Source organism: Halochromatium glycolicum (assembly GCF_016584085.1).
Classification (GTDB): Bacteria; Pseudomonadota; Gammaproteobacteria; order Chromatiales; family Chromatiaceae; genus Lamprobacter; species Lamprobacter glycolicus.
Window position 1 is genome coordinate 1 of the sequence record NZ_NRSJ01000015.1, and the last position, 56,446, is coordinate 56,446.

Below are 56,446 nucleotides of genomic sequence, written 5' to 3' on the forward strand. Positions count from 1 at the left end.
GGGCGGAGGCCGGGGCGGACCGCTTGGGCACAGCGAACGGCACCGGCTGGGCCAGCCGGTCTAGGCCCGAGCACGAAGGCTGGACAGACGAGTACGCCGTGCAGGTGCCGGCGGCACTGCATCAAGACCTCCGCGCCGCGCGGCGCTGGCTCGACGGGCTGATCGCTGAGCGCAGAAGGGCACCGGCCGTGATCCTGCTCGCCCATCCCAGCAGCGAAACCCTCGAGGCTTGGAATCGTCTGGTGGAGCTACTTGGCTTGATGCGGGATTCACGTCGGGCCTGACTCTGGGCCTAACGCGAAGCCTGAGACAGGCCTTGACCCAGGCGGCGCTCGACGCGCAATCGCAAACGACTCGGCAGCGGGCTGGGTTGACGCTGCGCTGGGAGCCCGCGAGAATGCCGAGCTTTAGCTCGCATCCCAAGCAACGATCAGACCAGATGGAATCAGGTTCAACGGCGTCGCGGTCGAGCGGCGATGGGTCGCAGCGCGCGGCCAGTGAGGCACTCGTGCGCGTGCGCGGCCTGCACTTTAGACGGGGCGAGCAGCGGATCTTCGACGGGGTCGACCTGGACATCCCACGCGGCCTGGTCACCGCGATCATGGGTCCGAGCGGCACCGGCAAGACCACCTTATTGAAGCTGATCAGCGGCCAGTTGCAGGCGGATGCAGGTGAGATCGAGGTCGACGGACAGTCCATCGGCTCGCTCAGCCGCTCCGAGCTCTATGCGCTGCGCACCCGGATGGGAATGCTGTTCCAGAGCGGCGCGCTGCTGACCGATCTGGATGTCTTCGAGAACGTAGCCTTTCCACTGCGCGAGCACGCCAAATTGCCCGAATCGGTGCTGCGCAAGCTGGTCTTGATCAAGCTCGAGGCCGTCGGGCTGCGCGGTGCCGCACGGCTGATGCCGAGCGAGCTATCAGGCGGGATGGCGCGGCGGGTCGCACTCGCCCGAGCGGTCGCGCTCGACCCGACGATGATCATGTACGATGAGCCGTTCACCGGTCAGGACCCGATCTCGATGGGCACATTGACCTCGCTGATTCGCCAGCTGAACGACGCCAGCGGCCTGACCAGCATCGTCGTCAGTCACGACGTCAGCGAGACCGCCGAGATCGCCGATCACCTCTACATCATCGCCAACGGTCAGATCATGGCCAGCGGCAGCCCCCGCGAGGTTGCCGCGAGCGACTCGGCCTGGGTCCGGCAATTCATGGACGGTGAGCCCGACGGCCCGGTCCACTACCACTACCCGGCAGCCCCGCTGGAGCAGGATCTGCTCCACAGCGCCGTCCACTGAGACGCATTCCATTGCTCGATTCAATAGCGAGTCTGGGGCGCGCGGGGCTTGCGGCCGTGGCGAGCCTAGGCCGCGCCCACCTATTGCTGATCGGCATCCTTGGCGGTTTGCCATCCATGCTGATCCGACCCCGCTTGCTGGTGGCGCAGGTCTATAACCTCGGTGTGCTGTCGCTGCTGATCATCCTGGTCTCCGGGCTCTTCGTTGGGATGGTGCTGGGCCTGCAGGGACATTACGTCCTGTCCCAATTCGGCGCCGCCGAGAGCCTTGGCGTGATGGTCGCGGCCTCACTGGTCCGCGAGCTCGGGCCGGTCGTCACAGCCCTGTTGTTCGCCGGACGGGCAGGCTCGGCATTGACGGCCGAGATCGGGCTGATGAAGGCCACCGAGCAGCTGTCCGGCCTCGAGATGATGGCCGTCGACCCGGTCAAGCGCGTCTTGACGCCGCGTTTCTTTGGTGGATTGATCTCGATGCCGCTCTTGGCCGCCCTATTCAGCGCGGTCGGGGTGATCGGTGGCTGGTTCGTCGGTGTCGGACTGCTCGGCGTCGATGACGGCGCCTTCTGGGGGCAGATGCAGAGTAAGATCGACTTCAACGAGGATGTGCTCAATGGCGTGATCAAGAGCCTGATCTTCGGACTGGTCGTGACCTGGATCGCGCTCTTTGAGGGGTATGATACGTCACCCACCTCAACTGGCGTCAGCCGCGCGACGACCCGAACCGTCGTGCATGCCGCGCTCGCCGTGTTGGGGCTCGACTTCGTTCTGACCGCACTGATGTTTGGAGGCTGACGCATGGCGCGAATTCGCCTGACTGAGATCCTGGTCGGCGCCTTCATGGTGCTGGGATTCGTCGCACTCTTCTTCCTGGCCATGCGCGTCAGCAACCTCAGCTTGGCCACAGCCGAGGACGGCTACAGCCTGACGGCCAAGTTCGACAACATCGGTAGTCTGCGCGTGCGCGCACCGGTGACCATGGCCGGTGTCCGTGTTGGGCGGGTCGCCGCGATTGGCTTCGATCAGGAGACCTACCAGGCTGTGGTCACGCTGCGGATCGCCGAGCAATATGACCAGATCCCGACCGACACCTTCGCCAACATCTTCACCGCAGGACTGCTCGGCGAGCAGTACATCGGCTTGGACCCGGGCGCGAGCCCGGACATGCTGAGCAACGGCGACCGCATCGAGTTCACCCAGTCGGCGCTGGTCCTCGAGCAGATGATCGGGCAATTCTTGTTAAGCAAAGCAGAGGAGGGTGGCAAATGAGAACGCTCCTGACGATTGGCCTATTGCTGCTGACCTGCGCTTTCGGCGCTCAGGGTGCCGATCAGACAGCAACCCAGCTGGTGCAGCGCACCGCCGAGGAGATGCTCGGTGCACTCGAGAACCGACGCGCCGAGGTCGAGCGCAAGCCGCAGCTGATCAACAAGCTCGTCAACAAGATCCTTGCGCCCCATTTCGACTTCGAGCAGATGACCCGGCTCGCGGTCGGACGCGACTGGCGCAAGGCGACCCCGGCTCAGCAGGAGGCGCTCGTCGACAGCTTCCGTGATCTGCTGGTCCGTACCTATGCGAAGTCGATCATGGAATATTCCGGACAGGACATCGTCTACGAGGCGTCGCGACCGGGAACCCGCTCCGGGACCGTCGTCGTCCCGACCGAGGTGCGGGCACCAGGCGCTGCACCGATCCCGATCGATTACTCGATGATCGAGCGCGGCGACAGTTGGAAGGTCTACGATGTCGTGATCGATGGGGTCAGCATGATCTCCAACTACCGCAGTCAATTCCGCACCACGATCGCGAGCTCGGGCATCGATGGCCTGATCGAGCAGCTGCGAGCCAAGACTGCCCGCGGTGCCTAGCAAGTTCGACGGTCAGGCCCAGACGGCGACGGCCGAGCCTGGCGCCGACAGTCAAGCGGCACTCGCCGAGCTCGGCCCTGACCGCTATCAGCTCCAAGGCGTGCTCGACCTGGGCGCGGTCGCGGGACTGGCCAAGCAGACCAAGCGGCTGTTCAGGTTTGGGAAGGGCCGCTCGGCAACGCCGCCAGGGCGCCGGATCGAGATCGACCTCAGCGGCATCGAGCGATCCAGCAGTGCCGTGATCGCGCTGCTGCTCGACTGGGTCGACCAGGCCGCACAGCAACAGACCGAGCTCGTTTTCAAGAACTGGCCGCAGGCGCTGGAGCGTATCGCTGCGTTCTCCAATGTGGATCAGCTGCTCGGAATCGAAACCCGCCAAGCCGACGACGGCGGCGCATCGTCAATAGAATGGACAAACTCCTGATCTCCGGCGGCCATCGGCTGCGCGGTGTCGTCTGCGCGGCCGGCGCGAAGAACGCCGCGCTGCCGATCATGGCCGCGACCCTGCTCGCCGAGAGTGCATGCACGCTCTCGAACGTGCCCCATCTGCGCGACATCACCACCACGATGGAGCTGCTCGGGCGCTTGGGCGTGCAGCTCACCGTCGACGAGCGCATGGGCATCCAGACCGATGCGCGCCAGGTCCACAGCGTCGAGGCCCCCTATGAGCTGGTCAAGACGATGCGCGCCTCGATCCTGGTGCTCGGGCCGCTCCTCGCACGCTTCGGCGAGGCCGCGGTGTCGTTGCCGGGCGGCTGCGCGATCGGCGCCCGGCCGGTGAACATCCATCTCGAGGGCCTGCGGGCGATGGGCGCCGAGATCCAGGTCGAGAACGGCTATGTACAGGCCCGCGCCAAGCGCCTGCGCGGAGCGCGCTATCTGATGGATCTGGTCACCGTGACCGGGACCGAGAACCTGATGATGGCCGCCACGCTCGCCGAGGGCGAGACCGTCCTCGAGAACGCCGCGCGCGAGCCCGAGGTGGTCGATCTGGCCCACTTCCTCAACCGGATGGGCGCGCGCATCCGCGGCGCCGGCACCGACACCATCCGCGTCCAAGGGGTCGAGCGTCTTCATGGCACCGACTATGCGGTCTTGCCGGACCGGATCGAGACCGGGACCTATCTGGTCGCGGCGGCGATGACCGGCGGGCGCGTGCGGGTGCAGGGCACGCGCGCCGACCTGCTCGATGCGGTGCTGCTGAAGCTGCGCGAGGCCGGCGCCGAGATCCGCAGCGGCGAGGATTGGATCGAGCTCGAGATGGCCGGCCGGCGGCCGCGCGCGGTCGCTGTGCAAACCGCGCCGCACCCGGCCTTCCCGACCGACATGCAGGCCCAGTTCTGCGCCCTGAACAGCATCGCCGAGGGCACCGCAACGGTGAAGGAGACGGTGTTCGAGAACCGCTTCATGCACGCGCTCGAGATGCAGCGCATGGGCGCCGATATCCGCATCGAGGCGAATGTCGCGATCTGCCGCGGCGTCGAGCGCCTGACCGCCGCACCGGTGATGGCGACCGATCTGCGCGCCTCGGCCAGCCTGGTGCTGGCCGGACTGGTCGCCGAGGGCGATACGCTGATCGATCGCATCTACCACATCGATCGCGGCTACGACAATATCGAAGAGAAGCTCGCCGCACTGGGCGCCGTGATCCGACGCGTCCATGCCTGACCCACTCCCGCCGACCGTGACCCGCTGATGTCCGACGACAAGCCAACGCTGACCATCGCGCTCTCCAAGGGCCGGATCTTCGAGCAGGCGCTGCCGCTGCTCGCCGCCGCCGATCTGCATCCGAGCGAGGACCCGGAGTCCAGCCGCAAGCTGATCCTTGCCACCAATGATCCATGCGTGAAGCTGGTGATCATCCGCGCCAGCGATGTGCCGACCTATGTCGAGTATGGCGCGGCCGATCTCGGCATCGCCGGCAAGGACGTGCTGCTCGAGCATGGCGGCGACGGCCTCTACGAGCCGCTCGATCTGCGCATCGCCCGCTGCCGGCTGATGGTCGCCGGCCGGCCCGACGCCTCGCTCGAGCCGACGGCAGCGCGCGGGCGGCTGCGGATCGCGACCAAGTATGTCCGCAGCGCCGAGCGGCACTTCGCCGCCAAGGGCCAGCAGGTCGAGATCATCAAGCTCTACGGCTCGATGGAGCTGTCACCGCTGGTTGGCCTGTCCGATCTGATCGTCGACCTGGTCGAGAGCGGCGGCACCCTGAAGGCGAACGGCCTGGTGCCGCTCGAGCACATCGGCGATATCAGCTCGCGTTTGATCGTCAACAAGGCGGCCTGGAAGATGAAGCACGCGCGGGTGACCGGGCTGGTCGAGGCGCTGCGCGCCGCCGTCGAGGGCAACGCAGGCGAGCGCACCGCAGGCGAGCGCATGGGCGCGCAGGGCTGACGCCAGCGCCTGCCTTCAGACCACTCGGCCGCGTCTATCACCCCAGTGCGGCATCCTGCAGTGCGCCGATGCCGGCGCTCAATTTATACCCAAAGCACGTCAATGTTCGGCACGGCAGAGCGGAGGGTCGGGTGACGGCGAGTGGGGGTGTCGACGGCATGGATGCCGTCGTCAAGCCTCCACGGATGGATTCACGGCGTCCCCCCAAGACTGCGCCGAGCGCCGTGACGCGACCCGGAGCGGTCGAGTAAAACCGAAAACCGATTTGAGATGGGTATAGGTCGTGCCCATCAATGACTTGAGCAGTTCGCGTCATCATTACCAATCAAGAGCGAGTCTCCAGCCACCCGATGCTATCGCCATGACCCAGATCGCCCGCCTGAAGACCACTGATCCCGATTTCGACACCCGTCTCGACGACCTGCTCGCCTGGGAGTCGGTCTCCGATACCGGCGTCAAGCAGACCGTCGATGAGATCATCGCCGCGATCCGCGCCCAAGGTGACGCCGCGCTGATCGACTACACCGCCCGCTTCGATCGCTGGCAGCCGCGGGACGCCAGCGCCCTCGCATTGGACCCGACCCGGCTGAGCGAGGCGCTGGCGCACATCCCGGCCGCGCAGCGCGAGGCGCTCGAGACCGCCGCGGCGCGCATCCGCAGCTATGCCGAGCACCAGCGCATGGAGGGCTGGGAGTTCGTCGACGGCGACGGCACCCGGCTCGGGCAAAAAGTGACCCCGCTCGATCGCGTCGGCCTCTATGTGCCGGGCGGCAAGGCGGCCTATCCGTCCTCGGTGCTGATGAACGCGATCCCGGCCAAGGTCGCCGGCGTTTCCGAGCTGGTGATGGTGGTGCCGACCCCGCAGGGCGAGCTCAACGAGCTGGTGCTGGCCGCGGCTGCGATCGCCGGGGTCGACCGCGCCTTCGCGATCGGCGGCGCGCAGGCCGTCGCCGCGCTCGCCTACGGCACCGAGCGCGTGCCGGCCTGCGACAAGATCGTCGGTCCCGGCAACATCTATGTCGCCACCGCCAAGCGCGCGGTATTCGGCCAGGTCGGGATCGACATGGTCGCCGGCCCGTCCGAGATCCTGATCCTCTGCGACGGCGAGACCGACCCGGACTGGATCGCGATGGACCTGTTCTCGCAGGCCGAGCACGACGAGGATGCCCAATCGATCCTGATCGCCTGGGACGCCGACTACCTCGAGCGGGTCGCCGCCAGCATCGAGCGGCTGCTGCCGCAGATGGAGCGCAGCGCGATCATCGCCACCGCGCTCAATGACCGGGGCGCCCTGATCCTGGCCCGCGACGAGGACGAGGCCGCGGCGGTCGCCAACCGCATCGCGCCCGAGCATCTCGAGCTCTCGGTCGCCGAGCCCGAGGCCCTAGCGGCGAAGATCCGCCATGCCGGCGCCATCTTCATGGGCCGCTATACCGCCGAGGCGCTCGGCGATTACTGCGCCGGCCCGAATCATGTGCTGCCGACCTCGCGCACGGCGCGCTTCTCCTCCCCGCTCGGCGTCTATGATTTCCAGAAGCGCTCAAGCCTGATCCAGGCCTCGGCGGCCGGGGCGGCCGCGCTCGCCGGCACCGCTTCGACGCTCGCGCGCGGCGAGGGGCTGACCGCGCACGCCCGTTCCGCCGAGTACCGCGGCCCCGAGCACGAGGCCTGAGCCGTGCCGCTATGCTACGCCCTGGACGGTGCCGCATGAGCCAAGACCGAGCACGAGGCCTGAGCCGCGCCGCTCGCAACCTGCGCGATCCCGATCAAACGCTCGTCATGACTGCACGACCCGCCGATGCCTGAGCCTCCTGAAACGCTGCCCCCCGAGATGCTGCTGCGCCCTGAGATCCAGGCGCTGAGTGCGTATCATGTCCCCGACGCGACCGGTCTGATCAAGCTCGACGCGATGGAGAACCCCTACGGCTGGCCGAACGCGCTGCGCGACGACTGGCTGCGCGCGCTGCGCGATGCCGAGCTGAACCGCTATCCAGACCCCCGCGCCGGAGCGCTGCAGACGGCGCTGCGCGAGGCGATGGCCATCCCCGCCGGCATGGACCTGCTGCTCGGCAACGGCTCCGACGAGCTGATCCAGATGCTCGCCCTCGCGGTCGCCGCACCGGGGCAGGGCACGGGACGCGAGCCCGCACGACCGACCCTGCTCGCGCTCGAGCCCGGCTTCGTGATGTACCGGATGATCGCGCTGTTCGCGGGCCTGGAGTATGTCGGCGTGCCGTTGAACGCCGACGACTTCGCGCTCGACCTCGATGCCACCCTTCAGGCCATCGAGGCGCACCAGCCGGCACTGACCTTCATCGCCTATCCCAACAATCCGACCGGCAACCTGTTCGCCGCCGACGCCATCGAGCAGATCATCGCTGCCAGCCCGGGCCTGGTGATCGTCGACGAGGCCTACGCGCCCTTCACCGATGCCAGCTTCCTGCCGCGGCTCGGCGACTGGCCCAACCTGCTGGTGATGCGGACGGTCTCGAAGATGGGGCTGGCCGGGCTGCGGCTCGGCTATCTCGCCGGTCCCCCGGCCTGGATCGCGCAGTTCGACAAGGTCCGCCTGCCCTACAACGTCAACGTGCTCAGCCAGGCGAGCGCGGTGTTCGCATTGCGTCATCGCGCCGTCCTCGACCAGCAGACCCAGGCGATCCGCCGCGAGCGCGAGCGCCTGGCCGCCGCCCTGATCGCGCTCGACGCCGGCCGCGGTCGCCTGACGGTCTATCCGAGCGCGGCCAACTTCATCCTGGTGCGCACCGAGCCCGGCCGCGCCAGCGCGCTGTTCGACGGCCTACTCGAGCACGGCATCCTGATCAAGACGCTCGACGGCAGCCATCCGCTGCTCGCCGACTGCCTGCGCCTCACCGTGGGCCTGCCGGAGGAGAACGCCAAGCTGCTCGAGGCCCTCGCGGCGATGATCGGACGCCGCTAAGAAGCCCAATCAAGAAGCCCGATCGAAATGCCCATTTGATTCGCACACGATCCTGATTTCGCAAGGCGCAGCAGCCGCTCTGTTAAGGCCGCTCAGCGTTACGCTGATAGTGCAAGACAGCGGAAATCCCGAGACCGATGGTCGCTGCCGCAATGGTCGTGGGGTAGGAGCCCGCTTGCGGGCGATCTTCGCCGCCGTGAGCGCGGCCTGGTCGCCCGCAAGCGGGCTCCTACAGCGCTGAGAGCCAGATGGCAGGAAAAGGGTCTCGGCATTTCTGACGCGATGCACTAGCAGCCAATTCAGAGGCTCCGAGACCGCGTACCGCGAGCCTGACCGCAACGAGGCCAGCAAGGTAGCGCCACGACGAAATCGTCATTCTATTGCTACGCTGCAGGGCGCCAAAGGGGGACGCCGCGCGGGCCGTGCACTGGAGGTCGTAGCGCCCTGCACCAGAAGAGGCGCCTGAGATTCGCTCAGAGCTCGAATGCACTCTGGCAGCCGTTCTTGCGGAGCCGCGGTCAACTGCCGTGACTCGCCTCAAGCCTTGCGACCCGTTCCGGCCTTGGCTCGGCTGGACGGCGCTCGCCGTTTACCACCAGCTGGCGCCTTTGAGGACGAGGTCTTCGTCTTCTTCACAGCGGTGGCCTTCGCACGCGGCTTCACTGGTTCTCCATCCGAGATTGCCAGTACCAGCCCAAGGCTTGCGAACACCGTCACCAGACTGCTGCCGCCGTGACTGATCATCGGCAGCGTGATCCCGGTCAGCGGCAGCGCCTTGGTCACCCCACCGAGATTCAGCAGTGTCTGCACAGCCAACACGCTGGTGATCCCGATCGTCACCATCAAACCGAACGGCGTGCGGGCACGGGCGGCCAGGGTCAGCAGCCGGATAAACAAGACCGCGAAGACGGCTATGAGCAATAGGCTGCCGACATAGCCGAGCTCTTCGGCCAGCACGCTATAGATGAAATCCGACTCGGCAATCGGCGCGTAACGCGGCCTCGCCTCGCTGAAGCCCTCGCCCCAGAGGCCACCGGCAAACATCCCGGACAAACCCTGAAGCACCTGCCAGCCCGCGCCGGTCGGATCAGCGAACGGGTCCAGCCAGACCGCAAGACGGCGCTGGCCATGGCTGAAGAGGCTGATCAGGGCCGCCCCTGCGCCAGCGGCCAGCGCCAAACCGTAGATGGCGTACCCCGGTTGTCCGGTTCCGGCGACGAGCATCACCAACAGCGCCACCCCAAGGATCAGCACCAACCCAAGATCGCGCTGCATCAGCAGCAATGCCGTGACCAGGCCCCAAACCAGCAGCAGCGGCCACAGCCTCCGCAGCGGCGGCAGCAGGCTCCGCCACCGGCTCAGCGCCTTGAGATGCTGGTCGATGAAACCTGCCGTGAAGAGCACCAGCGTCAGCTTCAACAGCTCCGTCGGCGTGATGAAGCCGACCGCATAGACCGCGCCGCGGAAGCGCTGACCTGTGACCAGCAAGACGCCAAGGATCAGCAACGACAGTCCGGCCCAAAACCAGGTGGCGCGACGCGCCATTGCATAGCGACCGGCGCGCCCAGCGAGCGCGACGAGGACCAGGGCCGCAAGCGCAACCGGCAGCAGCACCAGCTCCATCCAGTCTGGCTCGGTTTCCCCGAACAGCCCCATCCGGACCTGGGCCAACAGACCAAAGGCACTGAGCAGCGCGGTCGTCGGCAACACGAGCTGGTCGCCGCGAAAGCGTGCGATGACGAAGGCGCCATGGACGGCGCCAAAGGCGGCAGCAAACACGAGCAGTGGCGCCCAGTCGGCGAGCTGGACGGCGAATCCGTCCTTTGGGCGCGCGCCCAATAGCATCAGATACCCTAGGAGCGCGATCATCAAGGCTGACAACAGCAGTCGGCGCTCAGGCCTGCGCAACGCCCAGGTCTCTTCGGCGGTCGTTGGTGTGCCCTTAGCTGCCATTGAAACGAATAACGCCTGCGCGGCAGGCGCTTACAACAGCCCTTGTTCGGCTGCCTTCACTAGCAAGTCCCGGGCGAGCGGCGCAGCAACGGCGGAGCCGTAGCCGCCGTGCTCGACCAGCACCGCGAAGGCCAGCGACGGTGACGAGGCCGGTGCGAACCCCACGAACCAGCTGTGCGAAGCACCGTGCGGATTCTCGGCCGTACCGGTCTTGCCGGCGATCTCGAGCCCGTCGGTATCGATGCCGCGGCCGGTGCCATCCCGCACCGCGCGACGCAGCATCACACGCAGACGCCGCGCCGTCTCGCTCGACATCAGCTGCGCCAGTGCCTGAGGCTCGGCATCGCGGAGCAAGCGCGGACGCATCGCCAGGCCATCGTTGGCGATGGCGGCAGCGATCAAGGCCAGATGCGCGGGCGTGGCCGTCACCCGTCCCTGACCGATCGACGCCTGCGCGAGTCCGTAACGATCGCGCTTTGGGATCGATGGGAGTCGCCCTGTTTGGAAGCTCAATGCCTTCGATGCACCACCGGCGAACGCGATCGAGCGGTTGAACAACAGGCGCTCGCCGATCGCGGCCAACGCGGAGTGCCCGCCCAGCACACCGAGCTGGGCGAAGAAGACATTGGACGACTTCGCGAGCGCCGTCGCCAGATCGAGCGGTCCATGGCCGGCCCATGAGCCGCCTGCATCCTGCGCGCTGTAGTACTCGTGATCGCGAATCGGCGGGTAATGGCGCGAGGTGGTGTAGCCATTGGCGGGGCAGTCCAGCCGGCCGCTGAAGCCGCGCTCGAGGGCCTGGGCCGCCATGACCACCTTGAAGGTCGAGCCAGGCGGATATTGGCCCTGAGTGGCCCGGTTCAGCAACGGCGTCGCCGGATCACGGGCATTGAAGAGATCCGCTTGGAGCCGATTCGGATCAAAGCTCGGCACGCTCGCCATCACCAGCACCGCGCCGTCTGCTGGCCGCAGGAGCAGAACCGCCCCGCTGCCGCCGCCCGGGGCGGCGCTCAGTGCATCGACCGCGAACCGCTGCAGCGAAGCGTCAAAGGTGGTAACCCGATCCTGTCCGCGCGGGCGTTTGCTCTGGGTGAGCACCTGTCGGCCGAGCTCACCCCAGTCATCTAGACTATCCAGCATCGAGCCGTTCAAAGCGAGGTTCGCGGTAGCCTCGATCCCGCTGAGCCCGAACCGGGGATCGGCATAGCCGACGGCATGCGCGAACACCGGACCATACGGATAGACCCGCTCGGCGGCGCCATCCCGATTGCGGCTCTCGGCCAAGACCCGACCGTGCCGGTCGAGGATACGGCCACGTTGTATCCAGTGCGCCGGGTTGAACTGGCGCCGATCATGCGATTGCATGAAGGCGACGAAGCGGGGCCTTGCCGTGCCGCCGAGCTGCCAGGTCGCCTGATAGGCGAGGATCGCGATGAACGCCAGCACGACGAGTCCGGCCGCAGGCAGCAGCCAAGCGCGCGGGCGTTTCAGATGGCGCAAATGGACCGCTTGGCGCAGCTGATAGGCGAGCCATAGCCAGTACAGCAGCACGATTCCGAAAGTGAGATGGAGCCCAATGCGTACCGGCCCCCAGGGCGCCGAGCTGAACAGGGCGTTGAGCAGGTCCATACGCGGAAAAGGGAGTAAACGCCTAAGAGGCCGGCATCGCGGCCGGCCCGATCGAGAAAAGCTCGAACAAGAGCGACTGATGGCTACAATAAACCGAGGCTAGATCGATTCGCGGAGCCCTGTGATGAGCAAGAAAGACCAGCCACGCCATGGCCGCACCGGCCAGACCATCGACGCGAACAAGCTCGATCGCGTCGTCGCCGACGCCCGCCGCGCGATGGATGAGCGCGCCGCAGGTTATCGCGAGCAGGCCCTGAAGCTCTATCCCTGGGTCTGCGGGCGCTGTGGACGCGAGTTCGACCACACCAACCTGCGCGAGCTCACCGTCCACCACAAGGACATGGATCATGACAACAATCCGCCCGACGGGAGTAATTGGGAGCTGCTCTGTCTCTACTGCCATGACAACGAGCACCAAAAATACGAGGAGCATCTGGCCGCCGTGGCTGCCGGACGCGACACCGGTGCCGGCCCGAGCCGTTCATCATCGCCGAGCACCCACAACCCCTTTGCCGATCTCGGCAAGCTCCTAGGCAAAGAGGACTGACCCAAGGCAGCGCTGAGTGATCGGCGCTTGATCGGCGCTTGCCGCGAACGTTCGCGAGGACTAGACGCAGCCGGGGGAGCGCTGGTCGATCTCCAAGATCAGCTCGCAGAGGGTCTCCGGCGCCTCCTCGTGCGCAAGGTGGCCGAAACCCTGCATCCGGAGCCGCTGCGCCCCTGGCAGAAGCGGCATCACCCGATCCGCCTCCGCCGGCGGCACGGTTCGGTCGTGATCGAAGCTGATCAGCACGAGCTCGGCCTCGAGCTTCGGCAGATCGCGCATCAATGGCTGCAGGTCCCAGTTCGCCATCATGTTCAGCGCTGCGGCCAGGTGTCCCGGATAGGAGATCAGCAGCCGATAGAGCTCGACGCCTTCTGGGCTGAGTCGAGAGCCCGTGCCGTCGACCATGCGCTTGACGCTACGGGGGTCCTTGCGCGCGCCGCGCGCGAAGAAGCGCGGCACGATCGAGCTGCGGGCGAACAACTTGGCCGCCGGAGAGAACCAATGGCCAGCGAGGCCGCGCAACGGTAACAGCGCACCGCTCAGGCTGACGAGGCGTTGCGGCTCGATCCCGCCATCGAGACAAAGCCGCGCCAGGATCGCGGCGCCGGCAGAATGCCCGATGCAGCAGACGGGCCGGAACTCGAGGGTGTCGAGCAACCCGCCCAGCGCGCCCGCCATCCCCGGCAGCGACAGGTTCTTCGGCGAAGGCGCCGAGGTAAAGCCATGTCCGGGGAGATCCAGCGCCAGGACCCGATAATGCCGAGCGAGCAGCGGCAGCAAGCCGCCCCAGGAATGGCTTGAGGCGCCGGTCCCGTGAACCAGCACCAGCGTCGGCCCTTGGCCAGCCTCCTGGATATGCCAGGTCAGCCCGGCTGCCTCGACGAAGCGGCTCAGCTCGCGATTGGGCCAAACGGCCCCGTCGCGGCTCCAGACCGGCTTGTCGTTCATGACCGCGGACGAGGTCATCGCGGCATGCGCCCGGGCTGGCTCACGAGACGGCCTGCACGGCCCCGGAGAGCGCCTTGGCATCGGCATGGGGCAGCGGCAGATAGACCGCACCCATGGCCTGCGCGAGCGTCTCGGCATCGGGACGCGGGCGCGGTGACATATCGACCACCAACGCCTTCAGCTCGGCCACGCGGAATGCCTGCGCCGAGGCCAGGGCGTCCTCGGCCGCCTGTGCACGACCGCCGATTCCGTCGCGATTGACGTTGGCGCGCCCATCGGTGAGCAGGATCACCACTGCGGTCCCACCGCGCCGCGTCACCCCGTCGGCGAGCGCCGCTGCCGCATCGATCCCGGCCGCCAGCGGCGTCCCGCCACCGCCGGGGAGACTGGCAAGGCTGCGCTTCGCGCGCACCAACGAGCGCGTCGGCGGCAGCAGGATCTCGGCACCAGGCCCGCGGAAGGCGATCATCGCAACACGGTCTCGACGCACATAGCAATCGGCGAGGAGCAGCTCGACAGCGCCTTTCGCCTCGGCGAGCCGATGCAGTGCGGCCGACCCCGAGGCGTCGACGACGAAGATCGTGGTGGTCTCGGAGCGCTGGCGATAGCGGGTGATCCGAAAGTCATCGCGGCGGACCTCGACCAGCACATTCGCGTCTTTGCCCTGTTCGGCGCGCTCCTGCCGCCGCAGTCGCTGCCAGGGCGCGGCGACACGCAACGTGTCGATCACGTTCAGCCGCGCTCCGGCGCCGGGCTCACCGCGCCGGGTGCCGGCCGGACGTCCGCGCAGCGAACCGCTCTGGATCGCGCCGGACTTGCCGCTCGACTTCGAGCGCTGCCGCATCGCGCCCATTTGCAGCATCGCCAGCAGATTCGGTGGAATCGCGGCCTCGGCCGATTCCAGCACCTGCTCCTCCAGCGGCTTGTCCATCTCCTGCTGAGGGGTCTGCTCCTGATCCTGCTGCTCGTCCTGATTGTCTTCGGGTGGCGGCGGCTCCTGCTGCATCTCCTCTTCCGGCTGCTCGGGCATCGGCAGCCGCGTCGCCCGCGGCGCCAGAACCAGCCGTGCAGCGGCGCTGACATCCTCGGCCGCCACCTGGTCACGACCGTTCAGCGCGGCCGCGGCGCGCGCGACCCGGAAGGCTGCGATTGAGGCGCGCAGCGAGTCGACGCCGAGCGCGAGCGCGGTTCCGCAGAGCGCTTCGAGCGCGCTCTCATCGACTGTTACGGCCGCAAGATGGCGCCGGGCCTGTGCCACCTGTTCCGGGTCGATATCCGAGGGCACCGCCTCGCGCAATCGAATCTCGCCAAGATCGAGGACGAACGCGAACCGGTCCAGCAGCGTGTGCGGGACCTGCTCTTCCTCATTGGCGCCTTCGTCGAGTGCAAGCACACCGATCCGGGCAGGGGTCCTTGCGGTGATCCCATCGCGCTCGACCTGGACCTCGCCGTTGTCCAGCGCCGCACTCAGATAGGCCGCGGTCGAACGACTCACGCGCTCGGCCATCGCCAGTTGGACGACGCCGCCATCGGCCTCGGCGAGCAGACCGCGCTCAGCGACCGGGCGCCCGGCATGCAGCGTCGCGGCGAGGTCGAGGCCACCGAGCAGACGGCCATCGGCGACATGCAGCGGGATGCGCCGAAACGGGACCTCATCCGGCAACAGCTCGCGCAACAGCTCGACCCAGATCTCCCGCACTGGTCCGGGTAGCGCTCGCAACGCGATCCCACCGCTACCGACCGGATCGACCGCGAACAGCGCGGCAGCAAGGCAGGCATCGTCCCAGCGGGCGCTGTTATCGGGCAGCGTTACGTGATTCTCGTCATTCATGGCGCTGCAGCCAATGGCCGGCAGGCCCGGCGCTCCGCTTCTTCAACTGACAGGGCTCCTGACAGGACTCCAAGCCGGGCCGCAGTCCGGCACTGCCATCGGTCATTCGCCGAAGAGCTCCTCGATCGCGCGCTCGACGCGGGTCGTCGAGCCGGCATCATCGAGCACGTTACGCCGCAATCGATGGCGCAGCGCCGGCGGTGCGACGCGCTTGAGATGCTCATCGGTCACGCTGTCATCGCCCTCCAACGCCGCGAATGCGCGCGCGGCCCGGATCAGCGTCAGCTCACCGCGCAGGCCATCGGTACCGAGCTTCATGCAGAGCTCCGAAGCGCGCTCGAGCGCCGCATCGGGCACCTCGACATCGGGCAGACGCTCTTTGGCATTGAGGATCTGCCGCCGGACCTTGCCGTCCTTGCGCTTGTACTTCTCGACGAAGGCCGGCGGATCGCGCTCGAACTCGTCGCGCAGACGGACCACCTTCATCCGTGACTTCAGATCCTGCGGGGTGCTGATCTCGACCGAAAGGCCGAAACGATCGAGCAGCTGGGGTCGCAATTCGCCTTCCTCGGGGTTGCCGCTGCCGACCAGGACGAACTTCGCCGGGTGGCGCACGCTCAGACCTTCGCGCTCGACCACGTTCTCGCCGCTCGCTGCGACATCGAGCAGGGCATCGACCAGGTGATCCTCGAGCAGATTGACCTCATCGATATAGAGAAACCCGCGGTGAGCACGTGCCAACAGCCCTGGCTCGAAGGCCTTCTCGCCCCGGGTCAGCGCCTTCTCCAGGTCTAGCGCGCCGATCACGCGGTCCTCGGTGGCGCCCAGCGGGAGGTCCACGACCGGCACCTGGGCCTTGCGCGCCTTGAGCTTGCCAGTCGCCTTGCGCTCGAGACACTGCTCGCAAAGGCCCGAGTCCGGAGCCTCCGGATCACAGTTGTACTGGCAGCGATCGACCACCCGCATCGCGGGCAGGAGCGCGGCGAGGGCACGAATCGCAGTCGATTTGCCGGTACCGCGGTCACCGAACGCCAGCACTCCGCCGATACTCTGATCCGTGGCCGCGATCAGTATCGCGAGCTTCATCTCGTCTTGAGCGACGATAGCGGAGAACGGGAAGGCAAGCGGCATAGTCGGAAGAACCTGGTCAGTTGCGTAAATCGCAGCGGGCACGACGGCCGCGAAACCCTAGCTGCGACGCTTGTTCTTGGTCAAGCCAAACCATCCGTTTGCTTGCGCTGGCTCAGCGGGACATCCTCCGCGCTCGCAGCCCCTCCGGCGCCTTGTTTGCTGCAACCGATGATGATCAGCGAGATCATCGTGAAGCACTGGATGGCCGCGAGCTCGATTGACCCGCACGCCGGAATGTCCTGTGATAGCCCTAAGAAGTCCCGACAGAATGACCCCTTCGGCTCGACGATTCAGCAGCTTGTGTAGGCTAGGCGGGCATTTTGATAGGGCGTCTAAGGGTGGGCGGCGGCAACGATGCGCGGCGGCCGTGTCCACAGGATCGACCGTGCATCTCACCGAGATGGCCTGCTGAGTAGCAATGGTTCCAACGCCTGACCGAATGAATGGGGCGCTCCCGAGCCACGACCGACGCCGCCTGGCGGGAGTCCCCGGCGATGCGGCCCCCGTTTGATCCTGAGGCCACCGCGCTCCGGGTCGATGACGGCGCATGGCGCTGGTCCGAGCTCGCCGAGCGGAGTGAGCGCCGGGCCGCGCGGCTGCGCCGTCAGGGCCTTCAGGCCGGCGAGGTCGTGCTCTGTCCGACCACACCGGTGCTGGACTCGATGCTGATGCAGCAGGCCCTGGCACGCCTCGGCGCCGCCGTGCTGCCCGTCCGTGACGGGCTTCCACCCGCGCGGCGTGACCTGCTGATCAAAACGAGCGGCGCCGAATGGATTTGGGCGTCGGCGGATCGGCAGCTGGAGACTCACGGCCAGCTGCTACGCACTGGTGCCCGCGGTGGCGCCGATCCTGTCGAGCAGGATGATGACCCGCCGTTCGTGTTGGTCGAGACCAGCGGGAGCAGTGCCCGGCCGAAGCTCGCGATGTTGAGCGCGACCAACGTGGCCGCCTCTTGCGTCAAAGTGAATGAACGCCTCGCGGTGGGGCCGGGCGATGCCTGGCTCTGCGTGCTGCCACGACAACACGTCGGCGGGCTCGCAATCGGTTATCGCTGTGCGCTGGCCGGCGCAACGATGATCGTGCACGAGCGATTCGATCCGGCAACCGTGCATTGCGCCCTCCACGAGCACGGGATCACGCACCTGTCGCTGGTCCCGGCGATGCTTCAGCGTCTGCTCGACCAGGGTCACCCGCCCCCGCCGGGACTGCGTGTCGTCCTGCTCGGCGGCCAAGCGCTCGACCCGAGCTTGGCACGGCGCGGCGTCGGGGCCGGCTGGCCGCTCTATCTCGGCTATGGGATGACCGAGACCTTCTCGCAGATCGCAGGGGCCTGGATCGATGAAGCGGGCACTGTTCCGGGTGGACTCGAACCGCTCGATGGGGTGCAGGTCGAGGCGCCCCGCTGTGCCGAGACTCGGCCCGAGCACGAGCAAGCATCCGAAACGGCACCCGAGCAGGCACCGCAACGCGCACCCGAGGGCCGGAGCACCCGCGATGAAGCCGATGCATCACCGGCGATGCAAACGGTCTCGCACCGGTCTGGGCACCGGTCTGGCATCCCGTCCTCTCCGTTGCAGCGCCCGAACGAGCATCGGTATCGAACCGAGCAGATGGCGCCCTTGCGGGTGCGCGGCCCCATGCTGATGCTCGGCTATGCCAACCCGACACGCAGCGCCGGCACCGGCCTGACGGGGGGTTGGCTCGAGACCGGCGACCTTGCATGCCAGCAGCGGACCAGCGGTTTGATGATCCTCGGCCGCGCCGATGATGTGATCATCAGCGGTGGCGTCAATATCCTTCCGGCCGAGGTCGAGCAACGCCTGGCCGCGTTCGAGGGTGTCGCCGAGGTTGCCGTCGTTGGCCTGCCGGACCCAGCTTGGGGGCAGCGGCTGGTGGCCGTCTACACCGGCTCTTGCGATCCCGCCGGGATCGAGCAGTGGGCTCGCGCGGCATTGCCGTCGCACCTTCGGCCGCGCGGATTCGTGCGATTAGCGGAGTTGCCGAGACTCGCCTCCGGCAAGCGCGACCGTCGTGCCATCGAGCGCCAGGCTGCTGCACTCAACAGTGCGAGCGGTGTCTGAGTGACCCGCGTTCGCATGGCAGCCTTCGCCGCTCAACCCACCGAGCCGTCCGCGAGTCTCCCCAGGGCCTCGATCAGCTCCGCCGGCAACGGCCGACTGCGGCCAGTGCGCGGATCGATCGCGACATGCACTGTGCTCGCCGTCGCCGCGAGCTCGCCCCCGCGCCAGAACCGGTAATCGAGCACGAAACGCTTCCGCGTCTGCGCTTGCAGCGCCAGCGATACACGAACGCTGTCGCCATGGCGCAACCGATCCAGGAAGTCGGCCTCCGCATGCACCAACGGCAAACCGAGCTCGCCATCGCGGATCAACCGGTCGATCGGCCAGCCGATCCGCCTCATCGCCTCCTCATAGGCATCATGCGCATGCCGAAAAAGGTGACCGAAGAAGAGCACGCCGGCGCTGTCGGTATCGTGCAGCGCGACCCGGAACCGGTGCGCCGAATCGCGCTCGGCCAGATCGGCCTGAGCCAGATCGGTCTCAGCCAGATCGGTCTCAGCCATTTGGCTGATTCACCGGTATCGGCCCTTCGTAGGCGGCCCAGGCGACATGGGATTCGCTGAGCAGGATGCGCAGCTCGGACAACCCTCGCCCGCCTTCGCCGAGCTCGCCGGCACTGATGCGGGCCGCGAAACGATCGAATACCGCCTTGGCGAGAAACTCGGTGGTCGTATTCTGGCCAACGAATGCTGGATGCTGATCAAGGTTGCAGTAATCGAACTCGCTGAGTACCTCGCGCAGCAGCATCGAGGCGCGGCCGATATCGACGACCAGTCCGTCGTTATCGAGCTCAGCCCGACGCATCTCGCAATCGACCACGTAGGTCGCACCGTGGAGCCGCTGCGCGGGCCCGAAGACCTCACCGCGGAAGCTGTGAGCAATCATGATATGGTCGCGGACGCAAAGGCTGTACATCCCGGCTCCCGTGCTGGCTTCGTGAGGACCTTTCAGGCATCGCTATCGTAACGGATGCGGTGCATCAGGGTATCGCTGGGTGCGCTCGCCAGCGTCGCCATGACCCGAGGCAGGTCTTCGAACGCGTCTTCGCCGGTGATCAGCTGGTCCAATACCGGGTCATCGAGCAACGACAACGCCAACCGCAAGCGGCGCGGATGATCCCAACGACCGCGCTGTTCCAACGGCAGGTTGCCGACTTGCGACGAGCGCAGCGTCAGCCGACGGGCGTGGAATTCACCGCCCAACGGGAGCTCGACGCGCCTAGCACCGAACCAGCTCAGCTCGACAATCCTGGCCTCGAAACCGGCCAGTGCGAGGGCCGTCGTGGCCCCCGAACCCGAGCCGCTGGTATGGATAACAAGATCGGCCTCTGGCCGCGCCTGCTCCGGAGCAGCGTAGGCGACACCAAACGCCGCGGCGATCTCCGCGCGGCGCCGATTGGTGTCGATCAATTCGACCTCGCAGCCGGGGATACGAGCCGCAAGCCACGCACAGAGGCACCCCAAGGTACCGGCCCCGACGATCGCGATCCGGTCGCCGATACGCGGCTGAGCATCCCAGAGTCCGTTGACCGCGGTCTCCATCTGAGCAGCGAGCACGGCCCGGGCCGCAGGCACCGATTCCGGGATCGGATGCACAGCCGTCGCCGGCAGTCGATAGCAGGACTGATGAGGAAACAAGCAGAACACCAGCCGACCTGTATCCCCTTCGCCACTGGCCTCTTCGCCACTGGCCTCGATCCGGCCGACACTGCTGTAGCCGTATTTGACGGGGGCCGGGAACTCGCCTGCCTGGAAGGGCGCCCGCATTCGCTGCCATTCACTGGGCGGAACCTCGCCGCGGAAGACCAGGGTCTCAGTGCCGCGACTGATCCCGCTGTAGAGGGTCCGAACCTGAACCTCTCCCCGCTCGAGCTCAGGCAGCACCTCCTCGCGCAATTCGCCACGACCAGGCTCGACGAGCCAGTAGGCGCGTGCTCGGAGCGGTTTCGTCATCGCATCGCCCTCGGGATCAGCGCCGCAGCGCGTAGATGTCACCGGCATTGGCCGCATGCGGCAGGCGCTCGAGCCAGGCGACGAGTGCTCTTGCATCCACCCAGCTCGCGTGCTCCAGCCGGCCGCTCGCGCCGAGCGAGGCATTGTAGTGATAGTCACCCAGACGTTCACAGAGCTGGATGGCCTGGGCCGCAACCGCGCGCTGGATGGTCGTGAACTCGAACGAGAGCGCCGCAAGCGGCTCGCTCAGGCCGCGCAAGACCTGAATCTCAAAACCCTCGACATCGATCTTGCAGAATGAGGGCAGGCCATAGTGAACGATCATCCGGTCCAACGTGGTCATCGGGACCTGAATCGCCTGCTCCCAACGCTGGCCGTGCCACCCTGCCGCGCCGGCGGCGGCATCGATGAAGGCGCTGGACGCCGAGGCGACCGTCGGATTCGACAGGTTCAGGTGCAGTTCCGTCTGACCACTGCACTGACCGAGCGCGACGCGCTCGAGCTTGACCTGCGGATCATGACCATGGAGGAATCTCAACGCCCGGTGCAGGGCCGGCTGGGGCTCAACCGCGACCACGCGCGCCCCGAGCCGGCGCAGGCTCGCGATACAATCACCGACGTGCGCCCCAACATCGAAGACCAGATCGCCCGGTCGAACGAATTGCGCGAGCAGGGGATCGCGCCAGCGACCATGATTGGTCTGAAAGCGATGATGAATCGATCGCGCAACGCCCCATTCGCGGCGTAGGCTGGTCCAGAAGCTCATCGGTAGGTTCCACTCGTTGTGATCAACGCAATGCGCCCGGCGGTTCTCTCGCGGCTGGCCGAGACAATGGCCTCGAGATCAGTCCTGTAGCCGCGCCTTGCCGTGAAGGGATCATCCATCATTTGGCTCCCAAACCGAGCGCAAGCGCGCAGCCCGACATCGGGCAGTCCGTCTTGGACGGTCAACGAGACTGACAAGCACTAAGGCGATTGCCGGAAAAGCTCGTACCGAATTGCGCAGGATGTTCGTTTGCCTTCGAGGAGCGTCGCCGGGAGCATAGCCGGGCTATGTGACCGGCGGCGCGACGAAGAAGGCGAGCGAAAAGACCAGCAAGGCGGTATGAGCTTTGAAAGAAATCGCCTAACAGAATGCCCTCTACGGCCTAAACTCAGCAGCTTGTGTACGCTAGGCGGGCATCTGGATGGGCGCCTTAGGCAACCCAGGGGCCGCTGGCTGACGTTGATCATCGCACCGGTGCGTCTCGATCACGCTACAGCGTACCCGTTCAGCATCGCCTGACCAGCGGCATCTGTACCAGCGGCGTCTGCTTATGAAACTGCGTTACTACATCCTGCTATTGCTGCTCGCGTTCGGGCTGGTGCCGCTGATCATCGCGGTCTTGATCAACCTTCCACTGGTACTCGATCGGACCGCGATGTTCTATCAGAAGGCCTATCTGCAGAACCTGCGGGCCGATTTTCGCGATCTCGATCAGCATCTGGCAAGCCGGCACGAGATGATTCGACTGCTCGCCAAGCTGCCTGAGCCGGGCATCATCCTGGGCGAGGCAGGAGACGAGGAGTCGATCGATCTCGCTCGGGCACGCTATACCGGCTGGATCAATCAGATGCTCAGCGATCAAGCCGACCTGATCGAGATCCTCTTCGTCGACTCCCATGGCAACGAGCGGTTTTGGCTCCAGCGCGATGCCCAAACCCGGGAGTGGCGGCCAACCGAGATTCCGCCGAGCCCGCCGAGCCGTGGCTTTACCAATGCCGGTCTCAAGCTCAAGCCGGGGGAGGTCATCGTCAGCCGCATCCGCGTCAATTCGTTCGCCGCGAGTGAGGACCCCCGTCAACTGATGACGCTCCAGCTAGCGAGTCCAGTCGGTCAGCGCGACGACGAACAGCAGCAACCGCTCGGTCTGCTGTTGATGACGATCGACGTCGGCGGGCTCGCGAACTTCTACCGGGAAACACTTTGGGTTACCGATGACGGCCGTTACTTGCGCCCGGGCGAGCCATTGAGCGACAAGGCTGACGCCTTTGGCGACTTCCCGGGCCTGGCATCGATCTTCGAGGAAGGCAAGCTCGCGCTGTGGAAGCCCGAGCATGGCCCGCCGCTGCTATGGGTGCCGATGTTCCTCACCGAGAACGGCCGGCCGCTCTGGGTCGGACGGCCGGTCGATCCGTCACCGATCGCGAGCTTCCGCAATGCCCTGATCGGCCGGGTGCTGAGCATCGTGCTCGTCTTGATCCTGGTCGTCATGGTGATCGCCCGCTGGCTGGCGAGGCGCGCTGAGCATTTCGGCCAGGAGCTGACCACCGGGGTGCGTGGGATCCTGCGCGAGCAAAGAACCCGAGAGTTTCACTGGCGCGGACCAACAGAGGTCCGCGAGCTTGGCAGGGAGCTCAACGCTCTCGCCCGCAGCCATGCCGAGCACCTGCAAGCCGAGCGGCAGCATGTGCAGCAATTGGAGCAGTCGAACCAATACAAGTCTGAATTCCTGGCCAATGTGAGCCACGAGCTGCGCACCCCGCTGAACTCGATCCTGCTGCTGTCCAAGCTGCTTGCGGCCAAGGAATCCGGATTGGACGCCGACCAGCAGCGTCAGGCCAAGGTGATCAATGAGGCGGGCCGCGACCTGCTTGCGATGATCGATAACGTGCTCGACATCTCGCGCATCGAAGCGGGCGCCGTCACGGTCCATCTCGAATGGGTCGCGATTCGGGAGATGATCGATGAGCTGGTCGGGATGCTCAGTCCGATCTTTTCCGAGAAGGGTCTCCATCTGCGCGTCAAACTGAGCGCCTCAGCACCGCATCAGATCTACAGCGACCGTGCCAAGGTCCGGCAGGTCTTGAAGAACTTCCTTTCCAATGCGGCCAAGTTCACCCATTCCGGGGAGGTCAGCATCTCGGTCGCCGCCGGCAATCAACGTTACCCGCTCGAGATTGCGGTCACCGATACCGGAATCGGCATCCCCCCCGGCAAGGAGGAGGTCATCTTCGAGGCGTTTCGTCAGGCCGATGGCTCCACCCGACGCCGCTACGGAGGCACCGGCCTCGGTCTGTCGATCAGCAAGGAGCTCGTCCATCTGCTCGGCGGCCAGATCTCGGTGACCAGCACGCCCGGTGTCGGCTCCCGCTTCACGCTGCATCTTCCTCTGGCCTGCGACCCGAACGCCATTTCCGCGGCCGAGGTGATCGAGAACGGGAGTGGCGCGGAGCAATCGTCGCCGGCCCAGTCGGGAGCAGCCGAGGAAACAGCGCGGATAGCGGAGGCATCCAGACAGCCGTCGGCCGCCCCCAGACCGGCCGAGCAGCCGCTCTCAACAGGCGAGCGCAACAGCGATGCGCGCACTACCTTGGCGGCGTCTTCGCCGCAGGCTGCAGAGAGCGATCAGTGGGTACTGCTGGTCGAGCGCGATGTTCAGAGTCTAGTCACCGTCACCGCCGAGCTCGAGGTGCTCGGACTCCGGGTGCAGACCGCAGCCGACGAGGAAGAGGCGCTGGAGACGCTGTCTGAAGATCACGACTGTGCAATGCTGCTGCTCGCAGGCTCTCTTGAAGCCAAGGAGCCCTGTGATACGATCCACTCGCTTCGACAGAAGGCTTGGCTGACCGACCTGCCGATCGTCGTACTAGGGGATCTGGATGAGACACAGCAGCGACGCTGCCTGGCTGCCGGCGCCTGTTGCTTCCTCAGCAAGCCCATCCGACCTGACGCATTGGCGAATCTGATCCATTCGTCGTTACGCCCTGAGATCGCTGAGGACATCGAGAGGACTGCATGATGGGCGGACCCGATTTCAAGGTGCTGATCGTCGACGATCACGCGCACAATCTCTACACCCTCCGGACGCTGATCCAGAAGCACCTCAATGCCACTGTGCTGGAGGCGGCATCGGGCCGCGAAGCGATCGATCTCACGCTCAACCATCGCGACATCGATCTCATTATCCTCGATGTGCAGATGCCCGAGATGGATGGGTTTCAGACTGCTTCGCTGTTGAAGCTGCGCAAACGCTCGCGCGATATCCCGATCATCTTCCTTACCGCGGCGTTCAAATCGGAGGAGTTCCAGCAACGCGGTTTCGCGGTCGGCGCAGTCGACTATCTGCTCAAGCCGATCGACGATAACCTATTGATCAACAAGATCAGTACCTATTTCAGGCTGATCGAGAAGGAGCGCTCCCTCAACCGGGAGCTCGAGCGCAAGGTAGCCGAGCGCACCGCCGAGCTCGATGAGGCCCGGCAGTATCTCGAGAACATCATCACGCACATGGGCGAGGCCCTGCTGGTGCTCACGCCCGAAGGCGAGATCAAGATTACCAACCCGGCCGCATGCCGGATGCTCGGCTATCGCGAGGAGGACCTGCTTGGGCTCTCGATCGGCGATGTATTCGAGGAGGAAGGAGACGACGAGGCCGGCGCCTTCATGGGAACCTGGCTCGAGGCACTGATCCGGACCGGCGCGCTGGCCAAGATCGAGGCGCGTTTCATCGCCAGTGACGACCGGCGCGTCCCAATCTTGTTTTCTAGGACAGCAATAAAAGATACTGATGGAAACATCACGGATATCATCTGCATCGCAAAAGACATGAGCGGCTATATCCGTATCGATAACGACACCGTCACGGAAGCCACGACGACCACCAACGCTGCGAGGACAACGGAGGCTGACCATGAACAATGACCTGCCAGCCGATCATTCCGATCCTGAGGACACCACGCTGACGGCGATGGCCTTAAAGGCGATGGCTCACCCATTGCGCTGGAAGATCCTTTGCTCGCTTGGGCAGAACGAGCTCTCGGTCGGCGAGATCGTCGAGCGAACCGGTACCTCGCAGAGCAACATCTCCCAGCACCTAGAGCAGCTCCGCAACAAGAACATCGTCGTTGCCCGCAAAGAGGCCAACCGGATCTTCTACCGCATCCGCAACGATCAACTCTTAGAGCTGATCGGGATCATGCGCGATGTCCTCTGCCCGGCCAATCTCGACGATCGCTATCCACGCTGAAGGCCTAAGAAGCAAAATAGCTTAGAAGCGAAACAACATGACCACACGGCTGGGGCCAAACGGCTGATTCATCGCTTGCCTGGTTCCGCAACCGCTTTGCAGAACCGGCGGCGCCTATTATCCCGCCGATGAAGCAGCGGACCGCCTCGCACTGGCCCAATGCCCCCTGGCCCAACGCCCACTGGCCCAGCGCCCAACCTTGCCCGCTAGTGACATGCTTGATGAGAAAGACTGGTTCACCGAGATTGCCGATGAGGCTGGAAGCGCCTTCTCACTGCGCGTGAGACGACGTCTACATCAGGAGCAAAGCCGCTTCCAGACCATCGAGGTCTACGAGACCGAGCGCTTCGGCAATCTGATGGTGATCGACGGCTTTACGATGTTATCGAGCCGCGAGAACTTCCTCTACCACGAGATGCTGGCGCATCCGGTACTGCTGACACACCCGCAGCCCCGGCGGGTGGCGATCATCGGCGGTGGTGACTGCGGCACATTGCGCGAGGTGCTGCGTCATCACGAGGTCGAATCAGCGGTACAGATCGATATCGATGAACGGGTCACAAGGGTGGCCGAGGAGTTCTTTCCGGAGCTGACCGAGTCGAACGATGATCCGCGCGCGACGCTGCTGTTCGAGGACGGCATTCGCTGGATGCGTGAGGCGCCGGCCGAATCGCTGGATGTGATCATCATCGACAGCACCGATCCGGTTGGACACGCCGAAGGTCTGTTCAGCACCGCGTTCTACCAGGACTGCCATCGTGCACTCGCTCCGGGCGGCCTATTGATCCAGCAGAGCGAGTCCCCGCTGTATCATCTCGAGATCATTCGGGGCATCTACGCGGATCTGCGCCAGGCCGGCTTCTGCGATCAAGCCACCCTGTTCTTTCCGCAGACGATCTATCCGTCTGGGTGGTGGAGCGCGACCATGACGAGCCGAGATAGGCCGCTGCCGCCCTTCCGCGCCGAGACCGCCGATGCCCTGCCGTTCCCGACGCGCTATTACACCGCTGAGATCCATCGCGCCGCGCTGGCGCAACCGGCCTTCTTCAAGCAGGCGCTCGCGGCGGGCTCGGATCAAGGCTCGGATCAAGCCGAGGCCTGACCGCAGCCGCGGCGCCGGCTGACAGTCTCGGCAAACAGCTCGGGACCAAGACACCCCCGCAGCCCGCGCTGCCCCGATTCGCTCCGCACCACGCAAAACGGGGCCCGAAGGCCCCGCTGCAAGGTCGATTGCGCGGTTGCGCTATCCGTCAGGTTCCAGCACCGCGGGAGCCAACGAATTCAGGGTAGGCCTCGAGTCCGCATTCGCCGAGATCGACGCCCTCGTACTCCTCCTCTTCACTGACACGGATGCCCATGATCAGCTTGATCAGCAGCCAGACGATCAGTGAGGTGATGAAGACCCAGGCGAAGATGGTCACCAAGCCGATCAGCTGCGGCACGATGCCCGCATCGGCATTGGTGATCGGGACCGCCACCAGGCCCCACATGCCGACGACACCGTGCACCGAGATCGCACCGACCGGATCATCGATGCGCAGCTTGTCGAGTGCGATGATCGAGAACACCACGATGATACCGCCGACACCACCGATCAGGGTCGCGGCGAGCGGGGTCGGGGTCAGCGGCTCAGCCGTGATGGCGACCAGGCCGGCGAGCGCCCCATTGAGGGCCATCGTGAGGTCGGCCTTGCCGAAGATCAGCCGCGCGGTGATCAGCGCGAACACCAAGCCACCGGCCGCGGCCATATTGGTATTGACGAAGACCGCAGCAACAGCGTTCGCATCGGAGATGTTCGAGACGATCAACTGCGAGCCGCCGTTGAAGCCGAACCAGCCGAGCCAGAGGATGAAGGTGCCGAGTGTCGCGAGCGGCATATTCGCGCCCGGGATGGCGTTGATGGAGCCGTCCTTGCCGTACTTGCCTTTGCGCGCCCCCAGCAGCAGAACACCAGCCAGGGCTGCCGACGCACCGCAGAGATGGACGATGCCCGAGCCGGCGAAGTCCTGGAAGTTCAGGCCATCGAGGAAGCCGCCACCCCACTTCCAGTAACCCTGTACGGGATAGATGAAGCCGGTCATGATGACCGCGAAGAGCAGGAAGGCCCAAAGCCTCATCCGCTCAGCAACCGCACCGGAAACGATCGACATGGCCGTAGCGACGAAAACGACCTGGAAGAAGAAGTCGGACATCCCGGAGTAATAGGCGTCGCCGGCCAAGACCTCCTCGACGCTATTGTCACCGCCGAACATAAAGGTCCAGTTGATCGACGGGATGATCCCGTTGCCTCCGCTGGGGTACATGATCCCATAGCCGATCACCATGTACATGATGCTGGCAATCGAGAACAAGGCGACGTTCTTGGTCAGGATCTCAGCAGTATTCTTTGCGCGGACCAGTCCGGCCTCGAGCATCGAGAAGCCCGCCGCCATCCACATGACGAGCGCCCCCGAGATCAGGAAATAGAACGTATCCAGCGCGTAGGCGAGCTGTATAGTCGGTTCTTCCACTGTGGATTTCCTCCTTCGCGAGGTTAGAGTGCGTCCGGACCGGTCTCACCGGTGCGAATCCGAATGACCTGATCGACGTCGCTGACGAAGATCTTCCCGTCACCGATCTTGCCGGTGCGCGCGGCGTTACTGATGGCCTCGATCACCTGGTCGACGAGGCTGTCGTCGATCGCGATCTCGACCTTGATCTTGGGCAGGAAGTCGACGACATACTCGGCGCCGCGGTAGAGCTCGGTATGGCCCTTCTGGCGCCCGAAGCCCTTGACCTCGATGACGGTGATCCCGGACACGCCGATATCGGCGAGCGCCTCGCGGACGTCATCGAGCTTGAAGGGTTTGATGATGGCAGCAACCAGCTTCATGAATTAGCTCCGTTGAAATGGATACGCGGGCCTACTTGGACCCGCTGCGTATTTACTTAGCAAGCGCCGGACCTGCTTCTTAAAACTCCTTGCTCCAGCTCACCCAGATCTTTGGATCGGTATCGTAGCCGACCTCCTGGTCACCGTTGTTCTGATCCCAATTGAGGCCGAAAGTACCGAAGTCCCCAGCCTCACGCGTAATCGAAGCTCCGTAGTGCCAGTAATTTGCGCTTTCAGTCAAATCGATGACATTGCCGCTGGTATCGGTCACCGAGCCGACGACAACATCATCGTTTTCGAACTGATAGTACCCAGCGCGCAAGCTCAGACCAAAGTCATAAGGCAGCGCAAAGTCCGCACCACCGAAGTAATAGAGATCACCGTCGTCGAATAGCCCGTCATCATTCTCGCCGTAGACGGTATAAGCCACGCCGAGCGTGAACCATTTGAACGAGCCGCTCAGCGAGATTTCCGCGAAATCGGATTCTCTGCCATCTGGATAGGCGTAGTAGATCGCGCCGATGTCGTAGCTGACGTCATCGTTGATCGCGCCGCTGAAGCCCGCATAGAAATCGAGCTCATAGTTCGGGGAGGCAGGATCCGAACCGGAGGTGACACCTTCAACGATATAGTTGCCATCAGCGTCGGTCATTGGCAGCCCAGTGTTTGGATCCACCGGCACGATGCCAACCACATCTTCCGAACCTCCCTCGTCCCAGTCGATGTTCGAGGCCCAGGTACCGGCGTAGAAGCCACTCTCGTGGCCGACGTCGATGCCGCCCTGAATGGCCGCTTGGTCGCCTGTTTGGGTGACACCACGCCAGATGTAGTTGGAGACGGCACCGATGTTCGCACTGAAAGACCACGGCTGTTGGGCCAGGGCTGGGGCGGACATCAGAAGAGAGCCTGAGAGCACCGCACCAGAAACGGCGGCGATTCCGAAGCGTTGTGTTTTCATCTTGAAGTAACCTCAGTTGTCGTGTGGTCGAGGACGTCGGGTCGACGCCCTGTGCGGTGATCTTGCCGAATGCGTAATCACTGTCATGGACCTGTAAGCACCCCGCGTGCCACGCTTGCTTTGTGCGCAATAAACAACGAATTAGCGGAGGCTGTTGCAGAAAACCAACTTCCCGAATGCACCCATAGGGTGCACAGACCGTCGCGAGCGGATCATGGTATGCACCAATGAGGTGCGTAAACTGAGCGCGGGCGCGTGCGAAAGCCTGGCTCTATAATGAAACCAGCCATCTACAACGACCCGAGAGACAACTGATGCTGGAGCCAAAGCAGATCGATGACCTTGCCCGGCGCCTCGCCGCGAACGCGCCTAAGGGCTTCCAGGTGTTGCAGGAAGACCTCAATCGCAGCTTCCGAGCAACCCTGGAAGCAGCACTCTCGAGACTGGATCTCGTGACCCGGGAGGAGTTCGACGTCCAAGCAGCGGTACTCGCCCGCTCCCGGGCCAAACTCGAGGCGCTCGAGAAGCGTGTCGCCGCACTCGAGGCCCGCCTCTCGAGCGAGGCGGGATCGACAGAGCCGCCCGAGCCACTCGAGGACGGTGAGCCAGCGGCCTGAGAATGGCGATGCATCGGCGCTGACGAGACTGCGATCTTGGGTCTTTCCGTTCTCCACAGCCGCGCCCGGGTCGGGATCGAGGCGCCCGCGGTCACGGTCGAGGTCCACGCCGGGATCGGGCTGCCCTCGCTGTCGATCGTCGGCCTGCCCGAGGCCGCGGTGCGCGAGAGCAAGGATCGGGTCCGCGGGGCGCTCGCCAACAGCCGGTTCGAGTTCCCGGCCGGCCGGGTCACGATCAATCTTGCCCCGGCCGATCTGCCCAAGGAGGGCGGGCGCTTCGATCTACCGATCGCGCTCGGTATCCTCGTCGCCTCTGATCAGGTGCGACGCGACCAGCTCGAGACCCACGAGCTCGTCGGCGAGCTCGCCCTCAGCGGCGAGCTGCGTCCGGTCGATGCCGTGCTACCGGCCGCACTGGCCGCTCGAGCAGCGGGCCGCGCGCTGGTGCTCCCAGAAGCGAATGCATCGGAAGCGACCCTGGTGGGCGGGTTGGAGGTGCTGCCGGCGGCAGACCTGCTCGAGGTCTGCGAGCATCTCAACGGGCTGAGCCCGATCGCCCCTTACCGCCATACCGAGACCGCTGCGGCCCCGCTCAATGGGCCGGACCTGGCTGATGTCCGAGGTCAACCGCAAGCCAAGCGCGCCCTCGAGATCACCGCTGCCGGCGCCCACAGCCTGCTCATGCTCGGGCCTCCTGGGACCGGAAAATCGATGCTCGCGGCGCGGCTCCCCGGTATCCTGCCCAGCTTGAGCGATGCCGAGGCGGTGGAGGTCGCTGCGGTGCGCTCGGTCAGCCGCGGCCAGCAACCCACTGCCGCGGACTGGCGGGTGCGCCCGTTTCGCTCTCCCCACCACACCACCTCGGCCGTCGCGCTGGTCGGCGGCGGCGTCAATCCACGCCCTGGGGAGATCTCGCTTGCCCATCACGGGGTCTTGTTCCTCGATGAGCTACCCGAGTTCGATCGACGGGTGCTCGAGGTCCTGCGCGAACCGCTGGAATCCGGCCGCATCCATATCGCCCGCGCTGCGCGAAGCGCTGAATTCCCGGCCTGCTTTCAGCTGATCGCAGCAATGAACCCCTGCCCCTGTGGCCACCTTGGTGATCCAAGCGGTCGCTGCCGCTGCACGCAGGAGCAGATCGCCCGCTATCGCGGCCGCCTATCCGGCCCGCTGCTCGATCGCATCGACCTCCACATCGAGGTCCCGCGGCTACCGCCTGAAGCGTTCCAGCATCCGCCAGAGGGAGGATTGGAGACCAGTAGTCAGGTTCGAGAGCGGGTCAGTGCCGCTCGCGAGCTCGCGAGCGCACGCGCCGGCAAGCCCAACGCCGCGCTTCAGCCGCAGGAGATCGACCGCGATTGCGCGCTGGACGGTGCGGCACAGCGCCTCCTGACCCAGGCCATGCAGCAGCTCGGACTCTCCGCCCGCGCTTATCATCGTATCCTCAAGGTTGCCCGCACCATCGCCGATCTAGATCGAGCGAGCCGGATCGAGCCTGTTCATCTCAGCGAGGCGATCGGATATCGCCGGTTGGATCGCCAGCTCGATCCGTCACCGATGAGCGCTCGAGCAACGCCAACCCGAACCAAGGACTGATCATGCTGGACCTGCGCGGCATCAGCCTCCGCCGCGGCACCAAGCTGCTGCTCGACGGCGCCGACCTGCGACTGCATCCGGGCCAGAAGCTCGGGTTGATCGGGGCGAACGGGTGCGGGAAATCCAGCCTGTTGGCGTTACTGCGCGGCGAGCTTGCTCCCGACGCCGGTACGCTATCGATCCCGAACGGCTGGGAGATCGCGCATGTCGCCCAGCACACACCGTCCGGCGGGCGTGAGGCGATCGAGTTCGTCATCGATGGGGACAGAGAGCTGAGGGCACTGCAATCAGCCCTCGCCGCAGCCGAAGCCGACGACGACGGGATTCGCCAGGGAGAACTGCTCGGACAGCTCGACGCCATCGGGGCCTGGGAGGCCGAGAGCCGGGCGGCGCAGCTGATGCACGGCCTCGGTTTCGCCGTCGGCGATGAGCGCCAAGCCCTGGACACCTGGTCGGGCGGTTGGCGAATGCGGCTGGCGCTGGCCCAGGCACTGATGTGCCGATCCGATCTGCTCCTGCTCGACGAGCCGACCAACCATCTCGATCTGGATGCCGTCATCTGGCTCGAGGGTTGGCTGCGGTCCTATCCCGGCACGCTGGTACTGATCTCGCATGATCGCGACGTACTGGATGCGGTGGTCACATCGATCTGTCATCTCGAGCGGGGCAGGCTCCAGACCTACAGCGGCGGTTATTCGGCGTTCGAGCGCCAGCGGTCCGAGCAGCTCGCCCAACAGCAGGCCGCCTACCAGCGGCAGCAGCGCGAGATCGCGCATATGCAGGCGTTCGTCGATCGATTCCGCGCCAAGGCCACCAAGGCCCGGCAGGCGCAGAGCCGCCTCAAGGCGCTCGAGCGCCTCGAGCTGATCGCGCCGGCACATGTCGACACGCCGTTTCGGTTCCGTTTCCGCGATCCGGAGTCACAACCGCACCCATTGCTTCAGCTCGAGGCGGTGAGCGTCGGCTATGACAGCACCGCGGTGTTGGAAAACGTCGGCCTCGCCCTGGCACCCGGTGATCGCCTGGCCCTGCTTGGCGCGAACGGCGCCGGCAAATCGACTCTAATCAAGACCCTGGCGGGAGAGCAGCCGCTCCTCTGTGGGGCGCGCCAGGAGGCGCAGGGTCTACGCATCGGCTACTTTGCCCAGCATCAGATGGATCAACTGCGACCGGACGCCTCGCCGCTGCAACATCTCATCGCACTGGACCGCGAGGCGCCCGAGCAGTCATTGCGGGATTTCCTCGGCGGTTTCGGCTTCAGCGGTGATCAAGCGACCGAGCCGGTCGCACCCTTCTCCGGCGGCGAGAAGGCCCGCCTTGCACTGGCGCTGATCGTTTACCAGCGGCCCAATCTGCTCTTGTTGGACGAGCCGACCAATCATCTCGACCTGGAGATGCGACACGCGCTGAGCACGGCGCTGCAGGAGTTCGTCGGCGCCATGGTCTTGGTCTCGCACGATCGCCACCTGCTGCGCATCACCTGCGATGATCTCCTGCTCGTCGACGCCGGACGGGTTGTTCCGTTCGACGGGGATCTCGACGACTACCCGAATTGGATCAGCCAGCGCGCCGCGCAGAGGCGTACTGCAGCCAATGGCACGTCGGCAGCTCAAGCCGGCGCCGACGCCGGTGCTGAGCGCCCCGGCACCAAGAAGGCCGCGCGCCAGCGCGACGCCGAGGAGCGCGCGCGCTCCCAGCCGCTTCGCCGCCGCCTCGCCGAGCTCGAGCAGCGTCTCGAGCGGTTGACCGAACAACGCGATGTCATCGATCAGCGCCTCAGCGACAGCAAGCTCTACGAGCCCGAGGCGAAGCAAGAGCTGCTCGCCGTGATGGAAGACAAGCGCAAGCTGAGCAGCGAGCTGAACGAGATCGAGCAGGCCTGGCTGGCAGCCGGTGAAGCACTGGAGCAGCTCCAGTCGCAGCAACGCTGATGCAGTCACCAGGCCGACGACGCGCACAAGCGGCATTGTGGCGGCGGCCATTACAGCTGCCTCGCAGCCTCCGCCGGCTCGCGGCCGCCGTCGCGGTCGTCGCCGGCCTGTATCTGATCTCGCCCTACTGGATGCTCTGGGAGCTCAATCGCACCGTCGTCAATGGGCCGACCGCCGCGCTGGGTCCAATGGTCGCGATCGAGTCCGTGCGCGATCAGGTCCAGCGACGGCTGAACAAGGAGCAGGAAAGCTGCATCGGCGAGGTATCGGATGCCTTTATCGACTGGATACAGCAGAGCATCCGCCGCCACCGAGGCGATCCTCTAACAAGGTCGATCGATCTTGCATGGCTGCGCAAGCGGCTGCTGACGCACAGCCGGGGTGATAAGGGGTTCTGGCCCGCGCTCGAGTATGCATTCTACATGTCACCAACCCGTTTCAGGGTCCGGATCGGGCCCAACGCACCCGAAACCGAGCCGGCTGACGACGCCTCCGCACCCGCGGTCTCTCTGTGCCTGGGCCGCGGGTGGTTCAGGTGGCGGGTGATCGCCGTCTCCTACTGAGGCTGCCCGAGCCACCATGCCACCGCTCGCTTGTCTCTGACCCTTCGCTTGTCTCTGGCCCTTTTGAAAACGACGGGGACTGATCGCGGAAATCGTTCTCATCGGCGCACGGAGCGCGTTATCTTAGGGCCTGAAATACCGAAGCGCCGCACAGTTCTCGCCCTCTTCTTTTCGCTCAGGATCACCGCATGTCTCCGTTTAAAGACCTTACCGAAAGCTCGCCCAACGAACGTCTGTTCAAGCTCGATCCCTTAGGCATGGATGCCGAGAGCCTTGGCCGGGACTTCCAGCACTATTTCGCCCATACCCTCGGGCGCGACCGCGACTGCCGCTCGGCCTACTATCCGTATAAGGCGCTAGCGGTCTCGCTGCGCGACCGCCTGATGGAGCGCTGGAAGCGCACCCGCCACGCGCATGACCAGGCCAACTGCAAACGCACCTACTATCTCTCGCTCGAGTTCCTAATGGGACGCTCGCTGAGCAACGCGCTGCTCAACCTCGGCATTACCGATGAGGCACGACAGGCACTCTACGAGATGGGCCTGCAGTACGAGGAGATCGAATCCGCCGAGATGGATGCTGGCCTCGGCAATGGCGGTCTCGGTCGACTCGCCGCCTGTTTCCTCGACAGCTGCGCGACCCTGCAATTGCCGGTCAAGGGCTATGGCCTGCGCTACGAATATGGCATGTTCCGGCAGCTCGTCGAGAACGGCCGCCAGGTCGAGGAGCCCGACCATTGGCTGCGCGACGGCAACCCCTGGGAGCTGGAACGGCCCGAGTACACCCAACGCATCCCGTTCGGCGGACGCACCGAGACCTACACCGACCAACAGGGCCGCAGCACGCAGCGCTGGGTCGAGACCCATGATGTGCTCGCGGTGCCCTACGATATCCCGATCCCCGGCTATCGCAACGACACCATCAACACGCTGCGCCTGTGGTCGGCGACGGCGACCGATGTCTTCGATCTCGGCGAGTTCAACGCCGGCAGCTATCCGGAATCGGTCGCCGCGAAGAACGACGCCGAGCACATCACGATGGTGCTCTACCCGAACGACGCCAGCGAGAACGGCAAGGAGCTGCGGCTGCGGCAGCAATACTTCCTCGCCTGCGCCAGCATCAAGGACGTCATCCGCGAATGGCAGCGGCTGCATGGCAACGACTTCAGTGAGTTCGCCGACAAGAACTGCTTCCAGCTCAACGACACCCACCCGGCCGTCTCGGTCGCGGAGCTGATGCGTCAGCTCGTCGACCTACACCACCTTGAATGGGACCAGGCCTGGGGGATCACGACCCGCACCATGGCCTACACCAACCATACGCTGCTGCCCGAGGCGCTCGAGCGCTGGCCGGTGCGGCTGTTCCGGACGCTGCTGCCGCGCATCCTCGAGATCATCTACGAGATCAACGCGCGCTTCCTGTCGCAGGTGGCCTCGCGCTGGCCGGGTGATATGGATCGTCAGCGGCGGATGTCGCTGATCGAGGAAGGGGATGATCCGCAGGTGCGGATGGCCTTCCTCGCCATCGTCGGCAGCTTCTCGGTCAACGGGGTCGCCGCGCTGCACTCGGAGCTGCTCAAGCAGGGGCTGTTTCGTGACTGGTACGAGCTCTGGCCCGATAAGTTCAACAACAAGACCAATGGGGTCACACCTCGCCGCTGGCTCGCGATGTGTAATCCGGGGTTGCGCGAGCTGCTCGATGAGACCGTTGGGGAAGGATGGGTCACCGAGCTCGGCAAGCTGGAGCAGCTCGCACCCAAGGCAGAGGATTCCGCGTTTCAGGAGCGGTGGGACAAGATCAAGCGCGAGAACAAGGCGCGCCTCGCGCAGATGGTCAGCTCGACCTGTCGGATCGACTTCCCGGTCGAGTTCATGTTCGACGTCCAGGTCAAGCGCATCCACGAGTACAAGCGCCAGCTGCTCAATATCCTGCACGTCATCCATCTCTACAACCGCATCAAGCATGGCGACGGCCAGGTCGGCGCCCCGCGCTGCGTGCTGGTCGGCGGCAAGGCGGCACCGGGCTACGAGATAGCGAAGCTGATCATCAAGCTGATCAACAACGTCGCTAAGGTCGTCAATTCCGATCCGGCGGTCACCGACCAGCTCCGTGTTGCGTTCATTCCGGACTATCGCGTCTCGGTGATGGAGATCCTCGCACCCGGCACCGACCTGTCCGAGCAGATCTCGACCGCCGGCAAAGAGGCATCGGGGACCGGCAACATGAAGTTCATGATGAACGGGGCGCTGACCATCGGCACCCTCGACGGCGCCAACATCGAGATCCGCGAGCGCGTCGGCGAGGAGAACTTCTTCCTCTTCGGGCTCACCGCCGAAGAGGTCTCACACATGCGCTCGCACTATGATCCCGACGGCATCATCGCCCACGACGAGGCCCTGCGCGAGGTTATGGAGCTGCTCGAATGCGGCCATTTCAATCAGTTCGAGCCGGGAATCTTCGATCCGATCATCCACGGTATCCGTAACCCGGCCGACCCCTGGCTCACCGCCGCCGACTTCGACAGTTATCGCCGAGCGCAAAAGCAGGCGGCTTTGGCCTATCTGGATCGGGAGCGCTGGCTGCGCATGAGCATCCTGAACACGGCGCACAGCGGCCACTTCTCATCCGACCGCACGATCGCCGAGTACCGTGATGATATCTGGCAGTTGAAGCCGGTCGAGCCAACGCCCTACGGCACCTGGTAGAGCGGGTCAAGCCGATCTGAAGACCTTCGAGCCGCTTCGCCCAAGCGACGATGACAGAGGATGCCTGCAATCATGAGTACTGAGCTTGCGCCGGAGCATATGATCGACGTCCAGTTCGGTCGTGCCGAACAGCATATGGATCGGATCGCTCCGGGATTGCTCGAGCTGCTCCTAGCCCCCCGGCGAACGATCACGGTCAACCTCCCGGTCGAGCTCGATGATGGAACCATTGAGACCTTCGCCGGCTATCGGGTACTGCATAACCAGCTCCTCGGACCCGGCAAAGGCGGCATCCGCTTCCACCCTGAGGTCTCTTTGCCTGAGGTCTCAGCGCTCGCAGCACTGATGACCTGGAAGTGTGCGCTGCTGCGCATCCCGTTTGGCGGCGCCAAGGGCGGCATTGCCTGCAACCCGAAGCAACTGAGCGAGCGCGAGCGCCGGCGCTTGACTCGGCGCTTCGTCGCCGAACTTGGCGACAACATCGGCCCCTACACCGATATCCCAGCGCCGGACCTCTACACCGACAGCCAGACCATGGCCTGGGTCTACGACACCTATCAGGCGCTGCATCCGGGCGAGAACAACCTGCCGGTCGTGACCGGCAAGCCGCTCGCCATCGGTGGCTCGGAAGGACGCTCCGAAGCCACCGGCCGCGGTTGCGTCTACGCCGCTGAACGGCTCCTCAACCTTGGCGTCATCCCACAGCTGCCCTCATTGCAGGGCGCGCGCGTCGCGATCCAGGGCTACGGTGAGGTCGGCCGCGTCGCCGGGCGCCTACTCCATGAGCACGGGGCCAAGGTCGTTGCAGTCAGCGATTCGCGCGGCGGCGTGCTCGCGATCAATGGAGACCGACTCGATCTCGACGCACTCAACCATCACAAGGCCGACAATGGCACAGTGGTTGGGCTGGCCGAAACTCGGACCATCACCAATGCCGATCTGCTCGCGCTCGACTGCGACCTGCTGATACCGGCCGCCTTGGGTGGACAGGTCCATGCCGGCAACGCCGAAGCGGTCAAGGCCAAGGTGCTCGTCGAAGGCGCGAACCGACCGGTCACTCCGGAGGCCGACGACATCCTCTCGGCCCGCGGCATCCTCGTGCTGCCGGACATCCTGGCCAACGCCGGCGGCGTCACCGTCAGCTACTATGAATGGGTGCAAAACATCGAGCACCACAGCTGGCCCTTGGATGAGATCAACGGCCGACTGCGCAGCCGCATCAACAATGCCACCGACCGTGTCGTCGCACGCTGGCGCGCCTTCACCAGCTCCGAGAAGCGCAACGGCGCTTGCACCGATCTGCGCACCGCCGCATTGGTCGAAGCCCTCGAACGGCTTGCCGCCGTGCTCGAACAGCGCGGTGTTTGGCCTTAAACAGAAGGCAGCCACCCCCGATCTCTATGCCAAGCTCACCGAGATCACCGACGAGAAGGCGCGTGCGCGTCAAGCTCGCGGTTTGCTTCATCAGCCCCTGATGCCAAGGGTCGAGCAGGCGCACTGGCGCTGCGAGACGCGCGACCAGATTCGGTGTCGGTGGCTCGATGGCACGTGCTCCGGGGCCAACTCCGGCACCAACTCCGGCACTGAATCAGGGACCGATCAGCAGATCGACAAGCTTGAACACCGCACCGAGCACCGCCAAGCCCCCGAGTAGCCAGCGCGTCTGAGCCGCCATGGCTTGGTGCAGGCTGACCTCCACTTGCTTGAGCTCGGTGCGCAGGCGACCCTCCATCTCGGCCATGCGTGCATCGACCTCACGGATCTGCAGCTCGATCCCCTTGATCTGCCCCTGCAGCCGTGCATCGACCTCTCTGATCTGCCCCTGCAGCCGCGCATCGACCTCTCTGATCTGCTCTTGGAGGCGGGCCTCTACCGCTTTGATCTGCAGCTCTACGCCTTTGATCTCCTTCTGGAGGCGCAATTCGCTCTCGCGCACGTGACTTTGGGTGGCGAGGTCGTTGATCTGCGGAAAGCGTGCCTCGAGCGCGTCGAAGGCGTCGGCGATCAATCGTGCCCGGGTCTTTTCGTCCGGCGCTTCGGTGAGCTGGGCATACAGTTCCAGGGCAGCACTCATCGCCTCGTTCCTCCCGACGTCGCTGTAGCCAGGGGTTCACAACCAACCGCAACTGGCAGCGTAACAGCTGTGGACCAACCATAGATCGACCCTGCGATCCTTGATCATCGCCTGGCTCAATCCCTGGCATAGCGGTCAACGATAAACTATTTTATTTTTAAAAATAAATAGTTGTATTGCTGGCTGTTGTGCGAGCCGCTGTCGCTGGATCAAGGCCGGCCTGCGCTGATTATTACGAGTTGTATGTATTCAAATAGTAATCGTAATAGACACAGTGGATAAACCGTAAAAAAGTCCATTACATCAATACTTTCAGTATCTTATGAAAAAATAAGCCTGTGCTCTGGAGCTCGTGGGGTTGTTGATGGGTTGTGGATAGATCGCCGGTTCGGATTCGTCGACAAGTTATTCACAGGCTACAAGGTTAGGCGACAAACAAGATCTCGGTAGCGCCCGAGCATACCTGATCAGCTGGCCGGATCAGCTGGCCCGATCAGCTGGGTCACGACCTGACGATCGCGCTGCTGTTCGGCAATGACGCTCGAGGAGGGGGTGAGTGAAGGATGCAGATCAGGCTGCGGTCGACGAAGCCGGCCGAGCGTGTTTTCGCCGGCAGTGAACCGCGAGCGTCCCACTGGGCGGCGAGGGCGAGGGCGTGAGGATGCCGCTAAGGCTTTGATTGTCCGAAGTAGGGTTCAAACCACCGCCTTTAGGCGGTCAGATTTATCTTTGAAGCCTTTTGCACAGTCGAAGAGATGGAGTACCGGTACGGCAGCCACACAGTTTTCAAGATTCAGTACCACTTTGTGTTCGTCACGAAGTATCGCTATCACGTTCTGAAAGGAGATGTTGCCCTCAAGGCCCGCGAGCTGATCCGCCAGACATGCGAAGCTTTCGAGATCGAGATTCTCAAGGGCGTCGTGAGCAAGGACCACATCCATATCCTGGTCTCAGCGCCCCCGAATATGGCTCCGAGCGAGATCATGAGACGGATCAAGGGACGCACCTCGACAAAACTGTTCGAGACGTTCCCCGAGCTGCGAAAGCGCTACTGGGGCAGGCACTTCTGGGCTCGCGGCTACTTTTGTGTTACGTCCGGAGAGGTGACCGAAGAGATGATCAAGGAATATCTGGAGCATCATTTTGAGCCCCGCACAGATGACAACTTCCGAACCGAATAAACGGGTCTGTCGACCCGTATCCGGACTTTCAGTCCGTAAATCCAACCCACCAGCTTTAGCTGGTGGTTGTTGAGTCTGAAGTGGTGCCCGGGGCCGGACTCGAACCGGCACGGCCGAAGCCGAGGGATTTTAAGTCCCTTGTGTCTACCAATTTCACCACCCGGGCAGTCGTGGGCTAAGAGGCTGTATCAAAACGGCCGCTTGACCCGCGCAACCTGCTGATCCATCCGGCGATAGGAGGCATTCTGTTAGGCCTCTGAGTTGAGGCCTGCGCGGGGACTGCAGCGGTCGCACCGGTGCCGACCCCGATTATGATCGTTTCCGACAGCTCATGCGAGGCGCTCCTTGAGGGCGTGCCCAAGAGCGCGCCCAAGAGCGCCCAGTCCAGCTCGGCAAGATGGGCGCCGGGTGAGCCACCTAAAGGGCCTGAGGACGGCTGGCAGCTTTGAGCATCGCGCGGTTGACCCTTATCTGCATCACAGGGGCTCACACTTTCTCGTCCAGAGCAATCATTTGGAGTCGTCAACGATGCGTAGCCCGTTTCTCCAGCGTTTGCCGGATTTGCCCGATGTGCTGCCGATCTTCCCGCTCAACGGCGCGGTCGTGATGCCCGGGGTCCAGTTGCCGCTCAATATCTTCGAACCGCGTTACTTGACGATGGTGCAGGCGGCGCTGGCGAGTGACCATCTGATCGGGATGGTGCAGCCGCGCGGGCAGGGCGAGGACGAAGAGGATCGGCCGCCGATCCATCGCACCGGTTGCGCGGGCCGGATCACGTCTTATAGCGAGACGAACGATGGTCGTATCGTGCTCGTGCTGACGGGACTCTGCCGGTTTGCGGTTGCCGAGGAGCTGGCGATGCAGGAGGGCTTCCGGAGGGTGGTGCCGAACTGGGAGCCGTTCGTGCTCGATCTCGAGGACACTGAGGCAACGCTCGACGAGCGCGATCGTTTCATGGGCTCGCTGCGCGCATTCTGTGATCAGCGCAGTGTCGAAGTCCCCTGGGACGATCTGAGCAAGATGGCAGACAACGATCTCGTCAATCTGCTGTGCGCGCATCTACCGCTCGATGCGGAAGACAAGCAGGCCTTGCTGGAGACGGTGCCGTTCGGCGAGCGTGCGTCACTGATGCGCGGCCTGATGGAGATGTCGGCGCAGGCATCGCGGCTGGGTACGGAGCATCGCCATTAATGTTCAGGGAGGCTCACCGTTAGATCACGACGGTGGTCGTCTCATCCTCCGGGGTGGCCGGCCGCCATAATCCTTCGGGGTTGTCCGGGACATATCGAGCGCGTCAGGGCCTTGAAATTCGAGCCGCTAAGGTTCACTACAACGACCAGGGCGAGATGGCCTCGGGATCGAGATCGGTCGGATGCATAGGATAGACCGGGCTTAGCATCGTCGAGGCTCAATCGGAACGAGATGGGGTATCAAAGAATGGCAGTTACATTGACCGACGCGGCGGCGAGCCACGTTAACAAGATGATCAGTCAACGCGGCCATGGTATCGGGCTGCGCATCGGCACCAAGAAGAGCGGCTGTACCGGTTTCGCGTACGTCGTCGACTACGCGGACGACTGCGACGAGGGCGACCATGTCTTCGAGAGCCATGGCGTCAAGGTCGTCGTCGATGAGGCGAGCCTGCCGCGCCTCGAAGGGATGGAGGTCGACTTCGTCAAGTCCAGCCTCTTGAACGAGGGATTCGAGTTCCGTAATCCCAATGTCAAGGATGCCTGCGGCTGCGGCGAATCGTTCAGCGTCTAACCCTGTGCGAAGTGCATTCCATGGCTGACGAATCGATCCAGGACATCGTCGAGACCTTCGATCTGCTCGGAGATTGGGAGCAGCGCTATCAGTATCTGGTCGAGATCGGTGAACGGCTCCCGGCGATGTCTCCTGCGAGCAAGACCGAGGCGAATCGCGTCATGGAGTGCATGAGCACCGTCTATGTGGCCGCAACGAATGAGGACGGGGTGATCCGGTTCGAGGGGGACTGCGATACGGCGATCATCAAGGGCGTGGTGGCCCTCCTGGTCGGACTGTTCTCGGGTAAGACCGCAGTGGAGATCGAGGAGACCGACGTCGATGCGCTGTTCGAAGGGCTCCAGCTTGAGGAGCATCTCAGCCCCAATCGTCATGTGGGTGTCTACGCGATCGTCAATAAGATGAAGGCGCAGGCGGCCAGCGCGGCCTGATCGTCCATCATCTACTGTATCGCCCGCAGTCGTTCAAGATCGGGCGCTCGCCTTGCCGCTATGACGCTTGCCGGGAAGCGCGGGTCGGAACTCGTCGGATCGTCGTTCGCCTGCCAGGGGCGTCGTCTTAACCCCAGGGGCGTCGTCTCAACCATAGCCGGGCTCTGTGATCGGCAGCGCGATGAAGACGACGGGCGAAAAGACCAGCCAGGTGCTCTGACAGAGAGCGGCTCACGCCCATCGCGTCGCGCCGCCCCTCGAGAAGGAACGGTTCTCAGCCGTTGTGTCGCAGTCGAGGGGCCTGGTGCATGCGGGCGTGAACGCAGTCGAGAGGCCTCAGAGCTCGCTCCACATGCGCACCAGATTCGCATAGCTGCGGTCCACCTGGGCGGTATGCTCGGTTTCGGGTGCCGCCTTCAACAGGGTTTCCCGTGCCAGATTGAGCTCGTAGAGGAGCTCGCGCTGCGCTGGATCGCGGACATAGCTCTGGACCCAGGTCAATGCGACCAGCCGCTCGCCGGCGGTGACCTCGGCAACCTGATGGAGGCTAGAGGCTGGATAGATGACTGCATCACCGGCCGGGAGCTTGACGCGGCGATCGCCGAAGGAGGTCCGCATCACCAGCTCGCCGCCCTCGTAGTCCTCGGGCGGGTTGAGAAACAGGGTCATTGAGACATCGGTGCGGAAGCGGGGTCCGCTCGTGCCCATGATCGGATCATCGACGTGATCCCCATAGGTCATCCCCGGCCGATAACGGGCGAAGATCGGGTCGGCGACGCGATGTGGCAGCGCGGCAAAACGAAAGCGTTCGTTATGACCGAGACTCGCCATCAGGACCCGCACCAGGAGCTTCATGCGCTCGGGGTCTTGGCGCATCTCTTCGTTGCGCTTGACGCGCGAGGCCGCGAAACCGGCGCTGAGCTTGCCGTCGACGAACGGTGCATCAGCAAGGAGCTCCCGCACCTTCTGGAGCTGAGCCGGGTTCAGTAACGCTGGAATGGTAAGCAACATAGCAGACACTTGTCGAAGCCGACGTTCCAGTTAGAATCGGCGGCTTGGTAGAGATGACGCAACGATTTGGAGCCCGCGATGATCCTCAAGGCCATCATCGATGAGCAAGTCTACACCCTGAACGTACCGGACCCGGTGATCGAGCGGGGTGGGGATTTCTTCGATCAGCTTGACCGCGACATGGACCAAGGCTGGCAGATGAGCCGGGAGTGGGTGGAGGCACCGAACCGGCTGCAGCGCTGCCAGATCATCGCCGACAAGCTGCTGACCGCCCTCGAGAAGGAGAACGAGAAGCTCGGCATGCTGATGGCCGGCTATATCCTGGATCGGCTACCGAACGTCGAGACTGTCGAGCTCGATGTTCAGGGGGAGATCCAGAACAACCAGTTCAGCTTCCGCGACCAAGGCCGTTCCGCGGATACCGACCTGAGCGCAGCGGAACAGACCCCGGTCGGGACGCCCGCAGCCGAGCCCGAGCCGGACGAAGCGGAGACCGGCAGCGCGATGCCCGCCGGGCTCGACAAGATCCAAGCGATGACCCAGGCCGGCCAAGACGTCACCCAGGTCTTCAAGGTCGGAAAGGCTTATCGGTTCTCGGTCTATGACCACGACAGCGGCAGCTGGCAGGATTCACCGTTGATCGCCAACCAGCCCGAGGCGGAGCGACTGCGACAGGAGGCGTTCAAGGCGCGCTACGAGGCGCTTCAGCGCGGCTGACGGCGCCGAAGCCACCCGAATGGAAGCGTTGCTCGCGCTGGGCTGGGAGGGATGGCTGAGCCTCGCGCTGGTGGCGCTCTCGTTCGTCCTCTTCCTTCGGACCCGCATTGCGCCCGATGTAGTCACCTCGGGTGCGCTAACCGTCTTGCTCGTGACCGGCGTGCTGACGCCGGCCGAAGCGCTTGCCGGGTTCGCCAATCCGGGCATGCTGACGGTCGCGGTGCTGTATATGGTGGTCTCGGGACTGACGGAGACCGGTGCCGTCAGCTGGATCAGTCAAGCGCTACTCGGCCGGCCGCGCACCGAGAGCGGCGCACGGCTGCGGCTGATGCTGCCGGCCGCGGGCCTCAGCGCCTTCCTGAACAACACGGCGGTGGTCGCGATCTTCATCCCGGCCGTCAGCGATTGGGCGCGTCGCCACCGCTTGGCGTTGTCGGGCCTTCTGATCCCGCTGAGCTTCGCCAGCATCGTCGGGGGAACCTGCACCCTGATCGGCACGAGCACCAACCTGATCGTCAACGGCCTCTATGTGGAGCGGTTTCAAGAGGCGGGATTCGCGCTGTTCGAGCTTGCCTGGATCGGGCTTCCTCTGGTCATTACGACCCTCGTGTTCGTGATGCTGACCGCCCGCTGGCTATTGCCTGCACGCGCGCCGGCTGCCGAGCGCTTCGAGGACGTGCGCCGCTATACCGCCGAGATGCTTGTTGCTGCGGACAGCCCGTTGGCCGGAAAGAGCATCGAGGCGGCCGGGCTACGGCAGCTGCCGGGGCTGTTCCTCGCTGAGATCGAGCGCGAGGGCCAGATCATGCCGGCTGTGTCGCCTCAGGAGCTCCTTGCGCCCGGTGATCGGCTGATCTTCGTCGGCATCATCGATTCGGTAGTGGACCTGCACCGTATCCGCGGTCTGGAGCCAGCCTCGGATCAGGTCTATAAGCTGGGCGGACCACGCCAGGACCGCTGCTTCGTCGAAGCGGTGCTCTCGAACAAATGTCCATTGGTCGGCTTGAGCGTGCGGGCGGGGGGCTTTCGGGGCTACTACAACGCCGTGATCCTGGCGCTGTCACGCAACGGCGAGCGTGTGCAACGCAAGATCGGCGATATCATCTTACAGGCCGGTGATACCTTATTGCTCGAAACCCGCCCCGAGTTCATCTTGCAGCAACGCAACTCGAAGGACTTCCTGGTGGTCAGTCAGCTCGGCGACGAGCATCCGCTGCGTCACGACCGGGCACCGCTCGCGATCGCGATCGTGATCGCGATGGTTGCGCTCGTCGCACTGAAGCTTGTCACCATGCTGGAGGCTGCCTTGCTGGCGGCTGGGGCGATGATCCTGACCCGCTGCACGCCCGACCGGATCGCCCGACGGGCACCGGACTGGCAGGTCCTGATCGTGATAGCGACCTCGTTCGGGATCGGTGCCGCGCTGGAGAAGACCGGTGCTGCGGCGTTACTGGCAGGCGCGACCATCGATCTCGCGGGAGGGGTCCCCTGGCTTGCTCTCGGGCTGTTGTTCGTCGCCGCGGCCTTGTTGACCGCCTTAGCCACCAATAACGTCGCCGCGGTCCTGCTGTTTCCGGTCGCTGTCGATACCGCAGCGTTGATGCAGGTCAATCTGACGCCCTTCCTGGTGACCTTGATGGTTGGGGCCTCGGCCAGCTTCGCGACACCGATCGGTTATCAAACCAATCTGATGGTCTTCAACGTCGGAGGCTATCGGTTCGGCGATTTCCTGCGTATCGGTATCCCGCTGACCCTCGCGATTGGCGTCACGACCGTCGCGCTGGTGCCGCTGATCTGGCCGTTCCATGGGTGATGGGCTGGACACCAGGGGGTGCTGTGTCTAGTGTAATTGACATCCGAGACGCGATTTTAGTGTCAACCGAACCACACACATCTCAAAAAGGGTTTACACTTAAGCGAAGCTTGTCCGCTCCGACGGTCCGGCGTCGTCAAGATCATCGCGGTCGCGAGTGCGGCGCTCGTGTCGAGGTCTACCCTGTACCTCGGCGTCTGTGATCGTCGGTTCTCTTCACCACAGGTCCAGTTGGAGGACTCGTCGTGTCCGAAGCAACCGTCGTCTCCAGTGAAGCGCCCGCCAAGGCAAAGAAGAAACGCAATCGTTACCAATCCCCTCTTCTGATCGCGCTACTCCCTCAGATCGTCCTGTTCGTCTGCGCGGTCGTGTTGTTCTGGCTCAGCCAGAAGGACATGGCCGGCACAATCAAGTATTGGGAATACTTCGTCCCGGTCATCGCGTTGATCTCCCTCGTGTCGGGCTGGAGTCAGTCCTATCTCTCAAACGAGGTCCGGGCCTGGTATCTGATCAAGCAGGTCGTGCACTGGGGGGCGTTGTTCGCGCTGCTCTTTGTGATGAACAATGAGGGCCTGCGCGGCGCCATCGATGCGCAGCAGTACACCACGGTCGTGATCTATCTGATCGCGTTCGCGACGCTGTTGGCTGCCATTCATATGGACTTCAAGCTGTTCTTCTTCAGCCTGTTCCTGGTGTTCTGCGCCTACCTGCTGGCTGCGCCGGCAGACAATGCGATGCTCGCGTACATCGGGGATACCTTCGGGATCGACGGCGCGCAGAGTAAGGCGTTATCGATCAGCATCGGGGTCGCCGTCGTCGGCTTCATTGCCAGCACCTTCGTGCTCTTGTCGATGCGCGGGGCGCTGCTGACCAAGCGGATCGGCTCCAAGAAGAAGGGCGATTGAGGCGAGTCGGGCCACCGTCATTCGCCGCGTTTGCCGGTACCTGTCCGAGAGGCTCCACAAGGGTTTGGCTTGTGGAGCCTTGAATCTCGGGCGTCCCAACGCCGATACTGAAGGGGTCTCGAACATTGGCTTCCGGAAACTGCCGCGACCGGTCGCTTGATTCGCACAAGCCCCTGATTCATCTGATCGCAGGAGCCACTCTGTTCGGGCGCGTTGCCGCGATTGACGCGGGATCGATCGCCCGCCGCGGGACCGTGCCATGGGCATTAGACTGAGGCGATTTCTGTCAAAGCTCATACCGCCTTGCTGGTCTTTTCGCTCGCCTTCTTCGTCGCGCCGCCGGTCACATAGCCCGGCTATGCTCCCGGCGACGCTCCTCGAAGGCAAACGAAAATCCTGTGCAATTCGGTACGAGCTTTTCCGGCAATCGCCTGAAAAGAAGCCGTTCGTTCATGACCGCTGAAGCCGGCTTCTATCCGCCAAACCATCTCCACTCGCGCTACAGCATGCAACCCGAAAGAGACATCGCCACGCGTCTCAGCATCCTCTGGATCGGCGCGATGGCGCTTGTGGCGGCAGCAGTCAGCGCTCCGAGCAGCGCAGCAGAAACGCCTTGGTCGCGGATCGATACGGTCGCAGCCGGTCGGCCCGAAGCCATCGGCGGGCCGTCCAACGGCTGTCTTCGAGGCGCCAGCGAGCTGCCACCGGCCGGCGAGGGGTTCGTCAGCATCCGGCGTCATCGCAACCGGTTCTATGGTCATCCGCATACGCTGGAGTTCATCCAAGAGGTCGCGCGCGCCATCAGCCAGCGCACAGGCGATCTGATCATGATCGGTGATTTGGCGCAGCCACGGGGTGGGCGAATGGCCTCATCGCACGTCAGTCATCAAAACGGGCTGGACGTCGATATCTGGCTGACTCTGGCCGAATCGGCCCGACAGGCCTGGAATGAGACGCCGGAGGCCCGCGATCCGCCGACGATGGTCGCGGCAAGCCAGGCCGAGATCGGTCCACACTGGGGACCCGAGCAGCGTTTCCTGATCAAGACCGCCGCTGAGCACCCGAAGGTCGATCGCATCTTGGTCAATCCGGTGATCAAGCGCAGCCTCTGCCGCAGCGAAGGTGAAGCGGCATGGCTACGCCGGTTAAGGCCTTGGTGGGGTCATGATGCGCACATGCATGTGCGGCTCAAGTGCCCGTCAGATAGCACGGAGTGCCAGCAGCAAGCCCCCGTTCCCCCAGGAAGCGGCTGCGGCAGCCAGCTCGACTGGTGGTTCAGCGAGGAGGCGCGCTCGCCAAGCGGCTCCTATTCATCGCGGCCCAAGCCGCAGCCGCCAGCGACCTGCCGGCAGATCCTCAACGCATCCTGAATCCCGGGCGGCAAGTCTCGTTATTCTTGATTGGGCTGAAGCCAATCAAGCAGCAGATTCGCCCAGCGCGCGCTGCAGCACGGCCTCCATTTGGGACTCACTGACTGGAAGGGATAGGGTCGCAAACAACGGGAAGCGCGCGAGCAGTGATTCCAGCTTGTGCCGGTGCTCCGGTTGGTAGATCGCGATCACGCGGACCTCGGGATGCCGCTGCAGGCGCGCCATCAAGGTCTCGAGATTACTGGTGCGATCCCTGAAATCCGACTGGAAGTTGTATTCGGCGACGATCAGATCCGGCAGGCGGCGCTTCAGCGCTGACTGCGCCTTGCGCTGCGAGCTGACGACCTCGGTGTCGAAGCCGAGTCGCCGATATAACGGGGTGAAGTTCGGATACCCGCCAAGCTCGATGATTGCTAGCAGCTTTGGCGCGGATTGACGACTGTCCATCGCCGTTCGGCTCAAGCGAAGACCACCCAGGTCGTCGCGATGTACTTGAGCCCTGCTTGGAGCGTCACAGCGCGATGCTCATGGGTCCAGAACGGAGGAAACAGGACGAGCTTGCCGCGCTCCGGTTTCACGCGAATCTGTTGAAAGCGGAATTCGGTCTCGCCGCCAGGACCGGGCACATCGTTCAGATACCAGAGGGCGACGAGCTGGCGCTGACTCAGCTCATGGCTGCCGCCATCGATGTGCCAGTGATAATACTCGCCGGCGCGGTAGCGCTGGACTTGGTAGCCAATATCCTTGAACGGGCCGCGAAAATAGGGAAACGCGTCGCGCAGTTCGACCATCGCTGCACCCAGCGACCGGAACAGCATCTGATCCACATCCTTCCAGTCGGTCTTGTTACTGACCACGAGATCGGTGGTCTTCTTGACCGATGCATCCTCTTCGCGCAGCTGCCCGATTCGGCCGGCATAGTGCTGGTCGGGGTTTGCCTCGAAGCGAGCGACGACCTCATCGCAGAGCGTCGGCGGCAGCGCCGCGGCGCGCTCGAAGATGAAGCTGCCGGGCTGGAGCTCTCTCAGACTGCGCAGTGCATCGGCACCGCCGGGGGGTAGTGTGGCATTCGGGGTTGTCACGGCACTCATGGGCGATCGTCGACGACCTTACCTTCCTTCTCGATCGGCATCAGGTCCGCCTTGCTGACGCCGAGCCAGACCGCGGCAGCAGTGGCGATGTAGATCGTCGAGTAGGTGCCGATCAAGACGCCGATGATCAAGGCCAACGAGAAACCGCTGATGGCCGCGCCGCCGAGCAGGTACAGCGCGAGTAGGACGAGCAGGGTCGTCCCCGAGGTGATGATCGTTCGCGAGAGGGTTTGGTTGACGGAGCGATTGCTGATCTCGATCACGGTGCCCTTGCGCATCTTGCGGAAGTTTTCGCGTATCCGGTCGAAGATGACGATGGTGTCGTTGAGCGAGTAGCCGATCACGGCCAGCACCGCAGCGAGCACGGTAAGATCGAACGGGATGTAGAAGATCGAGAACATCCCGATCGTGAACAGCACGTCGTGCATCAGTGCAGCGACCGCGCCGACGGCGAAGCGCCATTCGAAGCGCAGGGCCACATAGACGAGGATGCCGATCAAGGCGAACAATACCGCCAACCCGCCTTGCTCGCGCAGCTCTTCACCGACCTGCGGGCCAACGAACTCGACGCGCCTGAGCTCCACGGCCGTATCGGCCTCGGCATCGAGCAGCTTGAACACCCGGTCGCTGAGCTTGGCGCTGGCATCCTCTCCCTCTTGCGGGGCGATCCGGATCAGGATGTCGCGGTTCGAGCCGAAGTACTGGACGGTCGCATCCGCGATCCCTTCTTCGGCGAGTGTCGCGGTGATCTCGGCGACCTCGACCGGCTCCTCGTAGCCGAGCTCGATCACGGTGCCGCCGGTGAAATCGAGTCCGAAGTTGAAGCCGCGAAACAGGATCGATAGCAGACAGAGCACCATCACGACCCCTGAGGCGATCGCCGCGATCCGGCGCTTGCCGAGGAAGTCGATATCGAGCTGTTTCAGGATCTGTGCATGCGCCATGGGTTGCTCCGGGGAGGGACTCCGGGGAAGGACTCCGGTCAGATCGCCAGTTGTTTGACGCGCCGGCCACCGTAGATCAGGTTGATCAGGGCACGTGAGCCGAGGATGGCCGTGAACATCGAGGTCAGGATGCCGATGAAGAGGGTCACTGCGAAGCCCTTAACCGGCCCGGTGCCGAAGCTGAATAGCACGATCGCCGCGATCAGGGTGGTGACATTGGCGTCGACGATGGTCGAGAGCGCCTTGTCATAGCCCGCGTGGATGCTCGCCTGCGGCGAACTGCCGTTGCGGATCTCCTCACGAATACGCTCAAAAATGAGCACGTTGGCATCGACTGCCATACCGACCGTGAGCACGATCCCGGCGATGCCGGGCATGGTCAGGGTCGCCTGCAGCAACGATAGGATGGCGACGATCAGCACCAGGTTGACCACCAGGACCACATCGGCGACGAGCCCGAACACCCGGTAGTAGAGGGCCATGAAGATCACGACCAGCGCGAGACCGATCAGCACCGAGCGGAAGCCCTGATCGATATTGTCCTGACCCAAGCTCGGGCCGATGGTGCGCTCCTCGACGATCTCGATCGGGGCCGCGAGCGCGCCGGCCCGCAGCAAGAGCGCCAGATTATGGGCCTCCTCGGAGCTGTCCAGCCCGGTGGTCTGGAAACGCCGGCCGAAGGGCTCGAGGATGTTCGCGACGCTGATGACCTCCTCGGTCCGGACACGATCCTTGACCGGCTCGCCCTCGATCAGCCGTGTGACCGAGCGCGATTCGATGAAGACCACCGCCATCGGCTTGCCGACGTTCTCGGTGGTGACCCGGCGCATCTGGCGCGCGCCCTGTCCATCGAGGCTGACGCTGACCATCGGCGAGCCGCTCTGCTGGTCGAACCCGGCGGCGGCGCTGGTGATCTGATCGCCGGTCACGATCACACGTCGCTTCAGTAGGATCGGTTGGCCGTTACGCTCATAGTAGAGCGCGGAGCCGACCGGCACCCGGCCATCGAGCGCGTCTTGCACATCGTGTTCGGTATCGACGAGCCGGTACTCGAGCGTCGCGGTCGCGCCGAGCAGATCCTTCAGCCGGGCCGGGTCCTGCGCCCCCGGGAGCTGGACGATGATCCGGCGCTCGCCTTGGCGCTGGATGATCGGCTCGGCGACACCGAGCGCGTTGACCCGGTTGCGCAGCGTGGTGATGTTCTGCTCGAGCGCAAAGTCCTTGATCTCCTCACGCTTCGCCGGGGGCAGGTTGCCGTAGACGTAGGCGTCGGCGCCCTCGCTCCCGGTGGTGACCTCCAGATCCCGGAACTCGCTGCGGATCACCTTCGCCGCCTGGTCGCGTTGCGCCTCGTCACGGAAGCGGACCGCGATGCGTCCGTCCTGATGACCGACGGTCAGATAGCGGATGCGCTCTTTTCGAAGCAGGGTCCGGATGTCGCCGGTGTAGCGCTCGAGTGCCTGCTCGACCGCGGCCTCCATATCGACATCGATCAGCACATGGATGCCGCCGCGCAGGTCCAGCCCGAGGAACATCGGCTGCAGCCCGAGCGCCTCGATCCAGCCGGGGAGGTCGGGTGACTGTGTCAACGCATGCTGAACGCGATCGCCGAGGGTGCGTTCCAAGGCCGCCTGACCGCGCAGCTGGGCGCTTGGCGTTGCAAACCGGATCAACGCCTTGCCGCCGTCACGACTCTCGATCTCCTTCACTGGGACGTCGGCGTTCTCCATCGCTGCAGCGATCTCGGCGATCGCGCCCGCGCTGAGCTCGCCGTCCTGGGCCCTGACCTCGATCGCTGGGTCCTGCGGAAACAGGTTCGGCAGTGCCAACACCAGCCCGACCAGCACAACGGCCAGGATCAGCAGATTCTTCCAAAGTGGGTACTGATTCATCAGGCAGCGTCTTCGATAATGACGGGATTCAGGCGGCCGGCAAGTCGCCACCGGTTCGGTAACGGATGCGTCCCCCGAGCGAGGCCGAGGCCCGTGCAGCGCCGTACTCAAACGCATCGAAACGAAGATGCGTCATGTGTCGCTCACGCGGACAACGAGCTTAGACGCCCTATCAAAATGCCCGCCTAGCCTACAGAAGCTACTGAATTATGGGCATTCAATGACATTCTGTTCGGGCTTCTTAGGACAATGATGACCGTTGCGCTGGCAGGGGCCGGGCCGTTAGCGGCGGCAGATGATTGTCGCCACCGCGCGCGAACCGCGCCTTGCCGGCGCGGTGCGTTCTGGACTCGAGGGGTCCGGTCGGGATGCTCCGATCACAGGTCCTTCAGTGAGCCCTTCGGGAGCACCGCTTCGACCGCTTGACGGCGAATCTTGATCACGACGTTGTCGGCGACCTCGACCTGGGCGAAATTATCGCCAAGCTCGGTGATCCGGCCGGCAACACCGCCCATGGTGACCACCTCATCGCCCTTGCCAAGGCCCTCGACCAGCTTCTTGTGCTCCTTCTGACGCTTGATCTGCGGGCGAATCATCAGGAAGTAGAGGATGATGATCAGACCGATCGGGAACAGCAGACCGAGCAGCGGATCGCCAGCCGGTGCACCTTCGGCCTGTGCCAAGGCGTCGGAGATGAAAAAGCTCATGAGAATCCTCGAGGTCGCGCATCAGGCGCGAAGCAGCGGTTATCGAGCCCGGCATTATCGCACATCCTGTTCAGCCACATCCTGTTCAGCGAAGAACCGGTCGGCAAAGGCGGCGAAGCGGTCAGCGGCGATCGCCTCCCGCAGCCTCCGCATCAGGCCGAGATAGTAGGCCAGGTTGTGAATCGTGTTCAGCCGCGCGCCCAGGATCTCGTTGCACCGCGCGAGATGATGGAGGTAGGCACGGCTGTAGTGCTGGCAGGTGTAGCAGTCACAGCTTGCGTCGGCAGGGTGTTCGTCGTTTTTGTACCGCGCGTTGCGAATCCGCAAAACACCATCCTGGACGAACAGATGCCCGTTGCGGGCGTTGCGGGTCGGCATCACGCAGTCGAACAGGTCGATCCCGCGCGCGACGGCGGCGACGATATCGGCCGGCTTGCCGACACCCATCAGATAGCGGGGCTGATCGCTTGGGAGTCGGTCGGCCAGGTGATCCAGCACCTTGAGGCGTTCGGCAGCCGGCTCGCCGACCGAAAGGCCGCCCACTGCATAGCCGTCGAACCCGATCCCCTGCAGCCCGTCCAGTGATGCGGAGCGCAGTGGCGGCGACATCCCGCCTTGGACGATGCCGAACAGGGCGGCCGGGTTGTCGCCGTGGGCGCGCTTGGAGCGCTCGGCCCAGCGCAGCGACCGCTCCATCGAATCACGCACCTGCGACGCTGAAGCCGGATAGGGGGTGCAGTCATCGAAGATCATCACGATATCGGAGCCGAGCGCGCGCTGCACGGCCATGGATTCTTCGGGACCGAGGAAGATCGGGCTGCCGTCGACCGGCGAGCGGAAATGGACACCGGCTTCGGTGATCTTGCGCAGCTCGCCGAGACTGAAGACCTGAAAGCCGCCCGAATCGGTCAGGATCGGCCGCTCCCAGTGCATGAACCGGTGCAGGCCGCCGAGCTCCTGGATGATCTCGGTTCCCGGCCGCAGCATCAGATGGAAGGTATTCCCGAGCACGATCTCGGCGCCGATCGCGAGTAGCTCCTCCGGCGTCATGCCCTTGACGGTGCCATAGGTGCCAACCGGCATGAAGGCCGGCGTCTCGATGGTTCCGCGCGGCAGCTGGAGACGGCCGCGCCGGGCGCGGCCATCCCGGGCCAGAAGCTCGAAATGCAGGCTCATTCGCGGTCCACCGACAACCCAAGCCATGCCGCGAGCGCATGGAGGTCGGACGCCTCGAAACGTGGCGGCGCGAGCTCGGCCGGCCAGGGGCGCGCATCGCGATTGATCCAGACCGCCTCGATACCGAGCGCCCGCGCCGCCTCGACGTCGAGGTACGGGTCATCGCCGATGTGAAGCGACTCCGACGGCGCGGCATCGGCCCAGGCCATCGCCTGCTCGAACAGCGCCGGGGCTGGCTTGGCGGCGCCCGCTTCAGCGGCTGTCAGGCAGTGATCGAAGCGATCCCGCAGCGCTGTCTCATGGACCTCGGCGTTGCCGTTGGTGATCGAGACGAGCTTGTAGTGCCGGCGCAGCCGTTGCAAGGCCGGCATCACATCGGCATAGGGCTCGACACGGTTACGTGCCCGGCGGAAGACCTCCAAGGCGCCGTCGGCCAGCTCGGCCGGGTACTGATGGGCGATCAAGAGCTGTTGCAACGCGGTCCGCCGCAGCGCCGTGACGTCGTGCGCGATCTCGGGTCGCTGTCTCATCAACTCGCGGCGATGGCTCCGGAGGCTCTCGGCGTCGTGCGCTGCCGTGAGCCGAGGAGCCTGTGCAGCCAGCCACGCATAATGGGCCGCCTCAGCCTCGCGAATCACCGGCGCGCAGGGCCAGACGGTGTCATCGAGATCGATCGTGATCAGTCGCAGATCGGTCCAGCCCTCCATTCAGTGACCTCCGCGCAGCAGAGGGTCTGGCCAAACCGCCAGGCGCATAGACGGGCCGGATGAAGGCGGCCGCCCGCGAGGGAGCAGCGGGCTTGGCTCGCGCCAGGCTGCCCAAACCTCGATCCCTTTAACCTCGATCTCATTCCGGCGCACAACGCCAGACCGCAGCAGCATCAGCAAATGAGGGTTCCCCATGTTTCTATTTCGCAAGAAGACCGAGCTCCCAACCGCAAAGGATGCCTTGCCCGGCCGTGACCGGCCTATGCCGGTGAGCAACCGGCATTTCGTCAATGGCCACCCGATCAAGCCACCCTTTCCGGAGCCGATGCAGCAGGTCTTGTTCGGCATGGGCTGTTTCTGGGGGGCCGAACGCGCCTTCTGGCAGCAGCCCGGCGTCTACACGACGGCCGTCGGCTATGCAGGTGGACTCACGCCCAACCCGACTTACGAGGAGGTTTGCTCGGGCTACACCGGGCATAACGAGGTTGTGCTCGTCGTCTACGACCCCGCCCAGATTGCATTTGAAACGCTACTGCAGACCTTTTGGGAAGGGCATGATCCCACTCAGGGCATGCGTCAGGGCAACGATGTCGGAACCCAGTACCGTTCAGGGATCTACTGTTTCGATGCCGCGCAGCTCGAAGCCGCCCGCTCCAGCCTGAGCCGCTATCAGGAGGCGCTGTCACGGGCTGGCAACAGGGACCCGATCACGACCGAGATCCTGCGCGCACCGGCGTTCTATTACGCAGAAGACTACCACCAGCAGTACCTCGCAAAGAACCCGGGCGGCTATTGCGGCCATGGCGGCTGCGGGGTGCACTACCCGGCGGAGCCGACAGAAGCCGTAGCACGAGGCTGAAACGGGCCGCTACGACGACAGAATCACCCTGTTGCGAAAGTGCCAACCCGTTCACGGTTTCGACAAAACCCGGGTCTACACTGGAGCTCGAGTGGTAACGATGCATCCGGCGGGGTTGACAGGCGGATCAGTATTTAAGAAACTGTTGATGCACTGAAGGTTCGCAGTCCTTCGGTGCACTCCTCCATCCTCCTTTGGTGGTAATCTTTAAAGCGCGGCGCCCGCCGCGCTTTTTTTTTATCCGGATGATCCGTCCCGTCCTCCGAGCCAGCCCCCTCGAGCCAGCCCCCTCGAGCCAGCTCCGGTGGTCAGCCCCGGGTCAGCGTTGGCCCCGCCGGGTCAGGAACATCGCGTCGCCGTAGCTGAAGAAGCGGTAACGCTCACGGACCGCATGCCGGTAGGCGTTCATGATCGGCTCGTATCCGGCGAACGCGCACACCAGCATCAACAGTGTCGACTCCGGCAGGTGGAAGTTGGTGATCATCGCATCGACCACCCGGAACGAGAATCCGGGCCGGATGAACAGACGGCTCTCGCCGCGGTAGGGCTGTAATTGAGTGTCGTTGTTAACCGATGCAGCGGTCTCGAGGCTGCGTACGGTTGTGGTGCCAACGGCAACGACGCGGCCGCCGGCCGCTCGTGTTTCCTTGATCCTCTCGACCGTCGGTGCCGCCACCTCGAGCCATTCGGCATGCATCGCGTGGCGATCTAGGTCCTCTTCGCGCACCGGCTGGAAGGTCCCGGCTCCCACATGCAGGGTCACGCGGGCCGTCGCGATGCCCATTTCGGCAAGCCGATCCAGCATCGGCTGATCGAAATGGAGCCCGGCGGTCGGCGCAGCGACCGCACCGGCACGCTCGGCATAAACGGTCTGATAGCGTTCGGCATCGTCCGCATCGTCGGCCCGCCGGATATAGGGCGGCAACGGGGTGTGGCCATGACGGTGCATGAGCTCCGGGAGCGGTCCATCGAGCGCCCGGAGCCG

General features: G+C 64.4%; 53 protein-coding genes and 1 tRNA gene (1 of these 54 cut by a window edge). 31 read left to right on the forward strand and 23 right to left on the reverse strand.

Going from position 1 to position 56,446, the window contains the following annotated elements:
• From CKO40_RS09815 to hisC, 10 genes are all read left to right on the forward strand, one after another.
• Positions 1-284, forward strand: a 284-nt coding sequence (locus CKO40_RS09815; protein WP_200346032.1) for a hypothetical protein, incomplete at its 5' end; no start/stop codon positions are given.
• Positions 285-439: 155 nt separating this feature from the next.
• Positions 440-1,300, forward strand: a complete 861-nt coding sequence (locus CKO40_RS09820; RefSeq protein ID WP_200346033.1) for an ABC transporter ATP-binding protein — start codon at positions 440-442, stop codon at positions 1,298-1,300.
• Between the two features lie 11 nt (positions 1,301-1,311).
• Positions 1,312-2,091 (forward strand): lipid asymmetry maintenance ABC transporter permease subunit MlaE, encoded by a 780-nt coding sequence (mlaE, locus tag CKO40_RS09825; protein ID WP_200346034.1) that lies wholly within the window; start codon positions 1,312-1,314, stop codon positions 2,089-2,091.
• Positions 2,092-2,094: 3 nt separating this feature from the next.
• Positions 2,095-2,565, forward strand: a complete 471-nt coding sequence (mlaD, locus tag CKO40_RS09830; RefSeq protein ID WP_200346035.1) for an outer membrane lipid asymmetry maintenance protein MlaD — start codon at positions 2,095-2,097, stop codon at positions 2,563-2,565.
• Entirely contained in the window at positions 2,562-3,164 is a 603-nt protein-coding gene (locus tag CKO40_RS09835; protein ID WP_200346036.1) for an MlaC/ttg2D family ABC transporter substrate-binding protein, read from the forward strand. The genes mlaD and CKO40_RS09835 overlap by 4 nt, the downstream gene beginning before the upstream one ends.
• Positions 3,157-3,588, forward strand: coding sequence for an STAS domain-containing protein (locus CKO40_RS24915; protein ID WP_200346037.1), 432 nt, complete (start codon positions 3,157-3,159; stop codon positions 3,586-3,588). Before CKO40_RS09835 ends, CKO40_RS24915 begins: the two co-directional genes overlap by 8 nt.
• Entirely contained in the window at positions 3,573-4,832 is a 1,260-nt protein-coding gene (murA, locus tag CKO40_RS09845) for a UDP-N-acetylglucosamine 1-carboxyvinyltransferase (RefSeq protein WP_200346038.1), read from the forward strand. The genes CKO40_RS24915 and murA overlap by 16 nt, the downstream gene beginning before the upstream one ends.
• A 27-nt stretch (positions 4,833-4,859) precedes the next feature.
• Positions 4,860-5,558: an ATP phosphoribosyltransferase gene (gene hisG / locus CKO40_RS09850; protein WP_200346039.1), complete on the forward strand. Its 699-nt coding sequence runs from the start codon at positions 4,860-4,862 to the stop codon at positions 5,556-5,558.
• A gap of 361 nt (positions 5,559-5,919) precedes the next feature.
• Positions 5,920-7,230 (forward strand): histidinol dehydrogenase, encoded by a 1,311-nt coding sequence (gene hisD / locus CKO40_RS09855; protein ID WP_200346040.1) that lies wholly within the window; start codon positions 5,920-5,922, stop codon positions 7,228-7,230.
• Positions 7,231-7,356: 126 nt separating this feature from the next.
• Positions 7,357-8,496 carry a histidinol-phosphate transaminase gene (gene hisC, locus CKO40_RS09860; protein WP_200346041.1) on the forward strand — a complete coding sequence of 380 codons (1,140 nt, stop codon included), beginning with the start codon at positions 7,357-7,359 and terminating at the stop codon, positions 8,494-8,496.
• A 537-nt stretch (positions 8,497-9,033) separates the two neighbouring features.
• Here hisC and CKO40_RS09865 read toward each other — a convergent pair.
• A complete protein-coding gene (locus CKO40_RS09865) occupies positions 9,034-10,449 on the reverse strand; it encodes an FtsW/RodA/SpoVE family cell cycle protein (RefSeq protein ID WP_200346042.1) in 1,416 nt (471 codons plus the stop codon).
• A gap of 30 nt (positions 10,450-10,479) precedes the next feature.
• The gene (locus CKO40_RS09870; RefSeq protein ID WP_200346043.1) at positions 10,480-12,078 is read right to left on the reverse strand and encodes a peptidoglycan D,D-transpeptidase FtsI family protein; all 1,599 of its coding nucleotides are present in this window, start codon (positions 12,076-12,078) and stop codon (positions 10,480-10,482) included.
• A gap of 124 nt (positions 12,079-12,202) precedes the next feature.
• Between CKO40_RS09870 and CKO40_RS09875 the strand changes: the two genes are divergently transcribed.
• The gene (locus tag CKO40_RS09875; protein WP_200346044.1) at positions 12,203-12,625 is read left to right on the forward strand and encodes a YajD family HNH nuclease; all 423 of its coding nucleotides are present in this window, start codon (positions 12,203-12,205) and stop codon (positions 12,623-12,625) included.
• A gap of 60 nt (positions 12,626-12,685) precedes the next feature.
• Here the strand turns inward: CKO40_RS09875 and bchO are convergent, their stop codons facing one another.
• From bchO to bchI, 3 genes are all read right to left on the reverse strand, one after another.
• Positions 12,686-13,591, reverse strand: coding sequence for an alpha/beta fold hydrolase BchO (bchO, locus tag CKO40_RS09880; protein ID WP_242476946.1), 906 nt, complete (start codon positions 13,589-13,591; stop codon positions 12,686-12,688).
• A gap of 22 nt (positions 13,592-13,613) precedes the next feature.
• The gene (locus tag CKO40_RS09885; protein WP_200346045.1) at positions 13,614-15,404 is read right to left on the reverse strand and encodes a magnesium chelatase subunit D; all 1,791 of its coding nucleotides are present in this window, start codon (positions 15,402-15,404) and stop codon (positions 13,614-13,616) included.
• 102 nt (positions 15,405-15,506) lie between these two features.
• Positions 15,507-16,535 (reverse strand): magnesium chelatase ATPase subunit I, encoded by a 1,029-nt coding sequence (gene bchI, locus CKO40_RS09890; protein WP_200346046.1) that lies wholly within the window; start codon positions 16,533-16,535, stop codon positions 15,507-15,509.
• 494 nt (positions 16,536-17,029) lie between these two features.
• On the opposite strand from bchI, the gene CKO40_RS09895 reads away from it, so the two are divergent.
• Entirely contained in the window at positions 17,030-18,616 is a 1,587-nt protein-coding gene (locus CKO40_RS09895; RefSeq protein ID WP_200346047.1) for a class I adenylate-forming enzyme family protein, read from the forward strand.
• A gap of 32 nt (positions 18,617-18,648) precedes the next feature.
• Here CKO40_RS09895 and CKO40_RS09900 read toward each other — a convergent pair whose 3' ends face one another.
• The 4 genes from CKO40_RS09900 to CKO40_RS09915 are packed head-to-tail and all read right to left on the reverse strand — an operon-like array spanning position 18,649 to position 21,334.
• The gene (locus tag CKO40_RS09900; protein WP_200346048.1) at positions 18,649-19,119 is read right to left on the reverse strand and encodes an acyl-CoA thioesterase; all 471 of its coding nucleotides are present in this window, start codon (positions 19,117-19,119) and stop codon (positions 18,649-18,651) included.
• The gene (locus tag CKO40_RS09905; RefSeq protein WP_200346049.1) at positions 19,112-19,531 is read right to left on the reverse strand and encodes a 6-pyruvoyl trahydropterin synthase family protein; all 420 of its coding nucleotides are present in this window, start codon (positions 19,529-19,531) and stop codon (positions 19,112-19,114) included. Before CKO40_RS09905 ends, CKO40_RS09900 begins: the two co-directional genes overlap by 8 nt.
• A 32-nt stretch (positions 19,532-19,563) precedes the next feature.
• Positions 19,564-20,568 carry a zinc-dependent alcohol dehydrogenase gene (locus CKO40_RS09910; RefSeq protein ID WP_200346050.1) on the reverse strand — a complete coding sequence of 335 codons (1,005 nt, stop codon included), beginning with the start codon at positions 20,566-20,568 and terminating at the stop codon, positions 19,564-19,566.
• A gap of 16 nt (positions 20,569-20,584) precedes the next feature.
• Complete coding sequence (locus CKO40_RS09915; RefSeq protein ID WP_200346051.1) at positions 20,585-21,334, reverse strand: FkbM family methyltransferase; 750 nt, start codon at positions 21,332-21,334, stop codon at positions 20,585-20,587.
• Between the two features lie 550 nt (positions 21,335-21,884).
• On the opposite strand from CKO40_RS09915, the gene CKO40_RS09920 reads away from it, so the two are divergent.
• From CKO40_RS09920 to speE, 4 genes are all read left to right on the forward strand, one after another.
• Complete coding sequence (locus CKO40_RS09920) at positions 21,885-24,350, forward strand: ATP-binding response regulator (RefSeq protein ID WP_200346052.1); 2,466 nt, start codon at positions 21,885-21,887, stop codon at positions 24,348-24,350.
• Positions 24,347-25,252, forward strand: a complete 906-nt coding sequence (locus CKO40_RS09925) for a response regulator (protein ID WP_200346053.1) — start codon at positions 24,347-24,349, stop codon at positions 25,250-25,252. Before CKO40_RS09920 ends, CKO40_RS09925 begins: the two co-directional genes overlap by 4 nt.
• Positions 25,242-25,577, forward strand: a complete 336-nt coding sequence (locus CKO40_RS09930) for an ArsR/SmtB family transcription factor (RefSeq protein WP_200346054.1) — start codon at positions 25,242-25,244, stop codon at positions 25,575-25,577. Before CKO40_RS09925 ends, CKO40_RS09930 begins: the two co-directional genes overlap by 11 nt.
• A gap of 214 nt (positions 25,578-25,791) precedes the next feature.
• A complete protein-coding gene (gene speE / locus CKO40_RS09935; protein WP_200346055.1) occupies positions 25,792-26,679 on the forward strand; it encodes a polyamine aminopropyltransferase in 888 nt (295 codons plus the stop codon).
• Between the two features lie 148 nt (positions 26,680-26,827).
• Here speE and CKO40_RS09940 read toward each other — a convergent pair whose 3' ends face one another.
• The 3 genes from CKO40_RS09940 to CKO40_RS09950 form a co-directional block, all read right to left on the reverse strand.
• Positions 26,828-28,087, reverse strand: coding sequence for an ammonium transporter (locus CKO40_RS09940; RefSeq protein ID WP_200346056.1), 1,260 nt, complete (start codon positions 28,085-28,087; stop codon positions 26,828-26,830).
• Positions 28,088-28,110: 23 nt separating this feature from the next.
• Positions 28,111-28,449: a P-II family nitrogen regulator gene (locus CKO40_RS09945; RefSeq protein ID WP_200346057.1), complete on the reverse strand. Its 339-nt coding sequence runs from the start codon at positions 28,447-28,449 to the stop codon at positions 28,111-28,113.
• 79 nt (positions 28,450-28,528) lie between these two features.
• Positions 28,529-29,407 (reverse strand): TorF family putative porin, encoded by an 879-nt coding sequence (locus tag CKO40_RS09950; RefSeq protein WP_200346058.1) that lies wholly within the window; start codon positions 29,405-29,407, stop codon positions 28,529-28,531.
• A gap of 314 nt (positions 29,408-29,721) precedes the next feature.
• Here CKO40_RS09950 and ubiK point away from each other — a divergent pair, with 314 nt between their 5' ends.
• From ubiK to CKO40_RS09980, 6 genes are all read left to right on the forward strand, one after another.
• Positions 29,722-30,024, forward strand: a complete 303-nt coding sequence (ubiK, locus tag CKO40_RS09955) for a ubiquinone biosynthesis accessory factor UbiK (RefSeq protein WP_200346059.1) — start codon at positions 29,722-29,724, stop codon at positions 30,022-30,024.
• A 36-nt stretch (positions 30,025-30,060) separates the two neighbouring features.
• Complete coding sequence (locus CKO40_RS09960; protein WP_200346060.1) at positions 30,061-31,620, forward strand: YifB family Mg chelatase-like AAA ATPase; 1,560 nt, start codon at positions 30,061-30,063, stop codon at positions 31,618-31,620.
• 2 nt (positions 31,621-31,622) lie between these two features.
• Complete coding sequence (locus CKO40_RS09965; protein ID WP_200346061.1) at positions 31,623-33,551, forward strand: ATP-binding cassette domain-containing protein; 1,929 nt, start codon at positions 31,623-31,625, stop codon at positions 33,549-33,551.
• Positions 33,551-34,114, forward strand: coding sequence for a DUF2939 domain-containing protein (locus CKO40_RS09970; RefSeq protein ID WP_200346062.1), 564 nt, complete (start codon positions 33,551-33,553; stop codon positions 34,112-34,114). The genes CKO40_RS09965 and CKO40_RS09970 overlap by 1 nt, the downstream gene beginning before the upstream one ends.
• Positions 34,115-34,302: 188 nt before the next feature.
• Positions 34,303-36,819, forward strand: a complete 2,517-nt coding sequence (locus CKO40_RS09975) for a glycogen/starch/alpha-glucan phosphorylase (RefSeq protein ID WP_200346063.1) — start codon at positions 34,303-34,305, stop codon at positions 36,817-36,819.
• 72 nt (positions 36,820-36,891) lie between these two features.
• Positions 36,892-38,193, forward strand: a complete 1,302-nt coding sequence (locus CKO40_RS09980; protein ID WP_242476947.1) for a Glu/Leu/Phe/Val family dehydrogenase — start codon at positions 36,892-36,894, stop codon at positions 38,191-38,193.
• A gap of 214 nt (positions 38,194-38,407) precedes the next feature.
• Here CKO40_RS09980 and CKO40_RS09985 read toward each other — a convergent pair whose 3' ends face one another.
• Positions 38,408-38,893 (reverse strand): DUF1640 domain-containing protein, encoded by a 486-nt coding sequence (locus tag CKO40_RS09985; RefSeq protein WP_200346065.1) that lies wholly within the window; start codon positions 38,891-38,893, stop codon positions 38,408-38,410.
• Between the two features lie 755 nt (positions 38,894-39,648).
• On the opposite strand from CKO40_RS09985, the gene tnpA reads away from it, so the two are divergent.
• Positions 39,649-40,074 carry an IS200/IS605 family transposase gene (gene tnpA / locus CKO40_RS09990; protein ID WP_200346066.1) on the forward strand — a complete coding sequence of 142 codons (426 nt, stop codon included), beginning with the start codon at positions 39,649-39,651 and terminating at the stop codon, positions 40,072-40,074.
• Positions 40,075-40,155: 81 nt separating this feature from the next.
• Here tnpA and CKO40_RS09995 read toward each other — a convergent pair.
• Positions 40,156-40,240 (reverse strand) — tRNA-Leu (locus CKO40_RS09995).
• Between the two features lie 362 nt (positions 40,241-40,602).
• On the opposite strand from CKO40_RS09995, the gene CKO40_RS10000 reads away from it, so the two are divergent.
• From CKO40_RS10000 to CKO40_RS10010, 3 genes are all read left to right on the forward strand, one after another.
• Complete coding sequence (locus tag CKO40_RS10000; protein WP_200346067.1) at positions 40,603-41,265, forward strand: LON peptidase substrate-binding domain-containing protein; 663 nt, start codon at positions 40,603-40,605, stop codon at positions 41,263-41,265.
• 246 nt (positions 41,266-41,511) lie between these two features.
• Positions 41,512-41,838, forward strand: coding sequence for a HesB/IscA family protein (locus CKO40_RS10005; RefSeq protein WP_200346068.1), 327 nt, complete (start codon positions 41,512-41,514; stop codon positions 41,836-41,838).
• Between the two features lie 20 nt (positions 41,839-41,858).
• Entirely contained in the window at positions 41,859-42,269 is a 411-nt protein-coding gene (locus CKO40_RS10010; RefSeq protein WP_200346069.1) for a SufE family protein, read from the forward strand.
• 336 nt (positions 42,270-42,605) lie between these two features.
• On the opposite strand, the gene CKO40_RS10015 is transcribed toward CKO40_RS10010, so the two are convergent.
• The gene (locus CKO40_RS10015; RefSeq protein WP_200346070.1) at positions 42,606-43,280 is read right to left on the reverse strand and encodes a Fe2+-dependent dioxygenase; all 675 of its coding nucleotides are present in this window, start codon (positions 43,278-43,280) and stop codon (positions 42,606-42,608) included.
• A 78-nt stretch (positions 43,281-43,358) separates the two neighbouring features.
• Between CKO40_RS10015 and CKO40_RS10020 the strand changes: the two genes are divergently transcribed.
• From CKO40_RS10020 to mepA, 4 genes are all read left to right on the forward strand, one after another.
• Positions 43,359-43,997, forward strand: a complete 639-nt coding sequence (locus CKO40_RS10020) for a hypothetical protein (RefSeq protein WP_200346071.1) — start codon at positions 43,359-43,361, stop codon at positions 43,995-43,997.
• A gap of 19 nt (positions 43,998-44,016) precedes the next feature.
• Positions 44,017-45,810 carry an SLC13 family permease gene (locus tag CKO40_RS10025; protein WP_200346072.1) on the forward strand — a complete coding sequence of 598 codons (1,794 nt, stop codon included), beginning with the start codon at positions 44,017-44,019 and terminating at the stop codon, positions 45,808-45,810.
• Between the two features lie 245 nt (positions 45,811-46,055).
• Positions 46,056-46,715, forward strand: coding sequence for a hypothetical protein (locus tag CKO40_RS10030; protein WP_338074160.1), 660 nt, complete (start codon positions 46,056-46,058; stop codon positions 46,713-46,715).
• 506 nt (positions 46,716-47,221) lie between these two features.
• Positions 47,222-48,085 carry a penicillin-insensitive murein endopeptidase gene (mepA, locus tag CKO40_RS10035; RefSeq protein ID WP_200346105.1) on the forward strand — a complete coding sequence of 288 codons (864 nt, stop codon included), beginning with the start codon at positions 47,222-47,224 and terminating at the stop codon, positions 48,083-48,085.
• Positions 48,086-48,130: 45 nt separating this feature from the next.
• Here mepA and CKO40_RS10040 read toward each other — a convergent pair whose 3' ends face one another.
• The 7 genes from CKO40_RS10040 to CKO40_RS10070 all read right to left on the reverse strand — a co-directional run bounded on the left by CKO40_RS10040 (position 48,131) and on the right by CKO40_RS10070 (position 54,602).
• The gene (locus tag CKO40_RS10040) at positions 48,131-48,532 is read right to left on the reverse strand and encodes a DNA-binding transcriptional response regulator (protein ID WP_200346073.1); all 402 of its coding nucleotides are present in this window, start codon (positions 48,530-48,532) and stop codon (positions 48,131-48,133) included.
• An 11-nt stretch (positions 48,533-48,543) separates the two neighbouring features.
• A complete protein-coding gene (locus CKO40_RS10045; protein ID WP_200346074.1) occupies positions 48,544-49,176 on the reverse strand; it encodes a 2OG-Fe(II) oxygenase in 633 nt (210 codons plus the stop codon).
• A complete protein-coding gene (gene secF / locus CKO40_RS10050) occupies positions 49,173-50,120 on the reverse strand; it encodes a protein translocase subunit SecF (protein ID WP_200346075.1) in 948 nt (315 codons plus the stop codon). Before secF ends, CKO40_RS10045 begins: the two co-directional genes overlap by 4 nt.
• Before the next feature lie 38 nt (positions 50,121-50,158).
• On the reverse strand, positions 50,159-52,012 hold the full coding sequence (gene secD, locus CKO40_RS10055) for a protein translocase subunit SecD (RefSeq protein ID WP_200346076.1): 1,854 nt from the start codon (positions 52,010-52,012) through the stop codon (positions 50,159-50,161).
• A gap of 377 nt (positions 52,013-52,389) precedes the next feature.
• Positions 52,390-52,719, reverse strand: a complete 330-nt coding sequence (yajC, locus tag CKO40_RS10060) for a preprotein translocase subunit YajC (protein ID WP_200346077.1) — start codon at positions 52,717-52,719, stop codon at positions 52,390-52,392.
• A gap of 54 nt (positions 52,720-52,773) precedes the next feature.
• Positions 52,774-53,889: a tRNA guanosine(34) transglycosylase Tgt gene (gene tgt, locus CKO40_RS10065; protein ID WP_200346106.1), complete on the reverse strand. Its 1,116-nt coding sequence runs from the start codon at positions 53,887-53,889 to the stop codon at positions 52,774-52,776.
• 2 nt (positions 53,890-53,891) lie between these two features.
• Positions 53,892-54,602: an HAD family hydrolase gene (locus tag CKO40_RS10070; protein WP_200346078.1), complete on the reverse strand. Its 711-nt coding sequence runs from the start codon at positions 54,600-54,602 to the stop codon at positions 53,892-53,894.
• A gap of 193 nt (positions 54,603-54,795) precedes the next feature.
• Between CKO40_RS10070 and msrA the strand changes: the two genes are divergently transcribed.
• Complete coding sequence (gene msrA / locus CKO40_RS10075; RefSeq protein ID WP_200346079.1) at positions 54,796-55,461, forward strand: peptide-methionine (S)-S-oxide reductase MsrA; 666 nt, start codon at positions 54,796-54,798, stop codon at positions 55,459-55,461.
• Between the two features lie 319 nt (positions 55,462-55,780).
• On the opposite strand, the gene queA is transcribed toward msrA, so the two are convergent.
• Positions 55,781-56,446, reverse strand: partial view of a tRNA preQ1(34) S-adenosylmethionine ribosyltransferase-isomerase QueA gene (queA, locus tag CKO40_RS10080; RefSeq protein WP_200346080.1) — the 3' portion only. 375 nt of this gene lie beyond the right edge of the window; only the last 666 of its 1,041 coding nucleotides appear in the window; its start codon lies off the right edge, out of view; it ends in the stop codon at positions 55,781-55,783.

Excerpts from the sequence above, each read along its gene's own strand:
- CKO40_RS09820 (WP_200346033.1), top strand. The coding sequence starts at position 440 with ATGGAATCAGGTTCAACGGCGTCGCGGTCGAGCGGCGATGGGTCGCAG.
- mlaD (WP_200346035.1), top strand. The coding sequence starts at position 2,095 with ATGGCGCGAATTCGCCTGACTGAGATCCTGGTCGGCGCCTTCATGGTG.
- CKO40_RS09835 (WP_200346036.1), top strand. The coding sequence starts at position 2,562 with ATGAGAACGCTCCTGACGATTGGCCTATTGCTGCTGACCTGCGCTTTC.
- murA (WP_200346038.1), top strand. The coding sequence starts at position 3,573 with ATGGACAAACTCCTGATCTCCGGCGGCCATCGGCTGCGCGGTGTCGTC.
- hisG (WP_200346039.1), top strand. The coding sequence starts at position 4,860 with ATGTCCGACGACAAGCCAACGCTGACCATCGCGCTCTCCAAGGGCCGG.
- hisD (WP_200346040.1), top strand. The coding sequence starts at position 5,920 with ATGACCCAGATCGCCCGCCTGAAGACCACTGATCCCGATTTCGACACC.
- hisC (WP_200346041.1), top strand. The coding sequence starts at position 7,357 with ATGCCTGAGCCTCCTGAAACGCTGCCCCCCGAGATGCTGCTGCGCCCT.
- CKO40_RS09865 (WP_200346042.1), bottom strand. The coding sequence starts at position 10,449 with ATGGCAGCTAAGGGCACACCAACGACCGCCGAAGAGACCTGGGCGTTG.
- CKO40_RS09870 (WP_200346043.1), bottom strand. The coding sequence starts at position 12,078 with ATGGACCTGCTCAACGCCCTGTTCAGCTCGGCGCCCTGGGGGCCGGTA.
- CKO40_RS09875 (WP_200346044.1), top strand. The coding sequence starts at position 12,203 with ATGAGCAAGAAAGACCAGCCACGCCATGGCCGCACCGGCCAGACCATC.
- bchO (WP_242476946.1), bottom strand. The coding sequence starts at position 13,591 with ATGACCTCGTCCGCGGTCATGAACGACAAGCCGGTCTGGAGCCGCGAC.
- CKO40_RS09885 (WP_200346045.1), bottom strand. The coding sequence starts at position 15,404 with ATGAATGACGAGAATCACGTAACGCTGCCCGATAACAGCGCCCGCTGG.
- bchI (WP_200346046.1), bottom strand. The coding sequence starts at position 16,535 with ATGCCGCTTGCCTTCCCGTTCTCCGCTATCGTCGCTCAAGACGAGATG.
- CKO40_RS09895 (WP_200346047.1), top strand. The coding sequence starts at position 17,030 with ATGCGGCCCCCGTTTGATCCTGAGGCCACCGCGCTCCGGGTCGATGAC.
- CKO40_RS09900 (WP_200346048.1), bottom strand. The coding sequence starts at position 19,119 with ATGGCTGAGACCGATCTGGCTGAGACCGATCTGGCTCAGGCCGATCTG.
- CKO40_RS09905 (WP_200346049.1), bottom strand. The coding sequence starts at position 19,531 with ATGTACAGCCTTTGCGTCCGCGACCATATCATGATTGCTCACAGCTTC.
- CKO40_RS09910 (WP_200346050.1), bottom strand. The coding sequence starts at position 20,568 with ATGACGAAACCGCTCCGAGCACGCGCCTACTGGCTCGTCGAGCCTGGT.
- CKO40_RS09915 (WP_200346051.1), bottom strand. The coding sequence starts at position 21,334 with ATGAGCTTCTGGACCAGCCTACGCCGCGAATGGGGCGTTGCGCGATCG.
- CKO40_RS09920 (WP_200346052.1), top strand. The coding sequence starts at position 21,885 with ATGAAACTGCGTTACTACATCCTGCTATTGCTGCTCGCGTTCGGGCTG.
- CKO40_RS09925 (WP_200346053.1), top strand. The coding sequence starts at position 24,347 with ATGATGGGCGGACCCGATTTCAAGGTGCTGATCGTCGACGATCACGCG.
- CKO40_RS09930 (WP_200346054.1), top strand. The coding sequence starts at position 25,242 with ATGAACAATGACCTGCCAGCCGATCATTCCGATCCTGAGGACACCACG.
- speE (WP_200346055.1), top strand. The coding sequence starts at position 25,792 with ATGCTTGATGAGAAAGACTGGTTCACCGAGATTGCCGATGAGGCTGGA.
- CKO40_RS09945 (WP_200346057.1), bottom strand. The coding sequence starts at position 28,449 with ATGAAGCTGGTTGCTGCCATCATCAAACCCTTCAAGCTCGATGACGTC.
- CKO40_RS09950 (WP_200346058.1), bottom strand. The coding sequence starts at position 29,407 with ATGAAAACACAACGCTTCGGAATCGCCGCCGTTTCTGGTGCGGTGCTC.
- ubiK (WP_200346059.1), top strand. The coding sequence starts at position 29,722 with ATGCTGGAGCCAAAGCAGATCGATGACCTTGCCCGGCGCCTCGCCGCG.
- CKO40_RS09965 (WP_200346061.1), top strand. The coding sequence starts at position 31,623 with ATGCTGGACCTGCGCGGCATCAGCCTCCGCCGCGGCACCAAGCTGCTG.
- CKO40_RS09970 (WP_200346062.1), top strand. The coding sequence starts at position 33,551 with ATGCAGTCACCAGGCCGACGACGCGCACAAGCGGCATTGTGGCGGCGG.
- CKO40_RS09975 (WP_200346063.1), top strand. The coding sequence starts at position 34,303 with ATGTCTCCGTTTAAAGACCTTACCGAAAGCTCGCCCAACGAACGTCTG.
- CKO40_RS09980 (WP_242476947.1), top strand. The coding sequence starts at position 36,892 with ATGAGTACTGAGCTTGCGCCGGAGCATATGATCGACGTCCAGTTCGGT.
- CKO40_RS09985 (WP_200346065.1), bottom strand. The coding sequence starts at position 38,893 with ATGAGTGCTGCCCTGGAACTGTATGCCCAGCTCACCGAAGCGCCGGAC.
- tnpA (WP_200346066.1), top strand. The coding sequence starts at position 39,649 with ATGGAGTACCGGTACGGCAGCCACACAGTTTTCAAGATTCAGTACCAC.
- CKO40_RS10000 (WP_200346067.1), top strand. The coding sequence starts at position 40,603 with ATGCGTAGCCCGTTTCTCCAGCGTTTGCCGGATTTGCCCGATGTGCTG.
- CKO40_RS10005 (WP_200346068.1), top strand. The coding sequence starts at position 41,512 with ATGGCAGTTACATTGACCGACGCGGCGGCGAGCCACGTTAACAAGATG.
- CKO40_RS10010 (WP_200346069.1), top strand. The coding sequence starts at position 41,859 with ATGGCTGACGAATCGATCCAGGACATCGTCGAGACCTTCGATCTGCTC.
- CKO40_RS10015 (WP_200346070.1), bottom strand. The coding sequence starts at position 43,280 with ATGTTGCTTACCATTCCAGCGTTACTGAACCCGGCTCAGCTCCAGAAG.
- CKO40_RS10020 (WP_200346071.1), top strand. The coding sequence starts at position 43,359 with ATGATCCTCAAGGCCATCATCGATGAGCAAGTCTACACCCTGAACGTA.
- CKO40_RS10025 (WP_200346072.1), top strand. The coding sequence starts at position 44,017 with ATGGAAGCGTTGCTCGCGCTGGGCTGGGAGGGATGGCTGAGCCTCGCG.
- mepA (WP_200346105.1), top strand. The coding sequence starts at position 47,222 with ATGCAACCCGAAAGAGACATCGCCACGCGTCTCAGCATCCTCTGGATC.
- CKO40_RS10040 (WP_200346073.1), bottom strand. The coding sequence starts at position 48,532 with ATGGACAGTCGTCAATCCGCGCCAAAGCTGCTAGCAATCATCGAGCTT.
- CKO40_RS10045 (WP_200346074.1), bottom strand. The coding sequence starts at position 49,176 with ATGAGTGCCGTGACAACCCCGAATGCCACACTACCCCCCGGCGGTGCC.
- secF (WP_200346075.1), bottom strand. The coding sequence starts at position 50,120 with ATGGCGCATGCACAGATCCTGAAACAGCTCGATATCGACTTCCTCGGC.
- secD (WP_200346076.1), bottom strand. The coding sequence starts at position 52,012 with ATGAATCAGTACCCACTTTGGAAGAATCTGCTGATCCTGGCCGTTGTG.
- yajC (WP_200346077.1), bottom strand. The coding sequence starts at position 52,719 with ATGAGCTTTTTCATCTCCGACGCCTTGGCACAGGCCGAAGGTGCACCG.
- CKO40_RS10070 (WP_200346078.1), bottom strand. The coding sequence starts at position 54,602 with ATGGAGGGCTGGACCGATCTGCGACTGATCACGATCGATCTCGATGAC.
- msrA (WP_200346079.1), top strand. The coding sequence starts at position 54,796 with ATGTTTCTATTTCGCAAGAAGACCGAGCTCCCAACCGCAAAGGATGCC.